This is a genomic window from Kitasatospora sp. NPDC059160, assembly GCF_042755465.1.
Taxonomy (GTDB): Bacteria; Actinomycetota; Actinomycetes; order Streptomycetales; family Streptomycetaceae; genus Kitasatospora.
In genome coordinates this window covers 78,325-135,995 of sequence record NZ_JBHZCN010000004.1, presented here as the reverse complement: position 1 = coordinate 135,995, position 57,671 = coordinate 78,325, and the positions used below count along the sequence as shown (strand labels likewise).

General features: G+C 72.4%; 42 protein-coding genes and 1 pseudogene (1 of these 43 running past the window's edge). 23 read left to right on the top strand and 20 right to left on the bottom strand.

Annotation, left to right across the window (positions count from 1 at the left end):
* Positions 1 to 300, bottom strand: partial view of an ATP-binding protein gene (locus tag ACFXOZ_RS02980; protein ID WP_380586850.1) — the 5' portion only. 156 nt of this gene lie to the left of the window's left edge; 300 of the gene's 456 nt are visible here — the first part of the coding sequence; the start codon lies at positions 298 to 300; the stop codon falls past the left edge of the window.
* A 187-nt stretch (positions 301 to 487) separates the two neighbouring features.
* On the opposite strand from ACFXOZ_RS02980, the gene ACFXOZ_RS02975 reads away from it, so the two are divergent.
* The 3 genes from ACFXOZ_RS02975 to ACFXOZ_RS02965 all read left to right on the top strand — a co-directional run bounded on the left by ACFXOZ_RS02975 (position 488) and on the right by ACFXOZ_RS02965 (position 2,522).
* Positions 488 to 1,276 carry a helix-turn-helix domain-containing protein gene (locus tag ACFXOZ_RS02975; protein ID WP_380586847.1) on the top strand — a complete coding sequence of 263 codons (789 nt, stop codon included), beginning with the start codon at positions 488 to 490 and terminating at the stop codon, positions 1,274 to 1,276.
* The gene (locus ACFXOZ_RS02970) at positions 1,273 to 1,464 is read left to right on the top strand and encodes a DUF397 domain-containing protein (RefSeq protein WP_380586844.1); all 192 of its coding nucleotides are present in this window, start codon (positions 1,273 to 1,275) and stop codon (positions 1,462 to 1,464) included. The genes ACFXOZ_RS02975 and ACFXOZ_RS02970 overlap by 4 nt, the downstream gene beginning before the upstream one ends.
* 212 nt (positions 1,465 to 1,676) lie before the next feature.
* Entirely contained in the window at positions 1,677 to 2,522 is an 846-nt protein-coding gene (locus ACFXOZ_RS02965) for a hypothetical protein (protein ID WP_380586841.1), read from the top strand.
* Positions 2,523 to 2,818: 296 nt separating this feature from the next.
* Here the strand turns inward: ACFXOZ_RS02965 and ACFXOZ_RS02960 are convergent, their stop codons facing one another.
* The 4 genes from ACFXOZ_RS02960 to ACFXOZ_RS02945 all read right to left on the bottom strand — a co-directional run bounded on the left by ACFXOZ_RS02960 (position 2,819) and on the right by ACFXOZ_RS02945 (position 7,561).
* Entirely contained in the window at positions 2,819 to 3,325 is a 507-nt protein-coding gene (locus tag ACFXOZ_RS02960) for an ATP-binding protein (RefSeq protein ID WP_380521947.1), read from the bottom strand.
* A 200-nt stretch (positions 3,326 to 3,525) separates the two neighbouring features.
* On the bottom strand, positions 3,526 to 4,704 hold the full coding sequence (locus ACFXOZ_RS02955) for an Ig-like domain-containing protein (RefSeq protein WP_380396832.1): 1,179 nt from the start codon (positions 4,702 to 4,704) through the stop codon (positions 3,526 to 3,528).
* 215 nt (positions 4,705 to 4,919) lie between these two features.
* Positions 4,920 to 6,116: an Ig-like domain-containing protein gene (locus ACFXOZ_RS02950; RefSeq protein ID WP_380586838.1), complete on the bottom strand. Its 1,197-nt coding sequence runs from the start codon at positions 6,114 to 6,116 to the stop codon at positions 4,920 to 4,922.
* Positions 6,117 to 6,334: 218 nt separating this feature from the next.
* Positions 6,335 to 7,561 carry an Ig-like domain-containing protein gene (locus tag ACFXOZ_RS02945; protein WP_375891510.1) on the bottom strand — a complete coding sequence of 409 codons (1,227 nt, stop codon included), beginning with the start codon at positions 7,559 to 7,561 and terminating at the stop codon, positions 6,335 to 6,337.
* 252 nt (positions 7,562 to 7,813) lie between these two features.
* Here ACFXOZ_RS02945 and glgX point away from each other — a divergent pair, with 252 nt between their 5' ends.
* On the top strand, positions 7,814 to 10,006 hold the full coding sequence (gene glgX / locus ACFXOZ_RS02940; RefSeq protein ID WP_380521951.1) for a glycogen debranching protein GlgX: 2,193 nt from the start codon (positions 7,814 to 7,816) through the stop codon (positions 10,004 to 10,006).
* On the opposite strand, the gene ACFXOZ_RS02935 is transcribed toward glgX, so the two are convergent.
* Positions 9,999 to 11,426, bottom strand: a complete 1,428-nt coding sequence (locus tag ACFXOZ_RS02935; RefSeq protein WP_380586835.1) for a family 2B encapsulin nanocompartment shell protein — start codon at positions 11,424 to 11,426, stop codon at positions 9,999 to 10,001. The genes glgX and ACFXOZ_RS02935 overlap by 8 nt on opposite strands.
* Before the next feature lie 235 nt (positions 11,427 to 11,661).
* On the opposite strand from ACFXOZ_RS02935, the gene ACFXOZ_RS02930 reads away from it, so the two are divergent.
* Both ACFXOZ_RS02930 and ACFXOZ_RS02925 read left to right on the top strand, forming a co-directional pair.
* Entirely contained in the window at positions 11,662 to 13,512 is a 1,851-nt protein-coding gene (locus ACFXOZ_RS02930; protein WP_380586832.1) for an ABC transporter ATP-binding protein, read from the top strand.
* Entirely contained in the window at positions 13,509 to 15,515 is a 2,007-nt protein-coding gene (locus ACFXOZ_RS02925; RefSeq protein ID WP_380586829.1) for an ABC transporter ATP-binding protein, read from the top strand. Before ACFXOZ_RS02930 ends, ACFXOZ_RS02925 begins: the two co-directional genes overlap by 4 nt.
* A 103-nt stretch (positions 15,516 to 15,618) precedes the next feature.
* On the opposite strand, the gene ACFXOZ_RS02920 is transcribed toward ACFXOZ_RS02925, so the two are convergent.
* Both ACFXOZ_RS02920 and glgP read right to left on the bottom strand, forming a co-directional pair.
* Positions 15,619 to 16,518 carry a hypothetical protein gene (locus ACFXOZ_RS02920; protein WP_380586826.1) on the bottom strand — a complete coding sequence of 300 codons (900 nt, stop codon included), beginning with the start codon at positions 16,516 to 16,518 and terminating at the stop codon, positions 15,619 to 15,621.
* A 90-nt stretch (positions 16,519 to 16,608) separates the two neighbouring features.
* Positions 16,609 to 19,272: an alpha-glucan family phosphorylase gene (gene glgP / locus ACFXOZ_RS02915; RefSeq protein WP_380586823.1), complete on the bottom strand. Its 2,664-nt coding sequence runs from the start codon at positions 19,270 to 19,272 to the stop codon at positions 16,609 to 16,611.
* A 1,061-nt stretch (positions 19,273 to 20,333) separates the two neighbouring features.
* Between glgP and ACFXOZ_RS02910 the strand changes: the two genes are divergently transcribed.
* From ACFXOZ_RS02910 to glgB, 4 genes are all read left to right on the top strand, one after another.
* On the top strand, positions 20,334 to 22,289 hold the full coding sequence (locus tag ACFXOZ_RS02910; RefSeq protein WP_380522063.1) for an alpha-1,4-glucan--maltose-1-phosphate maltosyltransferase: 1,956 nt from the start codon (positions 20,334 to 20,336) through the stop codon (positions 22,287 to 22,289).
* Entirely contained in the window at positions 22,286 to 24,010 is a 1,725-nt protein-coding gene (gene treS, locus ACFXOZ_RS02905; RefSeq protein ID WP_380521959.1) for a maltose alpha-D-glucosyltransferase, read from the top strand. Before ACFXOZ_RS02910 ends, treS begins: the two co-directional genes overlap by 4 nt.
* 253 nt (positions 24,011 to 24,263) lie before the next feature.
* On the top strand, positions 24,264 to 25,754 hold the full coding sequence (locus tag ACFXOZ_RS02900) for a phosphotransferase (protein WP_375891502.1): 1,491 nt from the start codon (positions 24,264 to 24,266) through the stop codon (positions 25,752 to 25,754).
* 69 nt (positions 25,755 to 25,823) lie between these two features.
* Entirely contained in the window at positions 25,824 to 28,196 is a 2,373-nt protein-coding gene (glgB, locus tag ACFXOZ_RS02895) for a 1,4-alpha-glucan branching protein GlgB (protein WP_380586821.1), read from the top strand.
* 33 nt (positions 28,197 to 28,229) lie between these two features.
* Here the strand turns inward: glgB and ACFXOZ_RS02890 are convergent, their stop codons facing one another.
* Together ACFXOZ_RS02890 and ACFXOZ_RS02885 are read right to left on the bottom strand one after the other, a co-directional pair.
* Positions 28,230 to 28,634: a type II toxin-antitoxin system VapC family toxin gene (locus ACFXOZ_RS02890; RefSeq protein ID WP_380521963.1), complete on the bottom strand. Its 405-nt coding sequence runs from the start codon at positions 28,632 to 28,634 to the stop codon at positions 28,230 to 28,232.
* Complete coding sequence (locus ACFXOZ_RS02885) at positions 28,631 to 28,912, bottom strand: type II toxin-antitoxin system Phd/YefM family antitoxin (RefSeq protein WP_380521965.1); 282 nt, start codon at positions 28,910 to 28,912, stop codon at positions 28,631 to 28,633. Before ACFXOZ_RS02885 ends, ACFXOZ_RS02890 begins: the two co-directional genes overlap by 4 nt.
* Positions 28,913 to 29,090: 178 nt before the next feature.
* Here ACFXOZ_RS02885 and pta point away from each other — a divergent pair, with 178 nt between their 5' ends.
* The 3 genes from pta (at position 29,091) to pyk (ending at position 33,962) form a co-directional block, all read left to right on the top strand.
* Positions 29,091 to 31,220, top strand: coding sequence for a phosphate acetyltransferase (gene pta / locus ACFXOZ_RS02880; protein ID WP_380586818.1), 2,130 nt, complete (start codon positions 29,091 to 29,093; stop codon positions 31,218 to 31,220).
* Positions 31,217 to 32,440: an acetate kinase gene (locus ACFXOZ_RS02875; RefSeq protein ID WP_380521968.1), complete on the top strand. Its 1,224-nt coding sequence runs from the start codon at positions 31,217 to 31,219 to the stop codon at positions 32,438 to 32,440. The genes pta and ACFXOZ_RS02875 overlap by 4 nt, the downstream gene beginning before the upstream one ends.
* Positions 32,441 to 32,534: 94 nt before the next feature.
* Positions 32,535 to 33,962: a pyruvate kinase gene (gene pyk / locus ACFXOZ_RS02870; protein WP_375891495.1), complete on the top strand. Its 1,428-nt coding sequence runs from the start codon at positions 32,535 to 32,537 to the stop codon at positions 33,960 to 33,962.
* Positions 33,963 to 34,070: 108 nt separating this feature from the next.
* Here pyk and ACFXOZ_RS02865 read toward each other — a convergent pair whose 3' ends face one another.
* The 4 genes from ACFXOZ_RS02865 to ACFXOZ_RS02850 form a co-directional block, all read right to left on the bottom strand.
* A complete protein-coding gene (locus ACFXOZ_RS02865; protein WP_380586815.1) occupies positions 34,071 to 35,534 on the bottom strand; it encodes a hypothetical protein in 1,464 nt (487 codons plus the stop codon).
* Positions 35,531 to 36,280 (bottom strand): DUF6114 domain-containing protein, encoded by a 750-nt coding sequence (locus ACFXOZ_RS02860; RefSeq protein WP_380586812.1) that lies wholly within the window; start codon positions 36,278 to 36,280, stop codon positions 35,531 to 35,533. Before ACFXOZ_RS02860 ends, ACFXOZ_RS02865 begins: the two co-directional genes overlap by 4 nt.
* Positions 36,281 to 36,413: 133 nt before the next feature.
* The gene (locus ACFXOZ_RS02855) at positions 36,414 to 37,085 is read right to left on the bottom strand and encodes a DUF6230 family protein (RefSeq protein ID WP_375891492.1); all 672 of its coding nucleotides are present in this window, start codon (positions 37,083 to 37,085) and stop codon (positions 36,414 to 36,416) included.
* Between the two features lie 755 nt (positions 37,086 to 37,840).
* Positions 37,841 to 38,833 carry a tetratricopeptide repeat protein gene (locus ACFXOZ_RS02850; protein ID WP_380586809.1) on the bottom strand — a complete coding sequence of 331 codons (993 nt, stop codon included), beginning with the start codon at positions 38,831 to 38,833 and terminating at the stop codon, positions 37,841 to 37,843.
* 492 nt (positions 38,834 to 39,325) lie between these two features.
* Here ACFXOZ_RS02850 and ACFXOZ_RS02845 point away from each other — a divergent pair, with 492 nt between their 5' ends.
* Complete coding sequence (locus tag ACFXOZ_RS02845) at positions 39,326 to 39,877, top strand: TetR/AcrR family transcriptional regulator (protein ID WP_380522065.1); 552 nt, start codon at positions 39,326 to 39,328, stop codon at positions 39,875 to 39,877.
* A gap of 56 nt (positions 39,878 to 39,933) precedes the next feature.
* On the opposite strand, the gene ACFXOZ_RS02840 is transcribed toward ACFXOZ_RS02845, so the two are convergent.
* The 3 genes from ACFXOZ_RS02840 to ACFXOZ_RS02830 all read right to left on the bottom strand — a co-directional run bounded on the left by ACFXOZ_RS02840 (position 39,934) and on the right by ACFXOZ_RS02830 (position 42,810).
* Positions 39,934 to 41,619, bottom strand: coding sequence for a methylmalonyl-CoA mutase (locus ACFXOZ_RS02840; RefSeq protein ID WP_375891490.1), 1,686 nt, complete (start codon positions 41,617 to 41,619; stop codon positions 39,934 to 39,936).
* A 239-nt stretch (positions 41,620 to 41,858) separates the two neighbouring features.
* The gene (locus ACFXOZ_RS02835) at positions 41,859 to 42,197 is read right to left on the bottom strand and encodes a DUF3817 domain-containing protein (RefSeq protein ID WP_375891489.1); all 339 of its coding nucleotides are present in this window, start codon (positions 42,195 to 42,197) and stop codon (positions 41,859 to 41,861) included.
* Positions 42,198 to 42,273: 76 nt separating this feature from the next.
* A complete protein-coding gene (locus ACFXOZ_RS02830) occupies positions 42,274 to 42,810 on the bottom strand; it encodes a MarR family winged helix-turn-helix transcriptional regulator (RefSeq protein ID WP_375891488.1) in 537 nt (178 codons plus the stop codon).
* Positions 42,811 to 43,308: 498 nt separating this feature from the next.
* Between ACFXOZ_RS02830 and ACFXOZ_RS02825 the strand changes: the two genes are divergently transcribed.
* Complete coding sequence (locus ACFXOZ_RS02825) at positions 43,309 to 44,937, top strand: M4 family metallopeptidase (RefSeq protein WP_380586806.1); 1,629 nt, start codon at positions 43,309 to 43,311, stop codon at positions 44,935 to 44,937.
* Between the two features lie 448 nt (positions 44,938 to 45,385).
* On the top strand, positions 45,386 to 47,005 hold the full coding sequence (locus tag ACFXOZ_RS02820) for a M4 family metallopeptidase (RefSeq protein ID WP_380586803.1): 1,620 nt from the start codon (positions 45,386 to 45,388) through the stop codon (positions 47,003 to 47,005).
* A gap of 105 nt (positions 47,006 to 47,110) precedes the next feature.
* On the opposite strand, the gene ACFXOZ_RS02815 is transcribed toward ACFXOZ_RS02820, so the two are convergent.
* Entirely contained in the window at positions 47,111 to 47,422 is a 312-nt protein-coding gene (locus tag ACFXOZ_RS02815; protein ID WP_375891485.1) for a DUF3817 domain-containing protein, read from the bottom strand.
* Between the two features lie 247 nt (positions 47,423 to 47,669).
* Between ACFXOZ_RS02815 and ACFXOZ_RS02810 the strand changes: the two genes are divergently transcribed.
* The 5 genes from ACFXOZ_RS02810 (at position 47,670) to ACFXOZ_RS02790 (ending at position 51,408) form a co-directional block, all read left to right on the top strand.
* Positions 47,670 to 48,473: a DUF2127 domain-containing protein gene (locus tag ACFXOZ_RS02810; protein ID WP_380396790.1), complete on the top strand. Its 804-nt coding sequence runs from the start codon at positions 47,670 to 47,672 to the stop codon at positions 48,471 to 48,473.
* A gap of 80 nt (positions 48,474 to 48,553) precedes the next feature.
* Entirely contained in the window at positions 48,554 to 49,192 is a 639-nt protein-coding gene (locus ACFXOZ_RS02805; RefSeq protein ID WP_380586799.1) for an AIM24 family protein, read from the top strand.
* Positions 49,192 to 49,842 (top strand): AIM24 family protein, encoded by a 651-nt coding sequence (locus ACFXOZ_RS02800; protein ID WP_380396786.1) that lies wholly within the window; start codon positions 49,192 to 49,194, stop codon positions 49,840 to 49,842. The genes ACFXOZ_RS02805 and ACFXOZ_RS02800 overlap by 1 nt, the downstream gene beginning before the upstream one ends.
* Before the next feature lie 209 nt (positions 49,843 to 50,051).
* Positions 50,052 to 50,852, top strand: a complete 801-nt coding sequence (locus tag ACFXOZ_RS02795) for an AIM24 family protein (RefSeq protein ID WP_375891555.1) — start codon at positions 50,052 to 50,054, stop codon at positions 50,850 to 50,852.
* 40 nt (positions 50,853 to 50,892) lie between these two features.
* The gene (locus ACFXOZ_RS02790; RefSeq protein WP_375891481.1) at positions 50,893 to 51,408 is read left to right on the top strand and encodes a MarR family winged helix-turn-helix transcriptional regulator; all 516 of its coding nucleotides are present in this window, start codon (positions 50,893 to 50,895) and stop codon (positions 51,406 to 51,408) included.
* A 72-nt stretch (positions 51,409 to 51,480) separates the two neighbouring features.
* On the opposite strand, the gene meaB is transcribed toward ACFXOZ_RS02790, so the two are convergent.
* Complete coding sequence (meaB, locus tag ACFXOZ_RS02785; RefSeq protein ID WP_380521986.1) at positions 51,481 to 52,437, bottom strand: methylmalonyl Co-A mutase-associated GTPase MeaB; 957 nt, start codon at positions 52,435 to 52,437, stop codon at positions 51,481 to 51,483.
* Between the two features lie 119 nt (positions 52,438 to 52,556).
* Positions 52,557 to 53,750 carry an acetyl-CoA C-acetyltransferase gene (locus ACFXOZ_RS02780; RefSeq protein ID WP_375892941.1) on the bottom strand — a complete coding sequence of 398 codons (1,194 nt, stop codon included), beginning with the start codon at positions 53,748 to 53,750 and terminating at the stop codon, positions 52,557 to 52,559.
* A 258-nt stretch (positions 53,751 to 54,008) separates the two neighbouring features.
* Between ACFXOZ_RS02780 and mce the strand changes: the two genes are divergently transcribed.
* Positions 54,009 to 54,452, top strand: a complete 444-nt coding sequence (gene mce, locus ACFXOZ_RS02775) for a methylmalonyl-CoA epimerase (protein WP_375892942.1) — start codon at positions 54,009 to 54,011, stop codon at positions 54,450 to 54,452.
* Positions 54,453 to 55,017: 565 nt separating this feature from the next.
* Positions 55,018 to 57,671, top strand: a pseudogene (locus ACFXOZ_RS02770) (hypothetical protein); the annotation flags it as partial.

The following is a 57,671-nucleotide window of genomic DNA, read 5'->3' as shown; positions in this document are numbered from 1 at the left end:
GTCTTCGGGAGCGGCGTGCCGGGGCACGGGGAGATTGGGGCTCGCGTCGGAGACCTCGACGCGGAGGAGGGTGGGGGTGGGGAGGAGCAGGCGGACGCCGATCAGGCGGTCGCGCGGGCCGCGGGCGTGGCGGCAGGCGTTGGTGACGAGCTCGCTGAGGAGGAGCAGGGCGGTCTCGGCGGACTCGACGTCGATCTCCCACTCGAAGGCCTGCCGAAGGAGCCGGATCCGGGCACGGCTCGCACTGCGGGGGTGGCGGGGGAGCGTCCACTCGACGGCGTCGCCAGGCTGAGTGATCATCAGAATCCTTGGGGGGGTGTACGGACGGCGTCACTCGCAAGGGCTGAGTTCGGCCATTTCACCCTTCAAGGGTCGGCAGACGGGCATAGCCTCGGCAGTAACACCGCATGTACAGCGACAGCTTGAACCGCCCTGTGACCAGGGCAGGGAGGGGCGCCGGGCGATGAGCACGCCGAAGGAGAACCCGATGTCCTGGAAGTACTGCGGCGATCAGCTCAAGCGGTGGCGCACTCACGCGGGCGTGACCCGGGAGAAGCTGGCCCAAGCAGCCTGCTACGACATCGAGAGCGTGCGGTCGATGGAGGCGGGGCGGCGGAAGCCCTCACTCAAGTTGCTTCAGGTGGCCGATGAGTTGTGCAACGCGAGAGGCATGCTGCTGGGGGCGGTGGACTACTTGAAGCCCGAGAAGTTCTCGCCCTACTCGCAGAGCTACACGCACGCCGAGCGCGAAGCGATCGCGATTCAGGTCTACACAGCTCTACTCATCCCTGGCTTGCTACAAACCGAGGAGTACGCGCGCGAGCTGATCGGCAACACGTACCCACCGCTGGACGACGAGACCGTCGCCTCGCGCGTGTCCGGTCGAATGCAGAGGCAGGAACGACTGCGGAACTCGCCGACCACGCTGTTCGGCTTCGTGATCAATGAAGCCGCATTCCGTGCGGTCGTCGGCAACAAAGGTGTCATGAAGCGCCAGCTCGAACACCTACTGGAGGTTGGTCGACTGCGCAACGTCTCAATCCAGGTGCTCCCGCTCAACCGCGCGGCCTACGCGGCTCTGGACGGGCCGATGATCCTCCTGGAGACTCCGGAGCACGAGCAATTTGCCTACGTGGAGGGCCAGAAGACAGGCATCCTCTACGCCGATGTGGCGCAGGTAAACACGCTGTCGCAGCGCCATGGCATGATCCGCATGCAGGCCCTCAGCGTTGAGGAGTCGAAAGCGCTCATCAGAGAGATGGCGGAGGAGCTATGAGCAACAGTCTCCAGTGGTTCAAGTCCAGCTATAGCACTAGCGACGGAGGCGAGTGCATCGAGGTGGCCCACTCCCCCTCCGCCGTCCACGTCCGGGACTCCAAGGACAAGGCCGGCCCCATCCTCACCTTCTCCCCCGAGGCGTGGTCCGCCTTCATCGCCGAAGCTCAAGCCGCCGACGCCGAGTGACCCCTTAGTCGAATGGGTGGGTAACCACCTTCCAACCACCCTCGCACGCAGCACATATGACTAATCGTCACGACTTCACCACACCCCGTCGCGCCGTGTAGCGTGCCCACTAACGAAACAACCCCCGACCGGTGCTACCAACACCGAACGGGGGTCTGACCACCCCGATCGAAGAGAGACTCGATCCTGTGGCTACCCATGACTCTACCGCCATGGCCTCCCCCGGATACGGCAAGCAGTCCGCCCCGGGGGAACTCCCCCGGGCCGCCGACGACTTCGGCCACCTCCCGGCCCGCGAGGCGTACCTCGCCTCGTTCGTCGACCACCTCCCCGACGGTGCAGCGATGGACGTCAAGACCCTCGCCGCCATCAACCCCCTCTTCGGGCAGATGGCCGTCCGCACGGCCCTCAACAACCTCTCCACCGCAGGTCACCTGCGTCGCGTCCGCGAGCGCGTGAACGCCGACCGTCCGCAGTGGGTGTTCCGCACCTACTTCTCCCGGACGCCCCGCTCCGACGCCTGGTGGAACCACTTCATCTCCACCGGGGAGGAACTCCAGGCCCCGGAGGCGTCAACGGATTCGGCGCCCGATCCCCCGGAAGAGCGACGCGCCGTCGTCTCGCCCGCTTACGCCGCCCTCGCCGGCCTCGGCCTCACGGACGCCCGCCTCCCGCTCTCCGCCGCCGACTGCGCGGCCCTCGAACCGCTCGCCGCCGAGTGGTTCGCCCGGGGCGCCACCCCGGCCCTCTTCACGGCCGCCCTCACCGCAGGCCTCCCGCCGGACGGCATCCACAGCCCGGTGGCCTTCACCCGCCGCCGCCTGCTCGACAAGCTGCCCCCGGAACGCCCGCTCCCCCAACAGCAGGCCGCCCGCATCGCCGAGTGCACCGACTGCCGCACCCCGTGCCGCCCGCACGCCCTCCTCGGCGGCCTCTGCCGCACCTGCCGCGGCACCCCCACGGCCCCGCCGCCGTCGCACCGGCACCTCTCCCCGGCCGCCGTCCGCGCACATGCCGCACGTGTCCGCCGAGCGGTGATCACATCAGCGCGATCGTGAATATTCACAGGCCGGAGCGTGAACCTATGCAAAATCCCAAGGTGAAGTAGGTTACAAACCTTGCAATCCAAGACGCCCGGTTTGCCCACATGCTGAGATCCGTGCGATAGTCAAGACATCGAGAACTTCGGCGGGCCCGACCTGGCACTGCCGACACCCATCGCGCGACACGCACCCCCTTGGCCGCGCGATGACCTGCACGGGCCCCCACCGCCGACCACGGCGAATCCGGGGGCCCTGCGCGTATCCGGACCCTGACGCCCGGGCCCGGAAACCAGCACCCGGAAGCCCGCCCCTCAGCTCCGCTCGCGGACCTTCAACTCGAACCAGACGCCCTTGCCCCGCGGCAGCAGGTCCGCACCCCACCGGTCCGCCAGGTCGTCGACGATCTTCAGGCCGCGCCCGCGCTCGTTCACCGGCCGGGGCTCGGCGAGGATCATGCAGGGCAACGCCCTCGACGAATCGCGGACCTCGATCCGCAGCCACCCGGGCTTGCGGCTGACGTGCAGCCCGATGGTGCGCCCGGCGGCGTGCCGCACCGCGTTGGCCACCAGCTCGCTGGTGAGCAACTCACCGGCCTCCAGGTGCTGGTGGAGCTCCCAGGACTCCAGGACGTTCAGGACCAGCCGACGGGCCACCGGGCCCGACTCCGGCCGGGACGGCAGCCGCACCTCGTTGGGCGCGGACTGGTCGCACAGTCTGCCGGAGTACATCTCCTGCAGCTCCTCGGAGCTGAGCCGCTCCAGCGCCGCGAGCGCACCCTGGACGTCGATCCACGACGCCTCCGCGACCCTGCCGGCCACGGGAACCGATGACTGATCTGCTTCGCCCCAACCCGCCATGCCGTCCATCATTGCGGAACGCAAGCGGCCGCGTACGGACAATGAGCAAACGATCTCGCCCGAGTCGGCATATGCCTCCAGCAACCCGGCCCCGGAAAAGCGTCGACCCGGGCCGACCGAAGTCAAGCCCGGGTTGACGTCTCACCGCAGCGACCTGCTGGTTACCACTTGCTCCACGGCAGGTTCCAGCCGCTCAGCCCGTTCGCCGGGTCGAGCGTCTCCTTCTTGATGGAGTTCTTCACGGTGACGACGTCCCCGACCAGCGTGTCCGCGTAGAACTTGCCCATCGAGGTGGAGTCCCCGCCGCCCTTGACGTCGCGCAGGCCCACGCAGCCGTGGCTGACGTTGTCCTCGCCGAAGGCGGAGCCGCTCCAGTAGTTGCCGTGCACGTACGTCCCGCTGGTGGTCAGCCGCATCGAGTGCGGCACCTGGAGGTCGTAGGACGCGCCGGTCATCCCGGGCAGGGTGCTGGACTGCATCCGCACCGTGCCCTCCTTGGACATGACCACCATCGTGCCGTTCCAGGTGGGGTGTTCGTCCGAGCCGGAGGTGATGTCGATGGAGTTCGACTGGCCGTCCCGGACCACCGTCATCGTGTGGGCGGCGGCGTCAACCGTCGAGACCTGGGATCGCCCGATCGTGAAGGGCTCGTCCCGGTCGCTGCCGTACACCCCGGGGGCGATCTCCACGCTCTTGAGGCGGTAGTGCACCGTCACCTTGGTGCCCGGCTTCCAGTACTCCTCCGGACGGAAGTCCACCCGGCGGTCGTCGAACCAGTGGCCCTTGACCTTGGTGCCGTCGCTGGCCTCGAAGGTGATGCCGTTCAGGACGGCGTCCTTGTTCTTGACGTCCTTGCTGAAGTCCACCGAGACGATCATGCCGACGCCGTACATCGCGTTGTCGTCCACGTTGTCGGAGGCCTTGGCGAGCGCCGCCGGGGTCAGCGTGGTGAAGCTGCTGTCCGCCTCGGCGACCGCGCCGTTGGCGTCCGCCGCCATCGCGCTGACCTGGTAGGCGGTGCCCACCGAGAGCCCGGCGGACGGGGTCCAGCTGGCGCCGTCCGCGGCGATCGTGCCGGGGACCTCCTTGCCGGCCTTGTCGCTCACCTTGACGGTGGTCAGCTTGCCGCCCGTCGCACCGATCTTGAGCGTGCCCGGCGCCACGTCCACCGCGCCGTTCTTCGGCTCGATGCTCACCGCGGCCGTGGACACCTTCGGCGCCGAACTGCCGGGCGCCGAGGCGGACGCCGAGGCCCCGGCACCGGCCCCCAGATCGGCCTTGGCGGCGCCGCTCCCGCTGCCGCCCCCGTTGCCGCCGCCACAGGCCGCGGTCAACGTCATCGCCCCGCCGACCAAACCGACGGCCACCACTCTGCGTATCGACCTCATCGCCGATTCCCTCCCTTGCTCCCCGCGGTCACGACGGACCCGCCCCATAGATGTGCCGGGCCACCGGAAAGGTTGCGCCGTTCGAGGGGCTTTCTGCCCCGAAAACCGAGCGGCCCGACCACCCCAACGGGTGAGTCCGGGCCGCTCGTACAGAAATCCGACCGGGCCTACCAGTTGGCCCAGGCGATGTTCCAGCCGCCCAGCCCGTTGGAGGGCGAGACGGTCTTCTCCTTGCTGTTCACGACCTTCACGACGTCGCCGACCATCGAGTCGTTGTAGAACTTGCCGGCCACCGAGGAGTCGCTGCCGCCCTGCACGTCCTGCATCGAGATACAGCCGTGGCTGCCGTTGAGGTTGCCGAACGGCATGCCCTTGTACCAGTAGTTGCCGTGCACGAAGGTGCCGGAGGTGGTCAGCCGGATCGCGTGCGGCACGTCCTTGATGTCGTACTCGCCGCCCAGGCCGACGGTGCGCGAGTCCATGTGGGTGATGCCCTCCTTGGCCATCACCACCATCGTCCCGCTCCAGGACGGCGTCGCGTCCGCGCCCATGGTGACCGGCAGGGTGGTGCTCTTGCCGTCCCGCTCGACCGTCATCTTGTGGGACTTGGCGTCGGCGGTGGAGACCATCGAGCGGCCGATGTTGAACGGCTCGTCCTTGTCCACGTCGCCGTAGACGCCCGGCGCGATCTCGACGCTCTTCAACCGGTACTTGATGGTCACCTTGGTGCCCGGCTTCCAGTAGTCCTCCGGGCGGAAGTCCACCCGGCGACTGTCGAACCAGTGGCCCTTGACCTTGGTGCCGTCGCTGGCCTCGAAGGTGATGCCGTTCAGGACGGCGTCCTTGTTCTTGACGTCCTTGTTGAAGCTCACCGAGACGATCATGCCGACGCCGTAGGTGCCGCCGTCGGCGATGTTGTCGTTGACGGAGGCCTTCTTCTCCGGCGTCAGCGTGGTGAACGAGGTCGTCGACGCGGCCACCAGCCCGGCGTCGTCCTTCGCCTGCGCGTTCACCTTGTACGCCATGCCGACGGCGAGCGCCGCCGCGGGCTTCCAGCCGGCGCCGTCCGGGGCGATCGCGCCCTCGACCGGCTTGCCGTTCTTGTCGGTCACCTCGACCGCGGTCAACTTGCCGTTGGAGACCGAGACCTGGAGCGCGTTCGGCGCGACGTCCTCGGCACCGTCCTTCGCCGACACCGAGAGCACCGCCGCCGAGGTCTTCGGCGTGGCCGCACCGCCGCCTCCGGGGGCGGCCGTCCCGCCGGCGTCCGCCGGGGCCGCCGCCGTCGCGTCACCCGAGGTGGCGCCCTTGTCGTCGTTGCACGCCGCGGTGAGCAGCAGCACGCTCCCCATGACCAGTGCCATCGCGCCCCTGCGCCGGTAGCGCCCACCGGTGCGTATCGCAGCGCCGGCCGTGTTCCCCGTCTTCACGGAATCTCCCCTCCAGGTATTCACTCACTTGACGCGATGGGCGCCCGGAAGAGTTGCACCGGGTCCCGATCTTTCGCATCGGGCCCGACGCGTCGGAGCAGGATAACCGTGCGGTCCGAGCGGATCCCGGGGAGGTGGCTGGGGGGAGGTGGCTACCGCAGCGCGCTGCCCGCCACCCACTGGTCCCACGGCACGTTCCAGCCGTTCAGCCCGTTCGACGGCGGCACGAAGTCCCCGGCCGAGGCCCGCACCTCGATCACGTCGCCCGGGACGGTGTGCTCGAACAGCCACCCCGCCGGGGTGTCCTTGCCGGCGCCCCCCTTGGCGTCCGCCAGCCCGATGCAGCCGTGGCTGGTGTTCGCGGTGCCGAACACCCCTTGGTCCGCCCAGTAGTTGCCGTGCAGGAAGGTACCGGAGGTGGTCAGCCGCATCGCGTGCGGGACGTCCTTGATGTCGTACTCGTCGCCCATCCCGACGGTCTGCGAGTTCATCCGGGTCAGCTTGTACTTCTCCGACACCACCATCACCCCCCGGTAGGTGGAGTGCTCGGGGCTGCCCCCGGAGACCTTGAGCACCCGCACCACCTTGCCGCCCGGCCCGGACCGGACCGTCAGGGTGTGCGCGTCCAGGTCCACCGTGGACACCTGGGCCCGGCCCACCGTGAAGCGCAGGTCCCGGTTCTGGCTGCCGAACGCCCCCGGCGCCCCCTGCACGTCCTTGAGCCGCAGCGCCACCGTCACCTTGGTTCCGGCCGCCCAGTACTGCTGCGGGCGGACGTCCAGGCGCTGGTTGCCGAACCAGTGCGCCGCCACCGGCACCGGCGGGTCCGCGGTGACCTGCACGGCCCGCTCCACCGCCGCCCGGTCGGCGATCGGCCTGCTGAACCGCAGCGAGACCGGCATCCCGACCCCGACCGTGGACCCGTCCTCCGGCGTGAAGAACGCCACGAAGGTGTGCGCCCGGGCCGCCGTGGAGAACTCCGAGTGCTGGGCCGCCCGCTGGCCCTGGTCGTCCTCCGCGACCGCGTCCAGGGTGAAGGCCGTCCCCAGCGGCAGCGCCCCCTCCGGCGCCCAGCTGGCACCGTCCGCGCCGATCGCCCCCGGCAGCTCGACCCCCTTCGCGTCGGCCAGCCGCACCGACACCAGCCGCCCCTGCGTCACGCCCACCCGCACCGGCCCCTCCGGCGGCACGTCCTGCGCCCCGTCCGCGGGCACCGCCGCCAGCACCGCCCGCGACGGCGGCGGAGGCGGCGTGGGCGCCCCGGCCCCCACCGCGTCCCCCGCCGGCGCCCCGGCCGACCCGCCGCAGCCGCTGACCACGGCCAGACAGCACACCGCCGCCGCCACCCGGCGCGCCCACACCCCACCTCGGCGCCGCATCCCGGGGCCTCCCACTGCTCGGGTCCGACGCCTGGAACACCGGACTCCGGGAACAACGACCCCGAACCACCCCGGGACACGCGCCCACCACCCGCACCACCCCATCCCCACCGACCACCCCCACCCCCCGACCGGGGCGAGCGGGACACGCTGCGGGAGGGGACGGTGGAAGGGGTGGGTGCGGAGAGGGGCGTAAACGGGAAAGAGAAGGTGAACGGGGCCCGGGACCCCCCGTTCAGGGAGGGCACGACCATGACCTCAGGCCAGGACCTGGAAGCCGAGGAGGCCGGGGTACGGCCGGGCAGCTGGCAGCCCCTGGGCGCCCGCTTCCGGACGGACCGGCCGGGCGGCCCCGGCACCAACTTCGCCCTCTGGGCGGCCGGTGCCGAGGCCGTCGACCTGTGCCTGTTCGACGAGGACGGCCGGGAGCACCGCCACCGCCTCACCGAGCAGGACCTCCAGGTCTGGCACGCCTTCCTCCCCGGCGTCCGCCCCGGCACCCGCTACGGCTTCCGGGTGCACGGCCGCTGGGACCCGTGGACGGGCGCCCGCTGGAACCCCGCGAAGCTGCTGCTCGACCCGTACGCCCGCGCCGTCGACGGCTGCTACACCTCCCACGACGCCGCGTGCTCCGCCGTCCGCAACTGGCCGGAGGCCGACGTCGCCGACACCGTCCGGGACAACCGCGACTCCGCCCCGTACGTGCCCAGATCCGTGGTCGTCCACGACGACGACGACTGGTACGACGACCACCGCCCGAAGACCCCCTGGGCCGAGACCGTCCTCTACGAGCTGCACGTCCGCGGCTTCACCATGCGCCACCCCGACATCCCCCCGCACCTGCGCGGCACCTACGCCGGCCTGGCCCACCCGGCCGCCCTCGCCCACCTCACCCGCCTCGGGGTGACGGCCGTCGAGCTGCTGCCGGTGCACCAGTACGCCAGCGAGGACCACCTCCAGTCCCGCGGCCTGGTCAACTACTGGGGCTACAACACCGTCGGCTACTTCGCCCCGCACGCCGGCTACTCCGCCTCGGGCTCACGCGGCGGCCAGGTCGGCGAGTTCAAGCGGATGGTCCGCGCCCTGCACGCCGCCGGGATCGAGGTGATCCTGGACGTGGTGTTCAACCACACCGCCGAGGGCGCCGAGCTGGGGCCCGCCCTCTCCCTGCGCGGCATCGACAACGCCGGCTACTACCGGCTGGCCCCGCACCGCCCGCGCGGCTACGCCGACTACACCGGCTGCGGCAACACCCTGGACACCCGCCGCCCGCAGGTGATCCGGCTGATCACCGACTCGCTGCGCTACTGGGTCTCCGAGATGGGCGTGGACGGCTTCCGCTTCGACCTCGCGGCCGCCCTGGCCCGGGCGAGCGACGGCGTCGACATGGAGCACCCCTTCCTCGCCGCGATCGCCCAGGACCCCCTGCTGAGCCGGGTGAAGCTGATCGCCGAGCCGTGGGACGTCGGCCCGGGCGGCTACCAGGTCGGCGGATTCCCCCCGCTGTGGGCCGAGTGGAACGACCGCTACCGCGACACCGTACGGGACTTCTGGCGCGGCGCCCGCCCGGACGTGCGCGAGCTCGGCTACCGGCTGGCCGGCTCCTCCGACCTCTACCAGCGCGCCGGCCGCCGCCCGTACGCCTCCGTCAACTACGTGACGGCGCACGACGGTTTCACCCTGCGCGACCTGGTCTCCTACGACCGCAAGCACAACGAGGCCAACGGCGAGGCCAACCGGGACGGCACGGACGACAACCGCTCCTGGAACCACGGCACCGAGGGCGAGACCACCGACCCGGAGGTGAACGCCCTGCGGCTGCGCCAACTGCGCAACCTGACCGCCACGTTGCTGCTCTCCGCGGGCGTCCCGATGATCACCGCCGGGGACGAGCTGGGCCGCACCCAGGGCGGCAACAACAACGCCTACTGCCAGGACGGCGAGGTCAGTTGGCTGGACTGGTCGCTGCTGGAGCAGCCCGGCTGGCAGGAGCTGTGCGCACTGACCGGACGGCTGGTCCGGCTGCGCCGGGCCCACCCGGTGCTGCGCCGGCGGGCGTTCTTCTCCGGCCGGGCCGCCACCCCCGGCGGACAGCCGGACCTCGCCTGGTTCACCCCGCTGGGCAAGGAGATGACCGAGGCCGACTGGTTCGGCCCCACGGCCTGCCTCGGCATGCTGCTCTCCGGCGCCGCGCTGCCCGAACGGGACGACACCGGGCTCCCGCTGGCCGACGACAGCTTCCTGCTGCTGCTCAACTCCGGCCCCGAACCGGTGGCGTTCACCTTGCCCGGCGAACCCTGGGCGGAGCCGGAGGCCGCCTACGAGACGGTGCTGGACACGGCCGCCGCGGGCACCGGCGAGGCCCGGCCGCGGGGCGCGGTGGTACTGGGCGGGCGCTCGCTGCAACTGCTGCGCGCACCCGCCCGCGACGCCCTGGTCAGTTGAAGGGGTGGCTGACCTCGACGTTCTCCAGGACGCCGAGCGCGTCCGGCACCAGCACCGCCGCCGAGAAGTAGGCGCTGACCAGGTAGGAGGAGAGCGCCTGCTCGTTGATGCCCATGAAGCGGACGTTCAGGCCGGGCTCGACCTCGTCCGGGATGCCGACCTGGGTGAGGCCGACCACGCCCTGGTCGTCCTCGCCGACGCGCAGCGCGAGGAAGGAGGTGGTCCGGTCGGCCGCCACCGGGATCTTGTCGCAGGTGAGGATCGGCACCCCGCGCCAGACCGGCCGCCGCTTGCCCAGGACGTCGACCGTGCCCGGGTCGATGCCGCGCTTGGTGCACTCCCGCTCGAAGGCGGCGATCGCCTTCGGGTGGGCGAACAGGAAGTCGGTGTCGCGGCGCATGGAGAGCAGCTCGTCCAGGTCGTCCGGGGTGGGCGCGCCCGAGTGGGTCTGGATCCGCTGGTCGAAGTCGGCGTTGTGGAGCAGGCCGAACTCCGGGTTGTTGATCATCTCGTACTCCTGCCGCTCGCGCAGGGCCTCGATGGTCAGCCGCAGCTGTTCCTCGGTCTGGTTCATCGGCTTGCTGTAGAGGTCGGCGACCCGGGTGTGCACCTTGAGCACGGTCTGCGCGACGCTCAACTCGTACTCGCGCGGCGCCAACTCGTAGTCCACGAAGGCGCCGGGCAGCTCGTACTCGCCCTGGTGGCCGGCCGAGAGGTCGATCTTCGCCTCGCCGTGGGCGTTCTGCGCCTGGGCGGCGTCGGCGGCGAAGCCCAACAGCTGCTCGCGCAGCGGCGCGGAGCGGTCGACCAGCTCCTGCAGCCCGGCCGCGTTCAACGCCATGGCGACGCCGGCGGTGCCCGCCCGCACGGTGTACGGCCAGCTGCCGCCGGGCTCGGTGATCACCTCGTCACCGACGTGGTCGCCGTCCGCGAGGGTGCCGAGCACCGTCTCCTCGCCGTACTTGCCGGTGCCGATCCGGTCGACCTTGCCGTGGGCGATCAGGAACACCTCCTCGATCGGCGCCCCCTCCCGCACCAGGACGTCGCCCGGCGCGAAGTCCCGCTGCACGAAGCGGCGGGCCAGCTCGGCCAGCACCTCCTGGTCCTCGAACCCGCGCAACGCCGGCACCTCGGCCAGCGAGGGCGCGATCACCGTCACCGTGGAACCGGCCTTGGCGAAGCCCACCCGGCCGCGCCCGGGGGCGTAGCTGAGGCGACGGTTGACCCGGTACGTACCCGCGCTGACCTGCACCCACGGCAGCACCCTGAGCAGCCAGCGGGAGGTGATCTCCTGCATCTGCGGCTTCGACTTGGTGGTCGTCGCCAGGTTGCGGGCGGCCGTGGTGCTGAGGCTGAGCTGGGCCCTGACCTGCACGGTTGCCGATCCTGGGCCGGGGGTGGGCTCGGTGTCGACCGTCATGTCCACACACTCCTGTCACTCGCTTGCCGATGAGCGTCCATCAGGAGATGTAATCGGCCGTTCGGCAGGCGCCCGCAAGAGGCGCACGGCGCACTCCTCCCTGCACGAACGGCTCCGCACTCCCCTCAGCACGCCCTCGCCTTACCCGTTCGGGTGGCCGGTTCTCGGCGGCCTTCACCGACAGGGGCGAAAAACCGGATGAGAAATGACGGGCACTCTGCCTACCCTCACCGCGATGGCCGAGAACCGACAAGACTCCGACCGCACGACCGGGCGACGCCGCTCCACGGTCCGCTCACTGCTGCGCCTGTGGCCCTACGCCCGGGCCGTCCGCGGCCGGCTCCTGGTCTCGGTGTCGGCCGCCACCCTCGCCATGCTGAGCACCCTGGCCGTCCCGGTGGTGCTCGGCCGGATCGTCGACGGCCCGCTCGCCCGGCACGACCTCGACGCGCTGTGGCCGCCGATCGGCCTGCTGCTGCTCCTCGGACTGGTCGAGGCCGCCCTGTTCTACACCCGCCGGGTGGTGCTGTCCCGCCCGCTGGGCCGGCTGGAGGCGGCCATGCGCGCCGACCTCTACGCCAAGCTCCAGCGGCTGCCGGTCTCCTTCCACGACCGCTGGGGCTCCGGGCAGATGCTCTCCCGGGCCACCACCGACATGAACGCCATGCGGCTCTTCCTGGCCTTCCCGCTGGTGTTCCTGGTCGTCAACTCGGTGACCTTCCTGGCCGGCACGGTGCTGATGTTCGCCCAGGACTGGCGGCTCGCCGTGATCATCCTGCTGCCCGCCGCGCCGCTGCTGGTGCTCACCCGGCGCTTCGAGTCCGAGTACTCCGTCACCGCCCGGCTCGCCCAGGACCAGAACGGCGACCTCGCCACCGTGGTCGAGGAGTCGGTGCTCGGCATCCGCATCCTCAAGGCCTTCGGCCGGCACCGCGCGATGGCCGAGCACTTCCGCGCCCAGTCCCACCGGCTGCGCCGCACCGAGCTGAGCAAGGCGCACCAGCTCGCCAACCTGTGGGCGGTCATCGTCGGCCTGCCGGAGATCGCGCTGGGCTGCGCCCTGGCCGTCGGCGCCTACCTGGTCGCCCACGACGAGCTGAGCGCCGGCACCCTGGTCGCCTTCCTCTCCACCGCGCTCGCGCTGCGCTGGCCGGTCGAGTCGCTCGGCTGGCTGCTCGCCTACGCCAACGAGGCCGCCACCGCCACCGACCGGTTCTTCGAGGTCATCGACGAGCCCGAACCCGCCGAGCCCGCCGACCCGGCCACCGCGACCGCCGCCCCCGGCCCGCCGGGCACCCCGGGCACCCGGGACGGCATCCGCTTCACCGGCGTCCGCTTCCGCTACCCCGACGCCCCCGACGACACCCCCGACCTGCTGGCCGGCATCGACCTGCACGTCCGCAGCGGCGAGACGATGGCCCTGGTCGGCGCCACCGGCAGCGGCAAGACCACGCTCACCGCCCTGCTCCCCCGGCTGTACGAGGCCACAGGCGGCCGGATCACCCTGGACGGCCGGGACATCGCCGAGCTGCCCCGGCAGGAGCTGCGCGAGCTCGTCGCGGTCGCCTTCGAGGAGCCCACCCTGTTCTCCGCCACCGTCCGGGAGAACGTCCTGATGGGCGCCCCCGGCGCGGACGACCGGCAGCTGGCCTCCGCCCTGGCCACCGCCCAGGCCGGCTTCGTCGAGAAGCTCCCGGCCGGGGTGGGGACCGAGGTCGGCGAGCAGGGCCTGAGCCTGTCCGGCGGCCAGCGCCAGCGCCTCGCGCTGGCCCGCGCCGTGGTCGGCGACCCGTCCTTCCTGGTGCTGGACGACCCGCTCTCCGCGCTCGACGTGCACACCGAGGCCCTGGTCGAACGGGCACTGCGCGAGGTGCTCGGCTCCACCACCGCCCTGGTGGTCGCCCACCGCCCCAGCACGGTGCTGCTCGCCGACCGGGTCGCGGTGCTCGCCGACGGCCGGATCGAAGCCGTCGGCACCCACCAGGAACTGCTCCGGGACTGCCCCCGCTACCGCGAACTGATGTCGGGCGAGGCCGCCCCGGTGCCCGAGGGCCCGTTCGTCCTTGAGGAGGGCTCCACCCGATGACCACCACCGTCGAACCCGCCGGGCCCGCCGGGCCCGCCGCGGCCGACCGGAGAGACCAGACCGACCCGACCGTCCCGGCCGAGGAGGAGCTGCCCGCGCCCCCGGCGGACGAGGAGGACATCCCCGTCCCGCCCGGCGCGCCCCGGGCACTGCTGCGCTCGCTGCTCGCCCCGCACCGGGCCCGGATCACCGTCGCCATGGTGGTGATCCTGGTCCAGCAGGCCGCCCTGCAGTCCGGCCCGCTGCTGGTCGCGGTGGCGATGGACCGCGGCATCCCGGCGCTGCGCGCGCACGACTCCGGCCCGCTGGTCGCGGTGGTGGCCGGCTACCTCTTCTGCGCCCTGCTCAGCCCGCTGCTGCAGTGGGTGTTCATCAAGATCAGCGCCCGGGTGAACCAGGACGTCCTGCTGGACCTGCGCGGCCGGATCTTCCGGCACGCCCAGCGGCTCAGCCTGGACTTCCACGAGCGCTACACCTCGGGCCGGATCATCTCCCGGGCCACCAGCGACATCGACGCGCTGCGCGAACTGCTCTCCGAGGGCCTCCAGGAGCTGCTGACGGTCTTCCTGTCGGTCTGCTACATCTCGGTGCTGCTGGTGGTGCTGGACTGGCGGCTGGGCCTGGCCTCGCTGGCGGCCTTCCTGCCGCTGGCCCTGGTCGCCCACTCCTTCCGCACCCGCTCGCGCCGGGTCTACCGCCGCTCGCGGACGGCCGCCGCCTCGATGATCGTGCGCTTCACCGAGACCATGAACGGCATCCGCCCGGTGCAGGCCTTCCGCCGCGAGAAGGCCAACGACGCCGCCTTCGGTGTGGTCAACCGCCAGGCCTCGGCGGCCAACGCGGAGGGCTTCATGGAGCTCGCCCGGTACGTCGGCCTCTCCCGCGCCACCGCCAACGTCTGGTTCACCGGCATCGTGCTGATGGGCGCCTACCTGGTCGCCGACGACGCGCTGGAGCTGGGCGTGCTGACCGCCTTCGCGCTCTACCTGCGCCGCCTGTTCGACCCGATCGACCAGCTGGCGATGTTCCTGAACAGCTACCAGGCCGCCGCCGCGGCCCTGGAGAAGATCGCCGGCCTGCTCGCCCACGAACCGACCGTCGCCGAGCCGGCCGAGCCGGTCGAACTGCCGCCCCCGCCCCGAGCCGAAGGGCGCGCCGGTGCCGAAAGCGATGAGCGACAAGCGACCGACGAAGGAGGGAGTGCCGGAGCGAAGAACGTCGGCACCGGGTCGGAGCGCCCGGAGGCGAGCGGGCGAGTCACAGCCAAGGGACGAACGGTCTCCTTCGAGGGGACGCGCTTCGCCTACCGCACCGGCAAGGAGGTGCTGCCGCCCTTCGACCTGCTGATCCCGGCCGGGCAGACGGTCGCGGTGGTCGGGGCGACCGGCGCCGGCAAGTCGACGGTCGCCAAGCTGCTGGCCCGCTTCTACGACCCGACGGACGGCCGGATCCGGCTGGACGGCGTGGACCTGCGCGACCTCGCCACCCCGGAGCTGCGGCGCGGGGTGGTGATGGTGACCCAGGAGTCCTTCCTGTTCTCCGGAACCGTCGCCGAGAACATCGCGATCGGCCGCCCCGGCGCCACCCGCGCCGAGGTCGAGCAGGCCGCCCGGGAGATCGGCGCGTACGGGTTCATCGCCGCGCTCCCGGACGGCTTCGACACCGACGTGCGCAAGCGCGGCGGCCGGATCTCCGCCGGGCAGCGCCAGTTGGTCGCCTTCGCCCGCGCCCTGCTGGCCGACCCGGCCGTGCTGATCCTCGACGAGGCGACCAGTTCCCTGGACGTGCCGGGCGAGCAGGCCGTGCAGCGGGCGATGCGCACGGTGCTGGCCGGCCGCACGGCGGTGATCATCGCCCACCGGCTCTCCACCGTGGAGATCGCCGACCGGGTGCTGGTGATGGACCAGGGGCGGATCGTCGAGGACGGCTCGCCGCGGCAGCTGATCGAGGGGGAGGGCCGTTTCGCCACCCTGCATCGTGCCTGGCGGGACAGTCTGGTGTAAGAAAGGCCCTGGCCGCAGGGCCCCACAGTTGTGCCCGTCCGGGTGCGCCGTCACGCACCCGGGCGGGCCGCTCCATGTCCGGGCCCCGCGGGCCCCGGCCGCGTCAGTCCACCGTCACCACGTAGTCGGTGTGCCAGTCCGGCGAGGGGCGGTCCTCCACCGCGGCCACCACGTCCAGCGTGCCGCCCGGCAGCACCTGCCCGGCGACGGCCGAGGAGTCGATCACCACGGCCGGGTCGATGAAGACCGCGTCCTGGAACCGCGGCCCGCTCGCGTAGTGACAGGTCAGCGTGCGCGGCCCGGTGGCGGTGCAGCCGTACGGGGGCGTGCCGGTCAGCGTGGTGTGCTCGGGCACGGTGACCGCCAGGTCGATCGGGTGCCGCGAGTACGAGGGGCCGGCGTTGTACACCCACAGCGGCAGGTCGATCGTCGCCCCGGGCCTGCCGGTGAGGTCACCGGGCTGCGGGACGGGGTGCCCGGCCTGCCAGGCCGAGGAGGCGCCCACCATGAAGTGGGCCCTGGTGTCGGCGGTGGTCAGGCGGTACGCGGTGGTGTGGCCGGACTGGTCCGGGTCACCCGGGTAGAAGGCCTGGACGTCGCCGTCGATGGTGAGGAAGGGCTCGGTGATCGGCGCGACGTACAGCGCCAGCCGCTCGACCGAGGCCGCCCCCGGTGCCAGCCCGGCCGGGATCGTGTACGAGCTGCCGGTGCCGAAGTAGGTCAGGGTGACGGCCGGGTCGGCCGACCGCACCACGCCCGGCGCGGGGAGGTGCACCACCACCAGGGTGTCGTCGGTGGTGGCGGCCGGCCCCTGGTTGGTGACCTTCACCTCCAGCGTCCCGGTCCCGCCCGGGACCACCGGGTCCTGCGGCGGGCAGACCTCCAGGGACAGCCGCGCGGTCGCCGGTGGCGCCGGGAGGGGGGCGGTGGCGGCCTGGGCCGGCCACGCCACGAGGAGCACGGAGAGCGCGGCCAGGGCGGCGGCGCGCAGGGTTCGCATCATGGCCTTCACGCTCCCCCCGCCCGTCACCCGGGGCAAGCGGGTGGCTGCCGTCCGTAGCAACGGCGGACGGCAGCCACCCGGTCCGGGGCCTCAGCGCAGCAGCCCGGCGTCCATCCCCGTCGACTCGGCCGGGAGGGCGACCAGCCCCAACTCGGCCGGCGACGCCAGCCGGGGGTGCGCGGGCAGCACCCGCACGGTGTACCCGAACGGGCCGGTGCGGCCGAGCTCCAGCGCGCCCTCGTAACGGGTGCGGCCGTCCAGGTCGGGCCCGCCGACCGGCTTGAGGGCGAGCACCTCGGCGTCCGAGATGCCGTCCGTCTCGTCGACCCGGCCGGAGACGGCCTGCACCTCGACGTCGCCCGGCTCCAGCGCGCCGAGCGCGACCTGCACCCGCAGCGCCAGCGAGCTGCCCAGCTCCTGGGCCTCGGCCGGACAGTCCGCCTCGACGTGCTCGACCCGCACGCCCGGCCAGCCCTCCCGGACCTTCGCCTTCCAGCCGGCCAGCTCCCGGGCACAGGCGTGGTCGCGGACCGCCAGCTCGCGCTGGGCCAGCGCCGCCGGGGTGTACAGCCGCTCGACGTACTCGCGGACCATCCGCCCGGCCAGCACCTTGGGGCCGAGGGTGACCAGGGTGTGCCGGACCATGGCGATCCAGCGGTGCGGCAGCCCGTCGGAGCCCCGGTCGTAGAACCGGCCGGCGACCTGCTCCTCGATCAGGTCGTACAGCGCGGCGGCCTCGATGTCGTCGCGCCGCTCGGCCTCGCTGCTCTCCGGGTCGAGCACGCCGGCGTCCTCGTCGGCGGTGGGGATCGCCCAGCCGTTCTGGCCGTCGTACCACTCGTCCCACCAGCCGTCCAGGACGGACAGGTTGAGGCAGCCGTTGAGCGCGGCCTTCATCCCGGAGGTGCCGCAGGCCTCCAGCGGCCGCAGCGGGTTGTTCAGCCAGACGTCGCAGCCCGGGTAGAGGTGCTGGGCCATCGCCATGTCGTAGTCCGGCAGGAAGACGATCCGGTGGCGCACCGTCGGGTCGTCGGCGAAGGCGACCATCTGCTGGATCAGCCGTTTGCCCCCGTCGTCGGCCGGGTGGGCCTTTCCGGCGACCACGATCTGCACCGGCCGGGTGGGGTGCAGCAGCAGGGCGCGCAGCCGGACCGGGTCGCGCAGCATCAGGGTGAGCCGCTTGTACGAGGGCACCCGGCGGGCGAAGCCGATGGTGAGCACGTCGGGGTCGAGCACCGAGGAGACCCAGCCGAGCTCGGCCTCGCCGGCCCCGCGCTGGCGCCAGGAGGCGCGCAGCCGGCGGCGGGCCTCGTCCACCAGCTGGGCGCGCAGGCTGCGGCGCAGGTCCCAGATCTCGGTGTTGCCGATCCGCTCCAGGCCGGTCCAGCGCTGGGTCTCGCCGGTGGTCATCGCCTCCTCGGCGCGTTCGGCGCCGATCTCGGCGGCGCCCAGGCGGACCACGGCCGGGTCGATCCAGGTGGCGGCGTGCACCCCGTTGGTGACCGAGGTGATCGGCACCTCGGCGGGGTCGAAGCCGGGCCAGAGGCCGTTGAACATCGAGCGGCTGACCTCGCCGTGCAGGGTGGAGACCCCGTTGGCGCGCTGGGCGAGCCGCAGGCCCATGGCGGCCATGTTGAAGAGCTTCGGGTCCCCGCCGGCCCAGGTCTCGGCGCCGAGCGCGAGCACCGGCTCGACCGGGACGCCGGGCAGCGCGGCGTCGCCGTCGAAGTGCCGGGCGACCAGCTCCCGGTCGAAGCGGTCGATGCCGGCCGGGACGGGCGTGTGGGTGGTGAACAGGGTGCCGGCCCGGACGGACTCCAGGGCGGCGGCGAAGTCCAGCCCGGCCCCGGCGGCGACCAGTTCGCGGATCCGCTCGACGCCGAGGAAGCCGGCGTGGCCCTCGTTGGTGTGGAAGACCTCGGGGGCGGGGTGCCCGGTGAGCCGGCAGTAGGCCCGCACGGCCCGGACGCCGCCGATGCCGAGCAGCATCTCCTGGAGCAGCCGGTGTTCGCTGCCGCCGCCGTAGAGCCGGTCGGTGACGTCGCGCTCGGCGGGCGAGTTGGCCTCGATGTCGGAGTCGAGCAGCAGCAGCGGGACCCGCCCGACCTGGGCCTTCCAGATGTGCGCGGCGAGGGTGCGGCCGCCGGGCAGGGCGAGGTCGACCCGGCAGGGGGTGCCGTCGGCCTCCCGGAACAGGCTGACGGCCAGTTCGTCCGGGTCCAGCAGGGGGTAGCGCTCCTGCTGCCAGCCGCTCCGGTCGAGGGACTGGCGGAAGTAGCCGTGCCGGTAGAACAGCCCCACGCCGATGATCGGGACGCCGAGGTCGCTGGCGGCCTTGAGGTGGTCGCCGGCCAGGATGCCGAGGCCGCCGGAGTACTGGGGCAGCGCGGCGGCGATGCCGTACTCGGGCGAGAAGTAGGCGATGGCGGTGGGCGGCGGGGTGGCGCCGCCGTCCTGTTGGGCCTGGTACCAGCGCGGGCCGGTGAGGTACTCGCGCAGGTCGTCGGCGAGGTCGCCGAGTCTGCGCAGGAAGCGCCGGTCGGCGGCGAGCGCGGCCAGCCGGGCGGCCGGGACCTCCCCGAGCAGCCGCACCGGGTCCTCGCCGGTCGCGGCCCAGACCTCCGGGTCCACGGACCGGAAGAGGTCCCTGGTCTCGGGGTGCCAGGACCAGCGCAGGTTGAGGGCCAGCTCGTGCAACGGCTGGAGTTGTTCGGGCAGGACGGTGCGGACGGTGAATCTGCGGATTGCCTTCACAGCGGTGAAGCGTAGCCTCGACGCCCGGTCCGACTACGGGTCAAGTGGACTATTGGGCATCCGTTCGGGCTATTGATGAGATCGCATTCGGCGCATTGGTCTGCACGGGGGGCGCGCGAGGCGCACATTTCCGGTCGTCGCGCTACCAATGCGTGAACTCTGCGGAACAGATCCATTTCCGGCTGATCCACGGCCCCGGACAAATCCCGAAACTACTGTCGTACCGCTGCGAAAACCGTGTCGCCGGTGCGAGGATGGCCGAAGGTCGTTGATGCTGCGGGGACAACGACGACGGGTGGCGTCCCCCGTGGAGCAGCACGTCCGAATCCTTTTCGCGTTGATCCTTCCCCTTCTCCCTTAGCCCGTTCGGCGCTCGCCGCGCACCGGCGCGTGTCCTCGCGCACGGTCGGCTCGTTCACGGGTCGACCGGCCCGCCCGGGGGCGTGCCCGCGGAGGCGTGCGCCGGAACGCGCACCGGTTCCGGGGCGCCCCGCCACCGGTTCGGCGGGCGCCGGGCAGGTTGCCGGGGACAGCGGCGCGGGCAGGCTTCCGGTCGCACGTCCACCCCACCCAGCAGTCCTCCCGGTACTCCCCCCGGCCCACCCCCGGCCCGCGCGGGAGCTGCCGCTGATCTCGGGCAGGAGTTTGGCATGCACGGCGACACGCGGGACCAGTCCACACCGGTGGCCGACACCGTCGACGCAGCGGTCGCGGAATCCGCCGGACGGATGGATTCTGACACTCGGACAGACCCGGCGATGCCGTCGCCCCGGGTGTCCGGGGCGGTCCGTACCGAATCCTCCGCAGCACAGGCTCCCACGGCGCAGCCCTCCGCAGCGGCCCCCCAACCCGGGGCCGAGGAGGGCCCGGCGGCGGCACCGCGCAGGCGCACCACCACCACGCGCCGCAGCACCGCCACCGCGGGGGCCGGCTCCGGGGCCACCCCGCCGGAGCCCTCGGGAACCGCCGCGAGGACGCCCGCGCGCAAGGCCCCCGCCCGCAAGACCGCCACCAAGACCGCCACCAAGCCCTCCGCCCGCAAGACGACAGAGAGCGACACCGTGATCGGCCGCATCCCCGTCCTGGACGTCAGCCCCCAGATCGACGCCGGCCGCCGCCCGGCCAAGGCCGTCGTCGGCGAGACCTTCCCGGTCACCGCGACCGTCTTCCGCGAGGGCCACGACGCCGTCAACGCCAACGTGGTGCTGCGCGACCCGCGCGGGCGCAGCGGCCCGTGGACGCCGATGCGCGAGCTCGCCGAGGGCACCGACCGCTGGGGCGCGCACGTCACCCCGACGGGCCCGGGCCGCTGGTCGTACCTGGTGGAGGCGTGGAGCGACCCGGTCGCCACCTGGCGGAAGACCGCCGCGGTGAAGCTGCCGGCCGGGATCGACACCGCGCTGGTCCTGGAGGAGGGCGCCCGGCTGCTGGAGCAGGCCGCCGCCGGGGTGCCGAAGAAGGACGGCCGGGCGCACGTGCTGGCCGCCGCGGACGCGCTGCGCGACCCCGGCCTGCCGCCGCTGTCCCGGCTGGCCGCCGCGCTCGCCCCCGAGGTGCTGGAGCTGCTGGCCCGCCACCCGCTGCGGGAGCTGCTCAGCGCCTCCCGCCCGCTGCCGCTCCAGGTGGACCGCGAGCGCGCGCTGTTCGGCTCCTGGTACGAGTTCTTCCCGCGCTCGGAGGGCGCGGTGGTGGACCCGAACGGGGTCGAGCCGCCGCGCTCCGGCACCCTGCGCACCGCCGCCGAACGGCTGCCGGCGGTCGCCGCGATGGACTTCGACGTGGTCTACCTGCCGCCGGTGCACCCGATCGGACGAGCCTTCCGCAAGGGCCCGGACAACACCCTGACGGCCGGTCCGCACGACGTCGGCTCGCCCTGGGCGATCGGCTCGCCGGAGGGCGGCCACGACGCCGTCCACCCGGACCTCGGCACCATCGAGGACTTCGACCACTTCGTCGCCGAGGCCAGGGCGCTGCACCTGGAGGTGGCGCTGGACTTCGCCCTCCAGTGCTCCCCCGACCACCCGTGGGTGAACAAGCACCCGGAATGGTTCAGCCACCGCGCCGACGGCACCATCGCGTACGCCGAGAACCCGCCGAAGAAGTACCAGGACATCTATCCGGTCAACTTCGACCAGGACATGGACGGAATCGTCAAGGAAACCGTCCGGACCCTCCGGTTCTGGATGTCGCACGGCGTCCGGATCTTCCGGGTCGACAACCCCCACACCAAACCGGTGGTGTTCTGGGAGAAGGTGCTCGGCGACATCGCCCGCACCGACCCGGACGTGGTGTTCCTGGCGGAGGCGTTCACCCGCCCCGCGATGATGCACACCCTGGCGAAGATCGGTTTCCACCAGTCGTACACGTACTTCACCTGGCGCACCACCAAGCGCGAACTCACCGAGTACCTCACCGAACTCACCGGCGACGCGGCCGCCTACATGCGCCCCAACTTCTTCGCCAACACCCCGGACATCCTGCACGCCTACCTCCAGCACGGCGGCCGCGCCGCCTTCGCGATCCGCGCCGTGCTCGCCGCCACCCTCTCCCCCAGCTACGGCGTCTACGCCGGCTACGAGCTGTTCGAGAACGAGCCGGCCCACCCCGGCTCCGAGGAGTACCTGCACTCGGAGAAGTACGAGCTCCGCCCCCGCGACTGGAACCGCACCGACACCCTCGCCCCGCTGCTCACCGTGCTGAACCGGCTGCGCCGGCGCCACCCGGCCCTGCAGCAGCTGCGCGACCTGCGCTTCCACCCGACCGACAACGAGCAGGTGCTCGCCTACTCCAAGACCGCGACCACCGCCGACGGCCTGACCGACCGGGTCATCACCGTGGTCAACCTCGACCCGCACCACGTCCAGGAGGCCACCGTCACGCTCGACGGCGACGGGCCCCACGCGGTGCACGACGAGCTCACCGGCGCCGCCTACACCTGGGGCCGGCACAACTACGTCCGGCTCGATCCCTCAGCCGAGCCGGCTCACCTCCTCACGGTTCGGAGGAACCCAGCGTGACAGTGAACGAGCCCGTCCCCGACACCTTTCCGGAGACCTCGAAGAAGAACCTGGACCCGGAGTGGTTCAAACGTGCGGTCTTCTACGAGGTGCTGGTGCGGTCCTTCCAGGACAGCAACGGCGACGGGGTCGGGGACCTCAAGGGGCTCACGACCAAGCTCGACTACCTGCAGTGGCTCGGCGTCGACTGCCTCTGGCTCCCGCCGTTCTTCGCCTCGCCGCTGCGCGACGGCGGGTACGACGTCGCCGACTACAAGTCGGTGCTGCCGGAGTTCGGCGACCTCGCCGACTTCATGGAGTTCACCGACGCCGCACACGCCCGCGGCATGCGCGTGGTCATCGACTTCGTGATGAACCACACCAGCGACCAGCACCCGTGGTTCCAGGCCTCCCGGGCGGACCCGGACGGGCCGTACGGCGACTTCTACATGTGGGCCGACGACGACAAGCAGTACCCGGACGCCCGGATCATCTTCGTCGACACCGAGACCTCCAACTGGACCTACGACCCGGTGCGCAAGCAGTACTACTGGCACCGGTTCTTCTCCCACCAGCCGGACCTCAACTACGACAACCCCCGCGTCCAGGACGAGATGATCGCCGGGCTGCGGTTCTGGCTCGACCTCGGCATCGACGGCTTCCGGCTGGACGCGGTGCCGTACCTGTTCGCCCGCGAGGGCACCAACTGCGAGAACCTGCCGGAGACCCACGAGTTCCTCCGGCGGGTCCGCAAGGAGATCGACGCCGACTACCCGGACACCGTGCTGCTCGCCGAGGCCAACCAGTGGCCGGAGGACGTGGTCGACTACTTCGGCGACTTCACGGCCGGCGGCGACGAGTGCCACATGGCGTTCCACTTCCCGGTGATGCCGCGGATCTTCATGGCCGTGCGCCGGGAGTCCCGGTACCCGGTGTCGGAGATCCTGGCCAAGACCCCGGCGATCCCGGGCGGCTGCCAGTGGGGCATCTTCCTGCGCAACCACGACGAGCTGACCCTGGAGATGGTCACCGACGAGGAGCGCGACTACATGTACGCGGAGTACGCCAAGGACCCGCGGATGCGCGCCAACGTGGGCATCCGCCGCCGGCTCGCCCCGCTGCTGGAGAACGACCGCAACCAGATCGAGCTGTTCACCGCCCTGCTGCTCTCCCTGCCCGGCTCGCCGGTGCTCTACTACGGGGACGAGATCGGCATGGGCGACAACATCTGGCTGGGCGACCGGGACGGCGTGCGCACGCCGATGCAGTGGACCCCGGACCGCAACGCGGGTTTCTCCTCCGCCGACCCGGGCAGGCTCAGTCTGCCGCCCATCATGGACCCGGTGTACGGCTACCAGGTGACCAACGTCGAAGCGCAGCAGAGCAGTTCGAGTTCCCTGCTGCACTGGACGCGTCGCATGATCGAGATCCGCAAGCTCAACCCGGCGTTCGGCCTGGGCACCTACACCGAACTGCCGTCCAGCAACCCCGCCGTGCTGGCCTTCGTGCGCGAGTACGAGGGGGACCTGGTCATGTGCGTGAACAACTTCTCGCGGTTCGCGCAGCCGACCGAGCTGGACCTCCGGCAGTACGGCGGGCGGTACCCGGTCGAGCTGATCGGCGGAGTGCGCTTCCCGTCGATCGGCGAGTGGCCCTACCTGCTCACGCTGGCCGGCCACGGCTTCTACTGGTTCCAACTCCGGCAGCCCCCGCGCACGAGCGGAACCGGGCGGTCGAAGTAACGATCCGCCGAGCCCTGCCACCAGCGGCCCGCACAGCACCACCAGACCCTCCGGGGGCGCGAGTTGACCCCCGCGCCCCCGGAGTTCTCTGCACCACCGCGTACGGAGAACAGCCCAACGGCCACCCACACGAAGGCGTGACACCCGAGCCGTGCTCGCGTGCCGCGACCGCCGCGCCGCCGAAATCCGGAAGACTGACGGACCCCGGCCACGACCCGTCGGGCCGTCCGCGTGCTTCCGGGGAAAGGGAGTCATGTCCGAAACCTCCCGTTCGCAAGCCCATGTGCAGCACGACGCCCCGGCCGGCTCCGCGCCGCACCCGGGCGCGCGGGGCACCGGGGTCCGGAGAACGGCCCTGGGGGTCAGCGAGCTCGTCCAGGCGGCCCTGCCGCTGATCGCCGACTGGCTCCCCACCCAGCGCTGGTACGCCGGGAAGGGGCGCCCCATCACCGGCCTCGTCCCGGTGGTCGGCACCCCGCTGCAGGTCGGCGACCCGGCCCTGCTGCACCTGCTGCTGCGGGTCGAACACGCCACCACGGCCGGCCTCCCGCACGGCGACACCTACCAACTGCTGCTCGGCATCCGCTCCCAGGGGCCCGCCGGGATCGAACCCGGCGCCGTGCTCGGCCGGCTCACCCAGGGCCCGTACGACGGCGCCGCCCTCTACGACGCCGTGCACGACCCCGAACTCACCGGACGCCTCCTGGAACACCTGGCCACCGGCGACCGGTTCGGCTCGCTCTCCTTCCGCCGCACCCCCGGCTCCGGACTGCCCGCCAACCTCCCCGGCCGCGCCTCCACCGCCGAACAGTCCAACAGCTCGGTCATCTACGGCACCTCGTACATCCTCAAACTGTTCCGGCGCGTCCACCCCGGCACCAACCCCGACCTGGAACTCTCCCTCGCCCTCTCCCGGGCCGGCTCCACCCGCATCCCCCGGGTCGCCGCCTGGTTCGAGAGCCGGATGGAACGCGCCGAACCCGCCACCCTCGGACTGCTCCAGCGCTACCTGCCGGACGCCGAGGACGGCTGGGAACTCGCCCTCGACCAGGTCGGCCGGCTCAAGGGCGACCGCTCCCCCGGCAACTTCGCCATCGAGGCGCACCGGCTCGGCCGGGCCACCGCCGAGGTGCACCGGGTCCTCGCCCGCTCCATGCCCGTCGCCCGGCTCGACCGCACCGAGACCGGCCGGCTCGCCACCGCGATGGCCGACCGGCTGGACAGCGCCGTCGCCGCCGTCCCCGGCCTGCTGCGCTTCCGCGCCGCCCTGCGCGCCGCCTTCCAGCAGCTCGCCGACGCCCACCCGGACGGCCTGCCGGTCCAGCGCATCCACGGCGACCTCCACCTCGGCCAGGCCATGCGCACCCCGCACGGCTGGGTGCTGCTGGACTTCGAGGGCGAGCCCGCCAAATCCGTCAACGAGCGCCGCGAACCCCAGCCCGCCCTGCGCGACGTCGCCGCGATGCTGCGCTCCTTCGACTACGCGGCCGCCCACCTGCTGGCCGGCGGCCCGGTCGACCCCGAGCTGGCCCACCTCGCCGCCGCCTGGGCCCAGCGCAACCGCACCGCCTTCTGCGCCGGCTACACCGCCGGGGGCGGCGCCGACCCGGCCGCCTCACCCGAGCTGATGCGGGCGCTGGAGATCGACAAGGCGGTGTACGAGGTGGTGTACGAGGCCCGGCACCGGCCCAGCTGGCTGCCGATCCCGCTCGCCGCGATCAACCGGCTCGCCCTGTCCGTCTGACCCCGCGCTCCCGTCCCGCCCGCCCGCCCGCCACGAGTTCGCCCATCCCCGCCGCTGGAGGACCACGCCGTGACGCCGCTCGACCCGACCGGCCGCCCCACCCGCCCCGTTCCGGCCACCTTCCTGGCCGGGGCCGCCGAACCCGGGGCCGCCGACCGCGGGGGCTCCGAACGCGGGGGCTCCGAACGCGGGACCGACCGCAGGGCCGCCGCCCCGGCCGGTCCCGCCGCGGACGCCCCGGTCGGCGCCCTGCGCCTGCCCGAGGCGCCGCTGCCGCCGGCCGAGGTGGACCGGCTGGTGAACGGGCAGCACCACGACCCGCACGCCCTGCTCGGCGCCCACCCGGTGCACGGCGGGACGGCGATCCGGGTGCTGCGCCCGTTCGCCGACCGGGTGGTGGTGGAGACCGCCCACGGCCCCGCCGAACTCACCCACCAGCAGGGCGGGTTGTTCACCGGCCTCCTGGCGGGCGGCGAACCCCCGGACTACACCCTGCTGGTGGACTACCCCGACGGCGAACCCCAGCGCCAGCACGACGGCTACCGCACCCCGCCCACCCTCGGCGAACTCGACCTGCACCTGATCTCCGAGGGCCGGCACGAACAGCTGTGGCAGGCGCTCGGCTCGCACGTGCGCACCGTCGACGGCGTGGCCGGCACCGCCTTCGCAGTCTGGGCGCCCAACGCCGCCGGAGTGCGGCTGATCGGCGACTTCAACCACTGGAACGGCAGCGGCCACCCGATGCGCTCGCTCGGCTCCTCCGGCGTCTGGGAGCTGTTCGCCCCGGGCGTCGCCGAGGGCGCCACCTACAAGTACGAGATCCACACCCGGCAGGGCTGGGTCCTCGACAAGGCCGACCCGCTCGCCCGGGCCGCCCAGTGCCCGCCCGGCACCGCCTCCGTCGTCACCTCCTCCACCCACCGGTGGCAGGACGACGAGTGGATGGCCCGCCGGGCCCGCACCGCGCACCACCGGGCCCCGATGTCGGTGTACGAGCTGCACCTCGCCTCCTGGCGGCCCGAGCTCACCACCTACCGCGCCATCGCCGAGGAACTGCCGCGCTACCTCAAGGAGTTGAACTTCACCCACGTGGAGTTCATGCCGGTGATGGAGCACCCCTTCGGCGGCTCCTGGGGGTACCAGGTCTCCGGCTACTTCGCCCCCACCGCCCGGCTCGGCAGCCCCGACGACTTCCGGTACCTGGTCGACACCCTGCACCGGCACGGCATCGGCGTGATCGTCGACTGGGTGCCCGCGCACTTCCCCAAGGACGACTTCGCCCTCGCCCGCTTCGACGGCGAACCGCTGTACGAGCCCGCCGACCCGCAGCGCGCCGAGCACCCCGACTGGGGGACGCTGGAGTTCGACTACGGCCGCACCGAGGTGCGCAACTTCCTGGTCGCCAACGCCGTGTACTGGTGCGAGGAGTTCCACATCGACGGCCTGCGGGTCGACGCGGTCGCCTCGATGCTCTACCTCGACTACTCCCGCGAGGGCGGCGGCTGGACGCCCAACCAGTACGGCGGCCGGGAGAACCTGGACGCGGCCGCCTTCCTCCAGGAGATGAACGCCACCGTCTACCGGCGCTGCCCCGGCGTGATCACCATCGCCGAGGAGTCCACCGCCTGGGACGGCGTCACCCGGCCCACCGACGCCGGCGGCCTCGGCTTCGGGCTCAAGTGGAACATGGGCTGGATGCACGACTCGCTGGTCTACATGTCCAAGGAGCCGGTGCACCGCAAGTACCACCACAACGACATCACCTTCTCGATGGTGTACGCCTACTCCGAGAACTACGTCCTGCCGATCTCCCACGACGAGGTCGTCCACGGCAAGCAGGCCCTGGTCTCCAAGATGCCCGGCGACTGGTGGCAGCAGCGCGCCAACCACCGCGCCTACCTGGGCTTCATGTGGTCCCACCCCGGCAAGCAACTGCTCTTCATGGGGCAGGAGTTCGCCCAGGGCGCGGAATGGGACCACGAGCAGGGCCCGCAGTGGTGGGTGCTCGACGAGCAGTGGCCCGCCCACCAGGACCACCGGGGCGTGCGCCGCCTCGTCCGCGACCTCAACCGGGCCTACCGGGACACCCCCGCCCTCTGGGAGCTGGACACCACCCCGGACGGCTTCCGCTGGCTCGACGGCGGCTCCGCCGAGGACAACCTGCTCTCCTTCGTCCGCTTCGCCGCCGACGGCACCCCGCTGGTCGCCGTCTGCAACTTCTCCCCCGTCGTCCGCCACGGCCACCGGGTCGGCCTGCCCGCCCTGGACGGCCGCGAGCAGCTCTGGGAGGAGCTGCTGAACACCGACGCCGAGGCCTACGGCGGCAGCGGCACCGGCAACTCCCGCCCGATCAAGGCCGACCCGGTCGAGTGGAACGGCCAGCCCCGCTCCGCCGAACTGGTCCTCCCCCCGCTCGCCACCCTCTGGCTCCGCCCGGCCTGAGCAGCCCCGGGCGCCCGCCCCCACGGGCGGGCGTCACCGGGGGGCCGTGACCGGGAACCCGAGCTCCTCGGCGGCCCGGCCGAGCTCGCGGTCGTAGGTGACGAAGTCGGTGAGTTCGGCGCGGAAGGGCTCCGCGCTGGCAAGGTGGAGCGCGTCCAGCGATCCCAGCCGCGGAGTGCGGTAGGCGAGCGCCCTGGCCAGCACCGCGCTGCTGAGGTCGACCCGGTAGGCCCCCCGGAGCGCCTGGTCCACGTGGTACGGGACCAGCTGGTGCGACAGGCCCGCACGGATCAGCGTGCGGGTGATCTCCAGCCGGGCCAGTTCACTGGTGATCAGTTCGGTGCCGTCGGGCAGCGCCTCCCGCCAGGCTCGCAGCGCGGCGGTCTCCGGCTCCGGCTTGATGAACTTCAGCAGCGCGCAGGAGTCCAGGTAGATCAACGGTCGCGCTCCCGGTTCCGGTCCTCGATCAGCAGGTCCGACAGGCTGCCGACGTCCGGCAGCAGGTCGAGGGCGAGCTCGGGCATGCCCTGCTCGGTGGGCGGAGTGACCTCGCCGGCCGCGACCAGGCGTTCGAGGGTCGACTCCGGGGCCGCCTCCGGCACCAGTCTCAGCACGGGCCGCCCGCGGTCGGTCACGACGATCGTCGCGCCGGCCCGGACCCGCGCGACCGCCTTCGACGGGTTCTGGTTCAGCTCACGCAGTCCCATGGTCTCCATACCAGCCAATGTAACTACATAACGTAGGTACATCAAGGGCTGGTGTCGACGCAAGTCCTCGGTCCGGGCCCTTGGTCCCTTGTCCCTCTCCCCCGCCTCTGCTCGCGGACGGGCGTTCGTGGTGCGAAGGTATGGTCGATATGACCAGCTTCCGAGGCGACGGGACGGAGACATCCGCGTGGCGCGCAGCGTGTACGTGACCGGGATCGACCGGGGGGACGGCCGGCAGGCCGTCGAACTCGGGGTCATGGAACTGCTCACCCGTCAGGTGGACCGGGTCGGGGTGTTCCGTCCGCTGGTGCACGCGGCGGCGCCCGGCGGGCCGGGGTCGGACCACGTCGTCGAGCTGCTGCGCGGGCGGTACCGGATCGACCTGCCGGGCCCCGAGCTGTACGGGCTCACCTACGAGGAGGCGGCCGCGCTGCAGGCCGCCCAGGGGCAGGACGAGCTGGTCTCCGCGCTGGTCGACCGCTTCCGCGCGGTGGAGCGGCGCTGCCAGGCGGTGCTGGTGCTGGGCACCGACTTCGCCGACACCAACATCCCGGACGAGCTGGCCTTCAACGCCCGGCTCGCCAACGAGTTCGGCGCCGCCGTGCTGCCGGTGGTCGGCGGCCAGGGCAAGGACCCGGAGGCCGTGATCGCCGAGGTGCGCAACGCCCACCGGGCGTACACCGACCTCGGCTGCGAGACCCTGGCGATGATCGCCAACCGGACCTCCCCGGGCGCCAAGCAGCGGATCCAGCGCGCGCTCACCGAGAAGCTGCCGATCCCGGCGTACGTGATCCCGGAGGAGCCGGCCCTGGCCGCGCCGACCGTCGCCCAGCTGGTGGAGGCGACCGGCGCCGAGGTGCTGCTCGGCGACGCGGCCGGCCTGGCCCGGGACGTGCGCGGCTTCGTCTTCGGCGGCGCCATGCTGCCCACCTTCCTGGACGCGCTGACCGAGGGCGCCCTGGTGGTCACCCCCGGGGACCGCGCCGACCTGGTGATCGGCTCGCTGGCCGCGCACGCGGCCGGCGCCCCGCCGATCGCCGGCGTGCTGCTGACCCTCGGCCAGCACCCCGGCCCGAACGTGATGGCGCTGGCCGCCCGGCTCGCCCCCGGCACCCCCGTCGCGGTCGTCCCGGAGGGCAGCTGGCCCACCGCCGCCACCCTGACCCACCTGGAGGGCAAGCTCACCGCGGCCAGCCCCCGGAAGGCCGAGATCGCCCTCGGACTGTTCGAACTGCACGTGGACACCGCCGAGTTGACCAACCGGATCGAGGTCGGCCGGTCCGAGCGGGTGACCCCGATGATGTTCGAGCACGAGCTGCTGGAACGCGCCCGGGCCGGCCGCCGGCACGTGGTGCTGCCCGAGGGCACCGAGGAGCGGGTGCTGCGCGCGGCGGAGATCCTGCTGCGCCGCAACATCTGCGACCTCACCCTGCTCGGCGAGGTCGACGCGGTGCGCCGCAAGGCCGCGAGCCTGGGCATCGTCCTCCCGCAGGACGACCCGGGCGCCGACCGCGCCCAGCTCCGGGTCGTCGACCCGAGCACCAGCCCGCTGCGCCGCCAGTTCGCCGAGCTGTACGCCCGGCTGCGCGCCCACAAGGGGATGACCGTCGAGCTGGCCCTGGACGTGGTCACCGACGTCTCCTACTTCGGCACCCTGATGGTCCAGGAGGGCATCGCCGACGGCATGGTCTCCGGCGCGGTGCACTCCACCGCGGCGACCATCCGCCCCGCCTTCGAGGTGATCAAGACCTCGCCGGGCGCGTCCATCGTGTCGAGCGTCTTCTTCATGTGCCTGGCCGACAAGGTGCTGGTGTACGGCGACTGCGCGGTCAACCCGGACCCGGACGCCCAGCAGCTGGCCGACATCGCGATCCAGTCGGCCGCCACCGCCGCCCAGTTCGGGGTGGAGCCGCGGGTCGCGATGCTCTCGTACTCGACCGGCACCTCCGGCTCGGGCGCGGACGTCGACAAGGTCCGCAAGGCCACCGAGCTGGTCCGCGCGCTGCGGCCGGACATCCTGGTGGAGGGCCCGATCCAGTACGACGCGGCGGTGGACGAGCACGTCGCGGCCACCAAGCTGCCGGGCTCGCCGGTGGCCGGGCGGGCGACCGTGCTGATCTTCCCGGACCTCAACACCGGCAACAACACCTACAAGGCCGTCCAGCGCTCGGCCGGCGCGGTCGCGGTCGGCCCGGTGCTCCAGGGGCTGCGCAAGCCCGTCAACGACCTCTCCCGCGGCGCGCTGGTGGAGGACATCGTCAACACCGTGGCGATCACCGCCATCCAGGCCCAGGACGACAAGGAGCCGCAGGCATGACCGCAGGGACGCGCGTCCTCGTACTCAACGCCGGCTCCTCGTCGGTGAAGTACCAGCTGATCGACATGCTGGACGGCGCCCGGCTCGCCTCCGGGCTGGTGGAGCGGATCGGCGAGGCGGGCGGCCGGCTGGTGCACACCCCGCGGGCCGGCGAGCGGCGCGAGCTGGTGCAGGCCTTCCCGGACCACTCGGCCGCGTTGAAGGCCGTCGCCGAGGAGCTGGCCGCCGACGGCATCGGGCTGGACTCCCCCGAGCTGGCCGCGATCGGCCACCGGGTGGTGCACGGCGGCAAGCGGTTCACCGAGCCGACGGTGATCACCGACGAGGTGCTCAGGGAGATCCGCCGGCTGATCCCGGTCGCGCCGCTGCACAACCCGGCGAACATCACCGGCATCGAGGTGGCCCGGGCGCTCCGGCCGGACCTGCCGCAGGTGGCCGTGTTCGACACCGCCTTCCACGCCTCGATGCCCGAGTACGCGGCCCGCTACGCGATCGACAAGGCCGTCGCCGACGAGCACCGGGTGCGCCGCTACGGCTTCCACGGCACCTCGCACCAGTACGTCTCGCGGGCCACCGCCCGGCTGCTCGGCAAGGACCCGGCCGAGGTCAACGTGATCGTGCTGCACCTGGGCAACGGCGCCTCCGCCTCGGCGGTCAGCGGCGGCCGCTGCGTGGACACCTCGATGGGCCTCACCCCCCTGGAGGGCCTGGTCATGGGCACCCGTTCGGGTGACATCGACGCGGGCGTGGTGTTCCACCTGCACCGGGTCGGCGGCCTGTCCGTCGACCAGATCGACGACCTGCTCAACCGCCGCAGCGGGCTGCGCGGCCTGTGCGGCGAGAACGACATGCGGGAGATCATGCGTCGCGCCGACGAGGGGGACGCGGACGCGAGGCTCGCCTTCGACGCGTACGTCCACCGGCTGCGCAAGTACATCGGCGGCTACTACGCGGTGCTCGGCCGGGTGGACGCGATCGCGTTCACCGCGGGCGTCGGGGAGAACGCCGCGCCGGTGCGCGCGGCGGCCACCGCGGGACTGGAGGAGCTGGGCATCGCCGTGGACCCGGAGCTGAACTCGGTGCGCTCGGGCGACGCCCGGATCATCTCGCCCGGGTTCTCCCGGGTGGCGGTCGCGGTGGTGCCGACCGACGAGGAGCTGGAGATCGCCCGGCAGGCCTTCGCCCTGGTGCACCGCGAGAGCGAGCTGTCCGAGGACTGACACGGAATCGTCTCGTTCCTCGGGATCATTCGTCGGCGATTCCTCCCGGTCCGTGCCGAATGCACCTATAACACGAACGGATAGACTGATCCATATGCGCCGAGCGAAAATTGTCTGCACCCTGGGTCCGGCCACGGACTCCTACGAACAGCTGAAGGCCATCGTCGAGGCGGGCATGAACGTCGCCCGACTGAACATGAGCCACGGCAACCACGCGGACCACGAGGAGCGGTACCGCAAGGTCCGCCAGGTCTCGGAGGACACCGGCAAGGCCATCGGCGTCCTGGCCGACCTCCAGGGTCCCAAGATCCGTCTGGCGACCTTCGCCAACGGCCCGGTGACCGTCGACAACGGCGACGAGTTCACCATCACCACCGAGGACGTCCCCGGTGACCAGCACATCTGCGGCACCACCTACAAGGGCCTGCCCGGCGACGTGAAGCCCGGCGACCCGATCCTGATCAACGACGGCGTCATCGCCCTGGAGGTCGTCAGCGTCGACGGCCCGCGGGTGAAGACCGTGGTGGTCGAGGGCGGCGTGCTCTCGAACAACAAGGGCATCAACCTGCCCGGTGCGGCCGTGAACGTCCCCGCCCTGTCCGAGAAGGACAAGGACGACCTGCGCTTCGCGCTGCGTCTGGGCGTCGACATGGTCGCGCTGTCCTTCGTCCGCAACGCGGAGGACATCAAGGACGTCCACGAGGTCATGGACGAGGTCGGCATCCGGGTGCCGGTCATCGCCAAGATCGAGAAGCCGCAGGCCGTCGAGGCCATGGAGGAGATCGTCCTCGCCTTCGACGCCATCATGGTCGCCCGCGGCGACCTGGCCGTCGAGTACCCGCTGGAGCGGGTGCCGCTGGTCCAGAAGCAGCTGATCACCCTGGCCCGCCGCAACGCCAAGCCGGTCATCGTCGCCACCCAGATGATGGAGTCGATGATCCACGCCTCGCGCCCGACCCGCGCCGAGGTCTCCGACGTCGCCAACGCCATCCTGGACGGCACCGACGCGGTGATGCTCTCCGCCGAGTCCAGCGTCGGCAAGTATCCGGTCGAGACCGTCCGCACCATGAGCCGGATCTGCGAGAAGGCCGAGGAGGAACTGGTCTCCCAGGGCCTCCAGCCGCTCAACCCGGGCCGCAAGCCGCGCACCCAGGGCGGCTCCGTCGCCCGCGCCGCGTGCGAGCTGGGCGACTTCCTGAACGGCAAGGCGCTGATCGCGTTCACCAAGTCCGGTGACACCGCGCGTCGGCTGTCCCGCTACCGTTCGCCGATCCCGGTGATCGCGTTCACCCCGGACTCGGCCACCCGCAACCAGCTCTCGCTGAGCTGGGGCGTCGAGTCGTACGTCACCGAGCAGGTGGCCACCACCGACGCGATGGTCGCGCAGGTCGACCGCGAGCTGCTGAAGCTGGGCGAGCTGGGCGAGGGCGACACCGTGATCGTCACCGCCGGTGTCCCGGTCGGCATCCCCGGCACCACCAACATGGTGCAGGTGCACCGCGTGGGCGGCCACGGCGAGTGACGCCCCGGTAGAACGAACGCCGGTGGGGCGGTCCTCCCGTTACGGGAGGGCCGCCCCACCGGCGTTTTCGCGTCCGCTACCCGGCGCCGTGCGTCCGCCGCTCGGCGGTCACTTGTCGCTGTAGGGCGCGTCGTCGTTGAACAGGTGCATCCCCGGGATGTGCAGGGTGCCGCCGAACTGGCCGGCCTGCTTGGCCGTCACCCCGGTCAGCTCGATGTCCAGCGGGATCGGGATGGCGCCGATCAGGTCGTACAGCCAGCGCGGCAGGGTGTCCGGGGTGAGGGTGATCTCGCCCAGGTCGATCGGGATCGGCAGGCCGAGCAGCTTGGACAGGTGGCCGGACAGCCGCTCCACGTACATGGTGACCGGGCCGTTGCGCATGGTCGAGGTCGAACCCGGGGCGCTCTGGACGTGGAAGGTGACGCCGTTGCCCTCCAGGGTCGACATGTCGAGGTTCTCGATGTCGACGCTGTCGACCACGAACTTCAGCACCCGCTTGGTGCCGGTCGGGGTCTTCACGTCGTAGACGCCGTGGAAGGCCGCGCCGTGCAGGCCGAGGCGGCTGGTCTGCAGCGTCCAGTTCTGCTCCGGGACGACGTGCTCGGCGGTGGCCGCACCGGCGGTCAGGTTCCGGGCGTCCACGTCGCAGTTGGGGTTCGCGGTGGGCGAGCCGGACGGGGTGGCGGCGGCCGAGGAGCCCGCCGACGGGGTCGTGGACGGAGCCGCCTTGCCACTCGCCCTGCCGCCCGCCTTGGCGCCCGAGGCGGTGGCGGCCGGCGAGGGCTGCCCGCCCGAGGGCTGGTCGGCGGCGGACTTCCCGTCCGGGGACTGTGCTGCGGGCGGCGCGGCCTGCTGGGTGCCGGCGGCCGGGGCCTGCGGCTGGGCGGGCTGCGCCGGGGTGCCGACCCGCGGGGCGGGGGCGGCCGGGCCCTGGGGGGTGGCACTCGGTGTCGCGCTCGGCGAAGGAGTGGCCGAACCGCCCGGGTTCAGCAGGTGGTTGATGCCGCCGACGAGGTCGTCGATCAGCCCGGCCCGGCTCGCGGTGGCCGTGCCGCTCCCGGTGCCCGGGTAGACGGCGCTGACCGCGCCGGAGCCGCCGGTGGTGGCGGAGCGGACGGCCGACTGGGTGGCCGCCGTCGCCGGCGGGGGCTTCACCGGCGCAGTGGTCGGCGCCGTGGTCGGTATCTGGGTCGGCGCGGTGGTCGGCGTGGTGGTCGGCAGCGAGCTCGGGCCGGACGAGGGCCTCGTCGTCGGGCTCCCGGTCGCCCCCGGCGTACCGGTCGGCGCGGGCGGCGGCTCGGGCAGCTCGCTCTTGGGGACGGGCGTCTCCTCGACCGGCGCCACGTCCGGCACGGCCACCGGCGCGTTGCCGCACGGCTTGCCCGCGGCGGACTCGGCGACCGCCGGGTTGGGCGTGTAGGCGGCCGCCATCAGCAGCGCGGTCGGCACCGCGGCCATCGCCAGGGCGCGGCCTCTCAGCCGGACCCGGACCGGCGTGCGCGGCGCGGCGTGCCGGCCGGAGCGCTGCGCGGGGACGGCCGTGCCCTCTGCTTGCTCGGCCGGCCCGGTCACCGCGCCCCCTCCTGCTCCCCGGCGGTGCCCTGCTTCGGAACGGCGGCCTCGGCGGCGGCCTCTGCGGCGGGCTCGGCCGCGGGCTCGGCCGCCTGCTCCACGGGCCCGCCCTGGGCGGGCAGCTTCGCGGTGGGCGCCTCGACGGCGGCGGTCTCGGTGGCGACCTCAGCGGTGGCGACCTCAGCGGTGGCAGCCTCGGCGGTGGTGGCCTCGGCGGTGGTGGCCTCGGCGGTGGTGGCCTCGGCAGCGGCGCTCTCGGTGGCGACGCTCTCCGCCACCGCACCGTCCGCCGGCCGACCGCGCCGTGCGCGCCGCCCCTTGGCCGGCGCGGTGGACGGCTCCGGCAGCGGCGCCCAGGAGACCATCAGTCCGCCGCCGATCAGACCGGGCAGCAGGGCGAGGCCGAAGCCCGCGAGGTTGGAGACCGGGATCGAGACCAGCGTCAGCAGGATGGTCGCGATGCCCGCGAAGACCCGGACGGCGGGCTGGAACCAGGCGGTCAGCCCGAGGATGATCATCAGTACCCCGATGATCAGCGACCCGGCACCGGCCGTGGTGGACATCGCGATGGTCAGCCCGCCGAAGGTGAGGTGGGCGTACGGGAAGTAGAGGATCGGGACGCCGGCGATCATGGCCAGCAGGCCGCCCCAGAAGGGCCTGGAGCGGCGGAATTCACGGAAGTGCCGCCAGAGCCACCCGACGGGGTTCTGCTGACGGGGCCGCGTCTCGACCGTTGCGCTGGACATGGTGCAGCTCCTCGACGTCGCTACGAGGGAAGAACGAAAAAGGTGGGTGCCGGGGGTGGCGGTCGCCCGCCGCCCCCGGCCCCGGGTTGCCCAGTCATCCGGGCACGCCGGTCGGCGTGCCGTCAGACGTGGCTCAGAAGCACTCGTTGCCGGCGCCGTCGCCGCTCTTGAGCGCGAGGTTGAGGCCGTTCAGCTTGAACGTGCCGGCCGAGGTGGCCCGCGCGGTCTGCTGGACGCCGCTCAGGTCGGCGGTCTTGGCGGACTGGGCGAAGCCGGTCGCGCCGGTCGGCAGGCCGGCGCCGCCGCCCGCCTTGGTGACACCCGCGTGCGGGGCCCAGCCCTGGGTGGCCGTACCCGAGAGGGTGGAGGCGTCCTGGCCGATGTTCATCTGGGTGAAGGTCGCGTCCGCCTTCAGCTGCTCCAGGTCGATCAGCAGGTTGTCGGCCTGGACCGGCTTGCCCGCCTCGGTACCGGCGTGCAGCTGGAGGGTGATCTTGCCCAGCCCGAAGCCGGACAGGTCCGTCACCACCGACTGGCACAGGTTGGTGATGTCGGCGTGGTCGAAGGCCGAGACCGCGACCGGGTGGGGCTTGCCGTTCGCCTCGATGTCGACCGAGCCGAACTGGGAGAAGTTGGTGCCGTGCAGCTGGTCGGTGCTGACCTTGAACTGCTGGCCGGAAATGCTGAACGAGGCGGCGAGCGCACTGTTGGCGATCGAGACGCCGACCATCGCGGTGGCCGCGACGCTCGGCACCATCACCAGGGCGAAGCGCTTCCAGCGGGTCTTGCCGTAGGTCTTGGACATGCGAGTCCTCCTTCTAGGACGTACATCTCCGGCTTCCCGGCGGCGCGTCCCGCGCCGGTGGGAGCCTGGGATGGGAGAGAGCTACGTCCTCGGTAGCGGAGAGCGCCTTGGGCGTCGTCGGACGCGGGAGCGGCCTGCGTACTGCGGCACTCCCGTCCCGAAACCGGCCGTCCTTGCGGGACGACGGGTCGGACCGACGACATCGGCGATCACCCCCGAGCGACAACCAGCGACCGCGCAGGGCCGCGCGGCCGGTCGAGGACAGGAACCGCCGTGGGACCGCGGATACCCCCCTGCCCTCCCTACCGCCGACCGGAGCCGGCGGATCACCCGGTGGGGATCCCGCGCTCCGCGTGGCCGACGGGCTGTCGGAGGGTGTGGAGTCTGGGACCGGGCGTGGCCGATCGTGCTTGAATCCCGGGCGAAGCACAAGGGGTGCCTTACTGACGGGTAATGCAACACCAGGTGGCATTGATCATGGAATTGACCCGAGTTGCACCGTGCGTGACGTGTTGAAGGAAACGTGACGGCGAAATCTGCCGGAAACAGGAACGAAACACCCGTGGGTGGTCACGGAAAGTGACCACCCACGGGTGAAATCAAGATTTGGTAAACCTCTGTCCGGTTGACCGGATTGTCGCCAAATCACCAGGCGACACCGCAGGTCATCCGAGGTGCCAGGCACCCGGTGCCAGCACCGGGGCCAGGCCGCCGCGGGAGCGGCTCGGAACGGCGGGCTCAGAACAGCACGCGGCTCAGAACAGCACGCGGGCCAGCGCCGCACGGGCCACGACCACCCGCGGGTCCTCCGGGCCGATCACCTCGAACAGCTCCAGCAGGCGCAGCCGGGCGGTGTCCCGGTCCTCGCCGAAGGTCCGGCCGACGGTGTCCACCAGGCGCCCGAAGGCGTCCTCGACGTGACCGCCCACCAGGTCCAGGTCAGCGGCCTGCAACTGGACGGCGACGTCCTTCGGGTCGGCGGCGGCGGCCGCCCGGACCGACTGGAGGTCCAGGCCCTCGACCCGGTGGAGCAGCTCGGCCTGCGCCAGGCCCAGCTTGGCCTCGGTGTTGCCCGGCTGGTCGACCAGCACGTTCCGGTACGCCTGGACGGCGCCGCTCAGGTCGCCGGCGTCCAGCGCGTCGTGCGCGGCGGCCAGCGCCGGGTCCTCCGGCCGCTGCACCGCGGCTTCGTCGGCCTCGCCCGGGACGACCGCGCCGCCGGAGATGCCGAAGCGCTGCTCGGCGACCAGGATCAGCTGGTCCAGCACCTTGCGGACGTTGGCGGCGCTCTCCGCGCCCTGGAACAGCGGCACCAGCTGACCGGCCACCACGGCCATCACGGCCGGGATGCCCTGGATGCCGAACTGCTGGGCGATCAGCTGGTTGGCGTCCACGTCGATCTTGGCGAGCACGAAGCGGCCGGCGTACTCCTCGGCCAGGCCCTCCAGGATCGGGCTGAGCTGCTTGCAGGGCCCGCACCACTCGGCCCAGAAGTCGATGACGACCGGCACCTCGGCGGAGCGCTGGACGACCTCGGTCTCGAAGGTGTCCTCGGTGACGTCGATGACGAGCGGGTAGGCGGGCTGGGGGGCGGCGACTCCGTCCGCTTCGGCGGCGGCCGCCTGACGGGCCCGCTCGGCCCGGGCCTGCTCGGCCTTCTGGGCGGCCTCACCGGCCGCCTTCACCGCGGCGAGGTCGACCGCACCGCGCAGGGAGGAGCTGTTGAGACGCGAATTCCGTGGCTGCATGGCACCATCCTCCCCCGTCCGTACTGCTCGCGGGCACCAACCTCCGGAAAGTCGCCCCGCGCGGGCTGCGCGGTGCGGGTTCCCGGTCGGTGCGCCCTTCCCCCGGTAGCCTGAACCGTTCGGCGCGGATCCCCACCCGCACCCGCGCCGCCCCGTCCCACGGGATCGGCGCCTGGTTGTCACTGCTTTCGCTACAGGTCGTAGCGTAACTGGAGCCGGTGCCCCGGCCGCAAGCCCCACCGGCGGTTCGGGGACGTGAGCTGCCCCACTTTCACGGTCCGCCCGGCTGCCCGAATCGGCGAACAGTCGCTACCGTTACCAGCCCCACCCAGGTTACTTACCAGTAGATCGCAAGGAGGCCCGGTGCCGGCCGCCCAGCCCTCCGTGAGACCGGACGACACCGTCCGGGACGGCTCCGCTCGGGAGGGCACCGCCCGGGAGGGCGCCGTCCGGGCCAAGGGCCGCCCGCGCAGCGCCGCCGCCGACCTCGCGATCCTCGACGCCACCCGCGAGGCCCTCGCCGAACTCGGCTGGGGCGGACTGACCATGGGCCACGTCGCGAGCCGGGCCGGGGTCGCCAAGACCACGCTCTACCGGCGCTGGCCCTCCAAGAACGAGCTGGTGGTCGACGCCGTCGCCAGCCTCTTCGACGAGCTGGTGATGCCCGACCTCGGCAGCCTGCGGGCCGACATCGAGGCCGTGGTCGGCCAGTTCGCCGACCTGCTGGCCCGCCCGGAGACCCAGGCCGCGCTGCTCGCCCTGTTCGCCGAGGGCACCCGGGACCCCCAGCTGCGCCGCCGGATCCGGGAGGCCATCGTGGACCCGCAGAAGCGGCTGGTCCGGCAGGGCCGGGCGGCCGCCCAGGCGCGCGGCGAACTGGAGGCGGACACCGACACCGCCTCGGCCTGCGAGGAGGTCGACATCATCTTCGACACCATCGCCGGCACCGTCGAGCACCGCGTGCTGGTCAGCGGCGAGCCGATCACCCCCGCGTGGACCCGCCGCTTCATCGACCTGCTGCTCGGACCGCTGATCATCGGCTGACGGCACGCCGGAGCCGCCGTACGGACCTCCGTACGGCGGCTCGGGTGCTCAGCGGGTCAGAAGGCCGCGTTCTCCTGGTACGTCCCCCACTCCTGCCGCAGCGCGTTGCAGATCTCACCCAGGGTCGCCTCGGCGCGCACCGCGTCCAGCATCGGCGGGATCATCGACTCGCCCGAGCGGGCCGCCGCCAGCATGGCGTCCAGCCCGGCCCGCACCGCCGCCTCGTCCCGGGCCGCCTTGCGCTCGCCCAGCACCCGCACCTGCTCGCGCTCGACCTCGTGGCTGACCCGCAGGATCTCCAGGTCGGGGGTGACGCTGCGCGGGTGGCAGTTGACGCCGACCACGCGCTTGTCCCCCTTCTCCACCGACTGCTGGTACTGGAAGGCCGCCTCGGCGATCTCGCCGGTGAACCAGCCCTCCTCGATGCCGCGCAGGATGCCGGAGGTGATCGGGCCGATCTCGTGGTCCTCCCGGCCCTTGTCCAGGATCCGCCGGAAGATCGCCTCGGCCTGCTGCTCGATCCGGTCGGTCAGCGCCTCGACGTACCAGGAACCGCCCAGCGGGTCGGCCACGTTGGTGACGCCGGTCTCCTCCATCAGCACCTGCTGGGTGCGCAGCGCGATCTCGGCGGCCTGCTCGGAGGGCAGCGCCAGGGTCTCGTCCAGCGCGTTGGTGTGCAGCGAGTTGGTGCCGCCGAGCACCGCGGAGAGCGCCTCGACCGCGGTGCGCACCACGTTGTTGTACGGCTGCTGCGCGGTGAGCGAGACGCCGGCGGTCTGGGTGTGGAAGCGCAGCCACTGCGCCTTGTCGGTCTTCGCGCCGAAGCGGTCGCGCATCCAGCGGGCCCAGATCCGGCGCGCGGCGCGGAACTTGGCGATCTCCTCGAAGAAGTCCAGGTGGGCGTCGAAGAAGAAGGACAGGCCGGGCGCGAAGACGTCCACGTCCAGGCCGCGGGACAGGCCCAGTTCGACGTAGGCGAAGCCGTCCGCGAGGGTGTACGCCAGCTCCTGCGCGGCCGTCGCCCCGGCCTCGCGGATGTGGTAGCCCGAGACGGAGAGCGGCTTGTACGCCGGGATGCCCCGGGCGCAGTGCTCCATCAGGTCGCCGATCAGGCGCAGGTGCGGCTCGGGGGCGAACAGCCACTCCTTCTGGGCGATGTACTCCTTGAAGATGTCGGTCTGCAGGGTGCCGTTGAGCACCGCCGGGTCCACGCCCTGGCGCTCGGCGGCGACCAGGTACATGCAGAAGATCGGGACGGCCGGGCCGCTGATCGTCATCGAGGTGGTGACCTCGCCGAGCGGGATGCCGGCGAACAGCACCTCCATGTCGGCGGCCGTGTCGATGGCGACGCCGCAGTGGCCGACCTCGCCGAGCGACTTGGGGTCGTCCGAGTCGTACCCCATCAGGGTGGGCATGTCGAAGGCGACCGAGAGGCCGCCGCCGCCCGCGTCCAGGATCATCCGGTAGCGCTCGTTGGTCTGCTGGGCGTTGCCGAAGCCGGCGAACTGCCGGATGGTCCAGGTGCGGCCGCGGTAGCCGGTGGGGTGCAGGCCGCGGGTGAACGGGTACTCACCGGGCCAGCCGATCCGCTCGAAGCCCTCGACGGGCTGCCCGGGCGCCGGGCCGTAGACCGGCTCGACCTCGTCGCCGGAGAGGGTGGTGAAGTCCGCGTCGCGCTTGCGGGCCTTGTCGTACCGCTGCTGCCAGCGCTGCCGTCCGCGCTCGATCTCCTCGGCGTCCATGGGCCGAACTCCGCTCCGTACGGCCGCCACGGCACCGGGCGGCACAGCTATTAGGACGTCCTACTAATTTACTCGGACGTCCTAGTACTTGTCGATGGAGCCCCGCCCGCGGAAACGGCAGCGGCCGGGAACGACCCGGCCCGGTCGGACCCGGATGCGCCGAGGGCGCCCCTCCCCCGCTCGGGGAAGGGGCGCCCTCGTGGCGCGTGCTCGTGGCGCGTGCTCGTGGCGCGGGCGGCTCAGACGCCGGCCGGCTGACGGGCGCCGCCCGCCGGCAGCTGCTCGGCGGCCTCGCGGGCCACCCGGCGCTCGAAGACGAAGGAGAGGAACGGGATGCAGCCCGCCGCCAGGGTCAGCACCAGGCGGCCGAGCGGCCACTTGAGCTTCTGCCCGAGTAGGAAGGTCACCACGAAGTACCCGATGTACAGGTAGCCGTGCAGCATCGCGACGTAGGTGGTCAGGTCCTCGGCGGTGCTGAACCCGTACTTCGCGACCATGAAGCCGCAGAACACCAGGAGTGCCACACCGGTCGCAATGGCCAGGCCGCGGTACCAGCCCAGCAGGGGGGTCGCCTTCATACTCTTCCTCGCCTCGCTCGGCTTTTTCGGCCGGTACGCCCGGATCCGCGCACCGCTCCCACGAGGGTAGCCGCCCTCACGGCCGCCCTTCCGCAGCCCCCTCGTCCGGCTCGGCGAAGTCGCCCGCCGCGATCCGCAGCGGCTTGAGCAGTTCGAAGACCTGCCGGCACTGCTCGGGACCGTACTCCTCCAGCCCGAACTCCATCGACATCAGCTCCCGGGTGGCCTCCTCGACCACCTCGCGGCCGCGCCCGGTGATCGCGGCGAGCACCCCGCGGCCGTCCAGCGGGTTGGGGCGGCGGGCGACCAGGCCGGCCCGCTCCAGGCGGTCGACGGTGTTGGTGACGCTGGTCGGGTGGACCATCAGCCGCTCGCCGATCTTGGAGAGCGAGAGCTCGCCGGTCCGGCTGAAGGTCAGCAGCACCAGCGCCTCGTACCGGGCGAAGGTCAGTCCGTACGGCTTGAGCACCGCGTCGACCCGGGACAGCAGGATCTGGTGGGCGCGCATGATCGAGGTGATCGCCGCCATCGAGGGCACGGTGCCCCAGCGGCGGGCCCACAGTTCGTCGGCGCGGGCGATCGGGTCGAAGTCGAGTGCGAGGGGCTTGGCCACCTCCTTACCGTACCGGCGGACGGGACGTGTGCTACCAGCCGTCCTGATGGTGGACAAGCGCGACGCGTGGCGGGATCCCGCCAATCGGACGGCCAGGTCCATACCTGGACATTGCGTCGGTGTGAACTGCGGGCAACGGCCGCCCGGCACAACGGGGTTGACCATCGAACGCCCGAACGCCCCGCTAGCAGGCCTCGGTTCGGACCGGAACCCGCTGAAAGTCGGGGCGGAACGCCCCCTTTGTCCGCCCGTTCACATTCCCTCGTCTTGGCGGGACTTGGCCAATTCATGAGGAAGACCTGTCATTTGATTTGCTCGATTGTCATGCTTTCCGCCAACCCCGTTCGACCGCCACCACCCCCACCCAACCGGTGGCAGCCGCACGACCGTTCGGGGTCCTCGCACGTCAGCGCCCGTCCCGCCCCGAAGGTGCCGAACCCGGCCCCCCGGGACGCGGCGCGACCGCGCCCACACGCGGTTTCCCGGAAGGACTCGTCCGTGAAGCGAAAGCTCGCCGCAGTCGCCGTACTCTCCGCCACCGCTCTGCTCACCGGTGTCGTCCAGGCCGGCGCGGCCCAGGCCGACCCCGCCCCGCAGGCCGGCAGCTCCCAGCAGCTCGCCGCCCTGCTCGCCCAGGCGAACGGCCAGTCCGGCAAGGTCGCCCACGCCCTGGCCCTCGGCGGCCAGGAGCAGCTGGTGGCCAAGGACGTCGTGGTGGACGCCGACGGCACCCGCCACCTCCGCTACGAGCGCACCCTCGCCGGGCTCCCCGTCCTCGGCGGCGACCTGGTCGTGCACCAGAAGGCGGACGGCACCACCACCGCCGTGGACAAGGCCGTCGGCGCCAAGCTCGCGCTGCCCAGCCTCACCCCGCAGATCCCCGCGGACAAGGCGGCCGCCCAGGCCACCGGCGCCGTGCAGTCCACCGTCGGCATCACCGTCGACGAGGACGAGGCGCCGCTGACGGCGGTGCACCAGACCGGCAAGGCCGAGCTGGTGGTCTGGGCCACCGACGGCAGCCCGCGCCTGGCGTACCGCACCACGGTCGAGGGCGAGCGCGCCGACGGCACCCCGAGCCGCCAGCTGCTGGTCACCGACGCGGCGAGCGGCCAGGTGCTGTCCACCCACGAGGAGGTGCAGACCGCCGCCGGCACCGGCAAGGGCGTCTTCGTCGGCACCGTCCCGCTGACCACCACCCAGAGCGGCAGCTCCTACCAGCTCAAGGACGCCACCCGCGGCGGCCAGGCGACCTACACCCTCAAGGGCAAGACCTCCGGCTCCGGCACCCTGGTCGCCAACACCACCAACAGCTTCGGCAACGGCCTGGCCTCCAACGCGGAGTCCGCCGCCGTGGACGCCCAGTACGGCGCCGCGGTCACCTGGGACTTCTACAAGAACACCTTCGGCCGCAACGGCATCAAGAACAACGGCGTCGGCGCCGCCAGCCGGGTCCACTACGGCTCCAACTACGTGAACGCGTTCTGGGACGACTCCTGCTTCTGCATGACGTACGGCGACGGCTCGGGCAACACCCACCCGCTCACCGCGCTGGACGTGGCCGGCCACGAGATGAGCCACGGCGTCACCTCCGCCACCGCCGGCCTCAACTACTCCGGTGAGTCCGGCGGCCTCAACGAGGCCACCTCGGACATCTTCGGCACCATGGTCGAGTGGTACGCCAACCTGCCCTCCGACAAGCCGGACTACCTCATCGGCGAGCAGATCAACATCAACGGTGACGGCAAGCCGCTGCGCTACATGGACCAGCCGTCCAAGGACGGCGCCTCGGCGGACTACTGGTCCTCCACGGTCGGCAACAAGGACGTCCACTACTCCTCGGGCGTCGCCAACCACTTCTTCTACCTGCTGTCCGAGGGCAGCGGCGCCAAGACCATCAACGGCGTCAACTACAACAGCCCGACGTACAACGGCTCCAGCCTCTCCGGCATCGGCCGGGACAAGGCGGCGAAGATCTGGTACCGCGCGCTGACCACCTACTTCACCTCCACCACCAACTACGCGGCGGCCCGCACCGGCACCCTCAAGGCCGCGGCGGACCTGTACGGCGCCACCAGCGCCGAGTACAGCGCCGTCGCCGCGACCTGGACCGCCGTCAACGTGAAGTGACGCCCGGCGGAAGGTGAGCTGGACGCCCGGGGCCCCGTTGGAGGGCAGGCCCCGGGCGTCCGTCCATGTCCGCCGCCGGCCCGCCGCGCCCCCTCGCCGCCGGCCCGCCGCGCCCCGCGGCGCGTCAAGCGGTCCCGGTTGGCGGAGTCCCGCCAGCCGGGACGAACCGACGATTCCGGACAGTGGACGGCAACCGAACCATCCGCACCGCCCCTGGCGACTCCTGGCCAATCCCGGGAGGCGCCCTGTCCTTTCCTGCCACGGATTGTCATGCTTATGACCAAGCTCCCGCCCGACGATCCGTCGCCCCCACCCGACCGACGGACCGTCAGCGGCCGCACGGGAGCAGCACGTTCGCGCCCTACCGCCCCAACGGCGCCACCCCCGGCGCCCCGGTACGCGGCGCACCCGCACGCACGCGCGGGTCCCGTGGAAGGAACTGCCCCACGTGAAGCGAAAGTTGACCCTCCCGGCGGTGCTCTCCGCCACCGCACTGCTGGCCGGCGTCGTCCAGATCGCCGCCCTCCCCGCCGCCCAGGCCGCCGACCTGTCGCAGTCCGCGCCGCTCGCGATCGCCGCCGGCCAGAGCGCCCCGCTCGCCGGCGCGCTCGCCCTGGGCGCCCAGGAGCGGCTGGTCGCCAAGGACGCCGTGGTGGACGCCGACGGCACCCGCCACCTCCGCTACGAGCGCACCTACGCCGGCCTGCCGGTGCTGGGCGGCGACCTGGTCGTCCACCAGCGCCCGAACGGCTCGGTGGCCTCGGTGGACCGCGCCTTCGACGGCCGGATCGCCCTGCCGAACGGCCTGGCCCCCGGCCTGTCCGCCGACCAGGCCGCCGCACGGGCCACCGACGCGGTGCGGGCGACCGTCGGCCTGGCCGCCGACGACGACGAGGCCGCGCTCAGCCGGGTGGACGGCACCGACCGGACGGACCTGGTGGTCTGGGCCGCCGACGGCAACCCGCGGCTGGCCCACCGCACGGTGGTGCGCGGCGAGCGCGCCGACGGCACCCCGAGCAGCCAGCAGGTGGTCACCGACGCGGCCACCGGCGACCTGCTCTCCACCCACGAGGAGGTCCAGACCGCGGCCGGCAGCGGCAAGGGCGTCCACGTCGGCACCGTCCCGCTGACCACCACCCAGAGCGGCTCGACCTACTCGCTCAAGGACGCCACCCGGGGCAACCAGTCGACCACCGACCTCAAGGGCGGCACCTCGGGCAACGGCTCGCTGTTCACCGCCACCAGCAACACTTGGGGCAACGGCCTCACCTCCAACCGCCAGTCGGCCGCCGTGGACGCCCAGTTCGGCGCCTCGGCCACCTGGGACTTCTACAAGAAGACCTTCGGCCGCAACGGCATCAAGAACAACGGCGTGGGCGCCCTCAGCCGGGTGCACTACGGCTCGAACTACGTCAACGCGTTCTGGAACGACTCCTGCTTCTGCATGACCTACGGCGACGGCAACGGCAACACCAACCCGCTCACCGCGATCGACGTCTCCGGCCACGAGATGACCCACGGCGTCACCTCCGCCACCGCGGGCCTCAACTACTCCGGCGAGTCCGGCGGCCTCAACGAGGCCACCTCGGACATCTTCGGCACCATGGTCGAGTGGTACGCCAACCTGCCGGCGAACCCGCCGAACTACTGGATCGGCGAGAAGATCAACATCTTCGGCAACGGCAAGCCGCTGCGCTACATGGACAAGCCCTCGCTGGACGGCAAGTCCGCGGACTCCTGGTACTCCGGCGTCGGCAACCTGGACGTCCACTACTCGTCCGGCATCGCCAACCACTTCTTCTACCTGCTCTCCGAGGGCAGCGGCGCCAAGAGCATCAACGGCTACAACTACAACAGCCCGACCTCCAACGGCTCGAAGGTCACCGGCATCGGCCGGGACAAGGCGGCCGCGATCTGGTACCGCTCGCTGACCGTGTACTTCACCTCCACCACCAACTACAAGGCCGCCCGCACCGCGAGCCTCAAGGCCGCGGCCGACCTCTACGGCGCCAACGGCGCCGAGTACAAGGCGGTGGCGGCGGCCTGGAGCGGGGTCAACGTCAACTGACCGCGCCCCGTACGAGCCATCCCCGGTAAGAAACGGCGACAGGCTGCCGCGGCCCTTTGGGAGAGGAGGCCGTGGCAGCCTGTCGGCCGTCCACCCGGAGCGGGATCAGGCGGTGGCGGGCTCCAGCTCGCCGCGCTCCTCGCGGCCGAGCATCCGCTCGGCGAAGAAGCCGCCGAAGGGCAGCACCGAGAGCACGAAGAGCAGGGCGCCGCGCTTGACGTCCCACTTCTGCGCCTGCCAGGCCTGGATCCAGAAGACCACGTACAGGACGAACAGGACCCCGTGGACCATGCCCATCACCGGCACGGCGTCGAAGGACGTGGTCCGCTTCAGCACCGAGCAGATCAGCAGCAGGACGAAGGAGATCGCCTCGGGGGCGGAGACCAGGCGCAGGCGGTGGACGGCGCTGCTGTTCACGTTGGATACCTCAATACGGGGGTCGGAGGCGTGGGCACGCTTGTGAAGCGACTCACAAGCCTTCCGGCCATTATCACCGAGCACACGTACGGGCCCCGGGCCGGGGGTGGCCACCGTGCCGGATGTCACAGCCGCGCGCCAGAACCCCGCCGGCCGCAGCAGGGCGTCCCCCGTACCCCCTATCCTGCTGCCCGCGCGCCCAACGGAACCGGGCGCCACCGGCATCGCACCACGGGGGTAGCACCACATGTTCAAGCGTGACTGGGACCGCAGGACCTGCGCCAAGCGCGGCCACATCACCTACGCGCCGACCGAGCCCGAGCTGGCCGCCCGGCTGCACACCGCCACCGCCGTCGGCGACGCCTGGCGCTGCCTGCGCTGCGGCGACTTCGCGCTCGGCGCCCCGCACGGCTCCGGCCCGGCGGCGGACGCCCCGCTGGTGCCCCGCGGCAAGGCGCTGCGGGACCTCTTCATCCTGCGCTTCCTGGCCGTCGAGCGGGTGCTGCGCGGCGTGATCATCATCCTGATGGCCTGGGGCGTCTGGAAGTTCTCCAACAGCCAGGAGGCCGTGCAGCGGATCTTCGAGGACGACCTCACGATCTTCAAGCCGGTCACCGACCACTTCCACTGGGACCTCGACCACGCCCCGATCGTCGAGACCATCCGCAAGACCTTCGGCTACCAGAAGAAGACCCTGCTGGTCGTCGCGGGCGCGATGATCGCCTACGCGCTGATCGAGATCGTCGAGGCGGTCGGCCTCTGGCTGGGCCGGCGCTGGGCCGAGTACCTGACCGTGGTCGCCACCGCCGCCTTCCTCCCGCTGGAGGGCTACGAGCTGCACGAGCACGTCAGCGCCGTGAAGGTCTGCACCCTGCTGCTGAACATCGCCGCGGTGCTCTGGATCATGCTCTCCAAGCGGCTGTTCGGCCTGCGCGGCGGCGTGGTGGCCTTCGAGGCGGAGCGCCACTCGGCCTCGCTGCTGGAGGTCGAGGAGGCCGCCGGGACCGTCCCGCACCCGGGCCACGGCCACGGGGCGCACGCACGCTCCTGACGCGAACGATTGTCCCGAGTCCGTACCGGTCCGCCCCGGCCCTCTCGCCCGGCCGCCCCCGCGGCGGCTAGATTGCGGCCGTGGCACAGTTCAGACTCCAGGGATCAAGGGTCCTCGCCGTCGAGTTGGGCGGGGACGCCGTCAAGGCCCGGCACGGCTCGATGGTCGCGTACACCGGCCAGATGACCTTCAAGAAACTGACCGGCGGCGGGGACGGGCTGCGCGGCATGGTCGCCCGCAGACTCACCGGCGAGCGGATGACGGTCATGGAGGTGAAGGGGCAGGGCACCTGCTACTTCGCCGACCGGGCCACCGAGATCAACCTGGTCCGCCTCGACGGCGAGACGCTCTACGTCGAGGCGGACAACCTGCTCTGCACCGAGGCCGGGCTGCACACCGGCACCAGCTTCACCGGGCTGAACGGCGTCTCCTCGGGCAACGGCCTCTTCACCACCAAGGTGGAGGGGCGCGGCTGGGCGGCCGTCACCTCCAACGGGCCGGCCGTCATCCTGCGGGTCGGCAAGGACATGCCGCTGCGGGTCGACCCGGGCGCGTACGTCGCGCACACCGGCAACCTGCACCGCAGCGTGAAGTCGGGCGCGGGCTGGACCACGGTGATCGGCGAGGGCGGCGGCGAGGCCGTGCAGGTCGAGTTCACCGGCGAGGGCCTGGTGTACGTCCAGCCCTCGGAGAAGGTCACCCTCGGGGGTGACGTCTGATGGGCTTCACCCGGATCAACGGCAAGATGGTCGAGGCCCAGGTGGTGCCCGGCCAGCGGCTGTTCAGCCAGCGCGGGGCGATGCTCGGGTACACCGGGGACGTCCGCTTCACCCCGAACATCACCGGCGGCCAGGGCGGGGTGATGTCGATGATCGGCCGGCGGGTCGCCAACGAGGACACCCCGCTGATGACGGTCGAGGGCCACGGCCGGGTGATGTTCGGCCACGGCGGCCACCACGTGCACGTGATCGACCTGGTCGGCGACACCCTGTTCGTCGAGGCGGACCGGCTGCTCGCCTTCGAGGGCACCCTGCGCCAGTCCACCGTCTTCCTCGGCTCGCAGGGCGGGGTGATGGGCATGGTCCGCGGCCAGGTCAGCGGGCAGGGCCTGTTCACCACCCGGCTGGAGGGCCACGGCTCGGTCGCGGTGATGGCCCACGGCGGCGTCTTCGAACTGCCGATCACCCCCGGCCAGTCGGTGCACGTCGACCCCCAGGCGTACGTGGCGCACCGCGGCGAGGTGCGCAACAAGCTGTCCACGGCGATCGGCTGGCGCGAGATGATCGGCCGCGGCTCGGGCGAGGCGTTCCAGCTGGAGCTGTCCGGGCAGGGCACGGCGTACGTCCAGGCGAGCGAGGAGAAGCTCTGATGTCCCACCCGCCGCAGCCTCCGCAGCCGCCGTACGGGGGAGGCTCCCCGCACGACCAGCCGACCCAGCCGGGTTTCACGGTGCCGCCGGACTACGGCCGCGCCGCCGGGTACCCGCCGCCCCCGCCCCCGTCCTACCAGCCGCAGGCCCAGCCGCAGCAGCCCCAGCAGTCCTACGCCCAGGAGCAGTTCGGCGGCGCGCAGGCCCCGCTGCCGACCGCCCACGGCGGCTCCGGCCCGGTGGTGTACGACGCGCACACCCTGCCGTCCAACGACAACGTCAACCCGTACGCCTTCGCGGTCGAGCTGAACGGCTCCTACTTCCTGCAGAAGGGCAAGATGGTCGCCTACTACGGCGACATCTCCTTCCGCGGCGTCGGCGCCGGGATGGTCGACCGGGTGCTCGGCCAGCACTTCAACTCGCCGCTGCACGCCTCGGACTGGGTGGTCGCCCAGGGCTCCGGCCGGCTGCTGCTGGCCGACCGGGCCTTCGACCTCAACTCCTACGACCTGGACGACGGCAACCTGACCGTCCGCTCCGGCAACCTGCTCGCCTTCGACCCGACGCTGCGGCTCAAGCAGTCGATCATCCCGGGTTTCCTGACCCTGATCGGCACCGGCCGCTTCGTCGCCGCCTCCAACGGGCCGGTGCACTTCGTGGAGCCGCCGGTCCGGGTGGACCCGCAGGCGCTGGTGGGCTGGGCGGACTGCCCGGCGCCGTGCCACCACTACGACCACGACTACCTGCACGGGGTGGTCGGCGGCCTGCGGCGGCTGACCGGCATCGGCGGCGCCTCCGGCGAGGAGCACCAGTTCGAGTTCATCGGGGCCGGGCAGGTGCTGGTGCAGTCCAGCGAGACGCTGCTGGCCGAGCGGTCGGTCGGCCGGGTGGACGCCGAGGCCGGGGTCCCGGTCGGCGGGGTGCCGAACCAGCCGGGCCACGCCGGCGACCACCCCAACACCCCCGGCCTCGGTAACCTGGGCGAACTCGGGCGGCGTTTCGGCCTGTAAACTCGTACAAGATTGAACTAAATCGGCTATGCTGGACCCCATGGATACGCACACGACCGACACTGCGGACACTCCTCCGTCGCAGCCCGAGGAGGAGACTCCCTGGCTGACCGCCAGGGAGCAGCGGATGTGGCGCGCCCATTTGGAGGTCGCCAAGCTGCTGGACTACCAGCTCAGCCGCGAGCTCCAGCCCCACAGCCTGGCGATCAACGACTACGAGATCCTGGTCGTGCTCTCCGAGGCCCCGGACCACCGGATGCGGATGACGGACCTCGCCACCGCCACCCTCCAGTCCAAGAGCCGGCTCTCCCACCAGATCACCCGGATGGAGAACGCCGGGCTGGTGCTGCGCCAGGAATGCCCCGGTGACCGCCGCGGCCTCTTCGCCCACCTCACCGAGCAGGGCTGGGAGACCATGCAGCGGGTCGCCCCCGACCACGTGCGCAGCGTCCGGGCCCACTTCATCGACCGCTTCACCCCGGAGCAGCTCGACGCCCTCTACGAGGCCCTGGCCCCGGTCGCCGACCACCTCCGCGGCCTCCGCGGCCGCTCGTAGCCGCTCCTGGCCGCACCGCGGACAGCGGCGGGGCCCCGGACCGCACCCGGTCCGGGGCCCCGCGCGCGACGCTCAGCCCGTGGTCAGGCCCGCGACCAGTTCGTCGGCCGCGCCGTACGGGTCCAGCTCGCCGTTGACCACCCGCTCGGCCAGGCCGACCAGGTGGCGGTCGCCGGAGAGGTCGCCGATCCGGGCGCGCAGCTCGGCCAGCGCGATCGCCTCGATCTCCTGGGCGGCCCGACGGCGGCGGCGCGCCGCCAGCTCACCGGTCTCCTCCAGCCAGGCGCGGTGCTTCTCCAGGGCCTCGACCACCTCGTCCACGCCCTCGCCGCGGGCCGCGACGGTCTTCACGATCGGCGGGCGCCAGTCCCCCGCCTCGCGGGCCTCGCCGAGGCCCAGCATGTGGTTGAGCTCCCGGGCGGTGGCGTCGGCGCCGTCCCGGTCGGCCTTGTTGACCACGAAGACGTCGCCGATCTCCAGGATGCCCGCCTTGGCGGCCTGGATGCCGTCGCCCATCCCGGGGGCCAGCAGCACCACGGCGGTGTCCGCCTGGGCGGCGACCTCGACCTCGGACTGGCCCACGCCGACGGTCTCCACCAGGATCACCTCGCAGCCCGCCGCGTCCAGCACCCGCAGCGCCTGCGGCGCCGCCCAGGACAGCCCGCCCAGGTGCCCGCGGGTGGCCATCGAGCGGATGAACACCTCGGGGTCGGTCGCGTGGTCCTGCATCCGGACCCGGTCGCCCAGCAGCGCCCCGCCGGAGAACGGCGAGGACGGGTCGACGGCGAGCACCCCGACCCGCTTGCCGAGCCGCCGGTAGGCGGAGACCAGCGCCGAGGTGGAGGTGGACTTGCCCACCCCGGGCGAGCCGGTCAGGCCCACCGTGTACGCCTGCCCGGTGTACGGCGCGAGCGCGGCCATCGCCTCCCGCAGCTGCGGGGCGGCGTTCTCGACCAGCGTGATCAGCCGGGCGACCGCCCGCGGCCGGCCCTCCCGGGCCTGCTCGACCAGCGTGGCGACATCGATCATCAGGAGCTCCTTGCGCGGATGCCGGCGGGTGGCGGCGGCGTACGGCGGCGAACGACGGCAGATGCCGAAGGGGCCGCGGACCACTTGTGGCGGTCCGCAGCCCCGGAGGTCGGAACAGATCAGGCCTTCGGCACGCGCACGATCAGCGCGTCGCCCTGGCCGCCGCCGCCGCACAGCGCGGCCGCGCCGACCCCGCCGCCGCGGCGCTGCAGCTCCAGCGCGAGGGTCAGCACCACGCGGGCACCGGACATCCCGATCGGGTGGCCGAGCGCGATCGCGCCGCCGTTGACGTTGACGATGTCGGCGGAGACGCCGAGGTCCTTCATCGACTGGTGGGCGACGGCCGCGAACGCCTCGTTGATCTCGATCAGGTCGAGGTCGGAGACCTCCAGGCCCTCCTTGCCCAGCGCGTGCCTGATCGCGTTGGACGGCTGCGACTGGAGCGAGTTGTCCGGGCCGGCCACGTTGCCGTGGGCGCCGATCTCGGCGATCCAGGTCAGGCCCAGCTCCTCGGCCTTGGCCTTGCTCATCACGACCACGGCGGCGGCGCCGTCGGAGATCTGCGAGGAGGTGCCGGCGGTGATCGTGCCGTCCTTGGTGAAGGCGGGGCGCAGCTTGGCCAGGCCCTCCACGGTGGTGTCGGCGCGGATGCCCTCGTCCTGGCTGAACAGCACCGGCTCGCCCCTGCGCTGCGGGATGGCGACCGGGACGATCTCGGCCTCGAAGACGCCGTCGGCCTGCGCCTTGGCGGCCCGCTGGTGGGAGGCGGCGGCGATCTCGTCCTGCACGTCGCGGGCGATGCCCAGGCGGGTGTTGTGCTTCTCGGTGGACTCGCCCATCGGGATGTTCTCGTAGGCGTCGGTCAGACCGTCGTACGCCATCGCGTCGAGCACCTCGACCGCGCCGTACTTGTAGCCCTCGCGGGACTTCGGCAGCAGGTGCGGGGCGTTGGTCATGGACTCCTGGCCGCCGGCCACCACGATGTCGAACTCGCCGGCCCGGATCAGCTGGTCGGCCAGGGCGATGGCGTCCAGGCCGGAGAGGCAGACCTTGTTGATGGTCAGCGCCGGGACGTTCATCGGGATGCCGGCCTTGACGGCCGCCTGGCGGGCCGGGATCTGACCGGCGCCGGCCTGCAGCACCTGGCCCATGATCACGTACTGGACCTGCTCACCCGTGATGCCGGCCCGCTCCAGCGCGCCCTTGATCGCGAAGCCGCCGAGGTCGGCACCGGAGAAGCCCTTGAGGGAACCGAGCAGGCGGCCCATCGGGGTCCGCGCACCGGCAACGATCACAGAGGTGGTGTTGGTCATGGGACGGGCCCCTTCGCACGTCGTGGCCAGGTGGTGAGGATGCGCTCAGGGTACTGACCCGTTTTCCGCCCGTCACCGGAGCGACGGTGTGATCGAGCGCACTGGCACCGTCCAGTCAACACCGTGTCAATGCGATCCGGGTGAACGTCCGGGTGATTCCCGGCGTGTGAGCAGGCTCGCACGTCCGGCACTGGCGCCGCCTCGGGGCCGTACGCTGCACTGGGTGCCACTGTCCGTCCACCGCCCCCTGGAGGCGCCGTGCTGACCCGCATCGACCACATCGGCATCGCCTGCCGAGACCTCGACAAGACGGTCGAGTTCTACCGCGCGACCTACGGCTTCGAGGTGTTCCACAGCGAGGTCAACGAGGAGCAGGGGGTCCGCGAGGCCATGCTCCGGATCAACGGCACGGACGACGGCGGCGCCTCGTACCTCCAGCTGCTGGAGCCCACCCGCCCGGACTCCACCGTCGCCAAGTGGCTGGAGAAGAACGGCGAGGGCGTGCACCACATCGCCTTCGGCACCGCCGACGTGGACGGCGACGCCGAGGCGATCCGCGACAAGGGCGTCCGGGTCCTGTACGACCAGCCGCGGATCGGCTCGATGGGCTCGCGGATCACCTTCCTGCACCCCAAGGACTGCGGCGGCGTGCTGACCGAGCTGGTCACCTCGGCCCAGCCGGGCGAGCACGAAGGGCACTGAAACGACCTCGGAACCGCTCCCGGTGCCGCCCGGGACCGGGCGGCACACCGGAATTCGGCACTAGCGACCCGTCAGTAACGTGGTCCGGCAGCCGGAAAACCCCCACGCGGCCATTCCCCCGCGGTGCGCGCCCACTACAATGCCCAGGTGCGCGAAGACTCCGGGGGACGGAGGCGACGGGCACGGCCGATGACAGGCCTGTCCGCCCTCCGGTGGCCGGCCCGTCGCAGGGGAGTCCAGTACGCGGGCACGGCTGAACAGTCGCAAGACGGATCTGTCACCATTCTCCACAGGCAAGAGTTCGCCCAGGAGTCCACCCGGACGGGGGAACGCGGCACGTCCGCGCTCCCGCGACCAGGACTCCGACGACCGCGGCGGACGGCTCCGGCTTGGCAGCGGGTCGTCCGGTGGGCGCGGATGCAAGGACCAGTCGGACCAGGACCCCGGACACGGGTGGCCGGGACCGGCCCGGTCGAGGACGCGACCAGGAGATGGATGGGACCGCGGAGTGCGGGGCAACGACCGCTACGAGGTTGACGATCACCTCTCCCAGTTCGAGGCCGAGATGGGTCGGACTCGGAAGGAGCGGGACAAAGCAGTCGAGCATGCCGAGGACCTCGCCTACCAGGTGGAGGTGCTCCGGGCCAAGCTGCACGAATCCCGGCGCATGCTCGCCCAGCCGCGCGCCTTCGACGCCGTCTCCGGCCAGGCCGAGCAGATGCTGCGGACCGCCGAGATGCAGGCCCAGCAGATGCGCGCCGACGCCGAGCGCCAGCTGCGCGACTCCCAGGCCGCCACCCAGCGGATCATGGCCGAGACCGCCGAGCGCACCGCCCGGCTGGAGGCCGAGCTCGCCGCACGCCGCCGCCAGCTGGAGGACGAGCTCACCGAGCTGCGCCGCTCCGCCGAGCAGCACGTCAACGGCTGGGCCGAGCAGACCCGGTCCGGCTCCGAGCAGGAGGCCCAGCGCCTCCTCCAGGACGCCCGCGCCGAGGCCGAGCGGATGGTCGCCGCGGCCCGCGCCGAGGCCGCCGCCCTCTCCGACCACGCCCGCGCCCAGACCGCCGCCGACGTGGACGCCGCCCGCGGCGAGGCCCAGGCCGCCGCCGAGGCCGCCCTCCAGAAGGCCCAGAACGACGCCGAGCGACTGCTGCGCGCCGCCTCCGAGCACGCCCAGCAGGCCGGTGCCCAGGCCGCCGCCGACGTGGACGCGGCCCGCGGCCAGGCCCAGCAGGAGCTGGCCGCCGCCCACGCCGCCGCCGAGCAGCAGCTGGCCGTCGCCCACACCGAGATCAGCCGGCTCAAGGAGCAGGCCGCCGCCGAGCAGGCCCGCGCCGAGCAGCAGCTGGGCGCCGCGAAGGCCGAGATAGAGCGGCTGCGCGACGCGGCGATCGCCGAGGCCGAGCGCGCCCGCCGGGAGGCCACCGAGCTGCGGGTCCAGGCCGAGCAGGCAGCCGAGCAGTTGCAGGCCGACGCCGAGGCCGCCGCCGAGCGCAAGGTCGCCGACGGTGAGGCCGCCACCGAGCAGCGCTCGCAGACCGCCCGGGCCGAGATCGCCCGGCTGGTCGCCAACGCCACCAAGGAGTCCGAGGCCATCCGGGCCGAGGCCGAGGCGATCCGCAGCAACGCCGCCACCCGGCAGGCCGAGGCGGACGCCGCCAAGGCCGCCGCCGCCGAGGAGAGCGAGCGGCTGCGGGCCACCGCCGAGTCGGTCGCCGCCCAGTTGAAGGCCGAGGCCGAGGCGGCGATCGCCGAGCTGCGCGCCCAGGCCGACCGGGACGTGGCGGAGCTGCGGGCCCAGGCCGAGGCCGACGCCCAGCGGCTGCGCGGCGAGGCCGAGGAGGCCGGCCGCGCGGCCGGCGCCAAGGACGCCACCGTGCACCTCGCCAAGGCCGCCAAGACCGCCGAGGAGGTGCTCGGCCGGGCCAACCAGGACGCCGAGACCGCCCGCAGCGAGGCCTCCGCCGAGGCCGAGCGGATCCGCGCCGAGGCGCACGCCGAGGCCCAGCGGCTGCGCGAGCAGGCCCAGGCCGCCGTCGAGCAGGCCCAGAACGCCGCCCTGGACGACGCCGCCGCGATCCGCGAGCGGATCGAGCAGATGCAGGACGAGGCCGCCCGGCTGCGCGCCGAGGCCGAGGAGCTGCGCGCCCAGGCCGCCGCCGAGGCCGACCGGGCCCGCAGCGAGGCCCGCCGCCAGGCCGTGCTGCAGATCGAGGAGTCGGCGAAGAACGCCGAGGAGCTGCTCACCAAGGCCAAGGCCGACGCGGACGAGCTGCGCGCCGGTGCCGCCGGGGAGATCGAGCGGCTGCGCACCCAGGCCCAGGAGCAGGCCGCCGAGACCCAGGGCCGGGCCGAGCAGACCCTGGCCCGGGCCCGGACCGAGGCCGAGAAGATCACCTCGGCCGCCGAGCAGCAGGGCCAGGACGCGGTGACCGCCGCCAAGGCCGCGGCCGCCGAGAACCGCGCCGCCACCGAGCGGGAGACCGCCGAACTCCGGCGCGGCGCAACCGAGTTCGACCAGCAGGTGCGCGCCGCGGCGACCGCCGCCGCAGAGGCCCTGGCCGCCGAGTCCCAGGCCGAGGCGAACGCCGTCCGGGACGCCGCGGTCGCCGACGCCGAGCGGGTGCGCACCGAGGCCGACACCGAGGCCGCCCGCACGAGGGCCGAGGCCGAGGCCACCGCGAACGCGCTGCGCGAGGAGAGCCGGCGCGAGTACGAGGAGGCCGCCGCCGGGCTGCAGCGCGAGCGCGAGGAGACCGCCGAGCAGCTGGCCGGTGCACGCACCGCCCGCGAGCAGGCCGAGCAGGGCGCCGCCGAGCTGACCGAGCGCACCGCCCGGGAGAGCACCGAGGTCCGCGCGGCCGCCGACCGGTACGCCGCCGAGCAGCGCGAGAGCGCCGACCACGAGACGGCCGAGCAGCGCGAGGAGGCGGAGCAGTACGCCGCCGAGCACCGTGCCGAGGCCGAGCGGGCCGCGGCCGAGCTGCGCGCCCTCGCCCAGCAGGAGACCACCCAGCAGCGCGAGAGTGCCGAGGCCTACGCCGACCGCGTCCGCACCGAAGCCGAACAGCACGCCACCGACCTGCGCACCGAGGCCGAGCAGTACGCCGCCGACCACCGCACCGAGGCGGAGCAGTACGCCGCCGAGCACCGTGCCGAGGCCGAGCGGGCCGCGGCCGAGCTGCGCGCCCTCGCCCAGCAGGAGACCACCCAGCAGCG

What these genes read in the sequence shown, in the direction of transcription:
- ACFXOZ_RS02930 (WP_380586832.1), top strand. Translation starts at nt 11,662, where the DNA reads ATGGCCGAGAACCGACAAGACTCCGACCGCACGACCGGGCGACGCCGC.
- ACFXOZ_RS02925 (WP_380586829.1), top strand. Translation starts at nt 13,509, where the DNA reads ATGACCACCACCGTCGAACCCGCCGGGCCCGCCGGGCCCGCCGCGGCC.
- glgX (WP_380521951.1), top strand. Translation starts at nt 7,814, where the DNA reads ATGACCTCAGGCCAGGACCTGGAAGCCGAGGAGGCCGGGGTACGGCCG.
- ACFXOZ_RS02975 (WP_380586847.1), top strand. Translation starts at nt 488, where the DNA reads ATGTCCTGGAAGTACTGCGGCGATCAGCTCAAGCGGTGGCGCACTCAC.
- ACFXOZ_RS02900 (WP_375891502.1), top strand. Translation starts at nt 24,264, where the DNA reads ATGTCCGAAACCTCCCGTTCGCAAGCCCATGTGCAGCACGACGCCCCG.
- ACFXOZ_RS02800 (WP_380396786.1), top strand. Translation starts at nt 49,192, where the DNA reads ATGGGCTTCACCCGGATCAACGGCAAGATGGTCGAGGCCCAGGTGGTG.
- ACFXOZ_RS02790 (WP_375891481.1), top strand. Translation starts at nt 50,893, where the DNA reads ATGGATACGCACACGACCGACACTGCGGACACTCCTCCGTCGCAGCCC.
- ACFXOZ_RS02945 (WP_375891510.1), bottom strand. Translation starts at nt 7,561, where the DNA reads ATGCGGCGCCGAGGTGGGGTGTGGGCGCGCCGGGTGGCGGCGGCGGTG.
- ACFXOZ_RS02955 (WP_380396832.1), bottom strand. Translation starts at nt 4,704, where the DNA reads ATGACGTTGACCGCGGCCTGTGGCGGCGGCAACGGGGGCGGCAGCGGG.
- ACFXOZ_RS02965 (WP_380586841.1), top strand. Translation starts at nt 1,677, where the DNA reads ATGGCCTCCCCCGGATACGGCAAGCAGTCCGCCCCGGGGGAACTCCCC.
- ACFXOZ_RS02835 (WP_375891489.1), bottom strand. Translation starts at nt 42,197, where the DNA reads ATGAAGGCGACCCCCCTGCTGGGCTGGTACCGCGGCCTGGCCATTGCG.
- meaB (WP_380521986.1), bottom strand. Translation starts at nt 52,437, where the DNA reads ATGATCGATGTCGCCACGCTGGTCGAGCAGGCCCGGGAGGGCCGGCCG.
- ACFXOZ_RS02810 (WP_380396790.1), top strand. Translation starts at nt 47,670, where the DNA reads ATGTTCAAGCGTGACTGGGACCGCAGGACCTGCGCCAAGCGCGGCCAC.
- ACFXOZ_RS02840 (WP_375891490.1), bottom strand. Translation starts at nt 41,619, where the DNA reads ATGGACGCCGAGGAGATCGAGCGCGGACGGCAGCGCTGGCAGCAGCGG.
- ACFXOZ_RS02885 (WP_380521965.1), bottom strand. Translation starts at nt 28,912, where the DNA reads ATGGAGACCATGGGACTGCGTGAGCTGAACCAGAACCCGTCGAAGGCG.
- pyk (WP_375891495.1), top strand. Translation starts at nt 32,535, where the DNA reads ATGCGCCGAGCGAAAATTGTCTGCACCCTGGGTCCGGCCACGGACTCC.
- ACFXOZ_RS02935 (WP_380586835.1), bottom strand. Translation starts at nt 11,426, where the DNA reads ATGACGGTCGACACCGAGCCCACCCCCGGCCCAGGATCGGCAACCGTG.
- ACFXOZ_RS02970 (WP_380586844.1), top strand. Translation starts at nt 1,273, where the DNA reads ATGAGCAACAGTCTCCAGTGGTTCAAGTCCAGCTATAGCACTAGCGAC.
- ACFXOZ_RS02850 (WP_380586809.1), bottom strand. Translation starts at nt 38,833, where the DNA reads ATGCAGCCACGGAATTCGCGTCTCAACAGCTCCTCCCTGCGCGGTGCG.
- ACFXOZ_RS02950 (WP_380586838.1), bottom strand. Translation starts at nt 6,116, where the DNA reads ATGGCACTGGTCATGGGGAGCGTGCTGCTGCTCACCGCGGCGTGCAAC.
- ACFXOZ_RS02855 (WP_375891492.1), bottom strand. Translation starts at nt 37,085, where the DNA reads ATGTCCAAGACCTACGGCAAGACCCGCTGGAAGCGCTTCGCCCTGGTG.
- ACFXOZ_RS02860 (WP_380586812.1), bottom strand. Translation starts at nt 36,280, where the DNA reads ATGTCCAGCGCAACGGTCGAGACGCGGCCCCGTCAGCAGAACCCCGTC.
- ACFXOZ_RS02920 (WP_380586826.1), bottom strand. Translation starts at nt 16,518, where the DNA reads ATGATGCGAACCCTGCGCGCCGCCGCCCTGGCCGCGCTCTCCGTGCTC.
- ACFXOZ_RS02875 (WP_380521968.1), top strand. Translation starts at nt 31,217, where the DNA reads ATGACCGCAGGGACGCGCGTCCTCGTACTCAACGCCGGCTCCTCGTCG.
- ACFXOZ_RS02780 (WP_375892941.1), bottom strand. Translation starts at nt 53,750, where the DNA reads ATGACCAACACCACCTCTGTGATCGTTGCCGGTGCGCGGACCCCGATG.